Raw genomic sequence first — 57,671 nt, 5'->3', positions numbered from 1 at the left:
CGGGCAAGGCCGAACGACGGGCCGCCACCCTGCGCGCTGCGGCGAAATTACGGTGGGCGGCGTCCACCGGGTCGAGCTATGGTCGCTCCTGAGGACGTCTTTCGGCGAAAGCAGGAGCATTGAGCAAAAGTCCAGGCCAGGCATACAACCCCTATGACGAGTCCGCCGAGGCGGCGGCGGTCGAGGAACTCGACGAGTTCGACGACCTCGACGGCGACACCACCGGGGACTTCGACCTGGACGCACGGCGTGCGCTGCGGCGGGTCGCGGGCCTGTCGACCGAGCTCGAGGACGTCACCGAGGTCGAGTACCGGCGGCTGCGCCTCGAGCGGGTCGTGCTCGTCGGCGTCTGGCCCGGCGGGTCGTTCACCGACGCCGAGAACTCCCTCGCCGAGCTCGCGGCGCTGGCCGAGACGGCCGGCTCGCAGGTGCTCGAAGGGCTCGCCCAGCGCCGGCTGAAGCCCGACCCTGCCACGTTCGTCGGCTCCGGCAAGGTCGAGGAGCTGCGCGAGGTCGTGCAGGCCCAGGGCGCCGACACCGTCATCGTCGACGGCGAGCTGTCGGCATCGCAGCTGCGCAACCTCGAGGACAAGGTCGGCGTCAAGGTCGTCGACCGCACCATGCTGATCCTCGACATCTTCGCCCAGCACGCGAAGAGCCGCGAGGGCAAGGCGCAGGTCGAGCTGGCCCAGCTGGAGTACCTCTCCCAGCGGCTGCGCGGCTGGGGCGCGAGCCTGTCCCGGCAGGCCGGCGGCCGGGCCGGCGGCGCGGGCGGCGGCGTCGGCACCCGTGGTCCCGGTGAGACGAAGCTCGAGACCGACCGCCGGCGCATCCGCACCCGGGTGGCCAAGCTGCGCCGCGAGCTGGCCGGCATGCGCGTCGCCCGCGACACCAAGCGGGCCGACCGCCGACGGCACGCGGTGCCCGCGGTCTCCATCGTCGGCTACACCAACGCCGGCAAGTCGTCGCTGCTCAACCGCCTCACCGGCGCGGGCGTGCTGGTCGAGGACGCGCTGTTCGCGACCCTCGACCCCACGGTGCGCCGGTCGCAGACGCAGGAGGGCCGCGGCTACACGCTGGCCGACACCGTCGGGTTCGTCCGGCACCTGCCGCACGAGCTGGTCGAGTCGTTCCGCTCGACGCTCGAGGAGGCGGCCGACGCCGACCTGCTGGTCCACGTCGTCGACGGCTCGCACCCCGACCCCGAGGGCCAGCTGACCGCGGTGCGCGCGGTGCTCGCCGACATCGGCGCCGGCGGCGTACGCGAGGTCGTCGCCATCAACAAGTCCGACGCCGCCGACCCCATGGTCGTCGCGCGGCTGCTGCGCAACGAGCCGCACGCCATCTCCGTCTCGGCCCGCACCGGCGCCGGGGTCGACAAGCTGCGCGCGCTGATCGAGAGCGAGCTGCCGCAGCCGCCGGTCGAGGTCGACGCGCTGGTGCCGTACGACCACGGCGAGCTGGTGGCGCGCATGCACAGCGTCGGCGAGGTGCTGTCGGTCGACCACGAGGCCGGCGGCACCCGGGTCCGTGCCCGGGTGCCTGAGGCGCTGGCCGCAGCGCTGGAGCCGTACTCCGTCGCGCGGCGCTGACCGCCGGTCCTCGCTGAGACGTCAGTCGTCGAAGCTCACGGTGATGAACCGCGGGCGGTAGATGCTGACGTCCTCGTAGTGGTCGGTGTTGTCGAACGTGTTGACGTTGTACGAGACGACCAGCCCACCGTCGCGGCCGATGTGCGGGTGGGCGTGCGCGTTGTACGTGAAGACGTCCGGGTTGCCGTAGCTCCCCGTCGCGCCGGTCTCCGGGGTGGTGTACAGCACCGTCTTGTCGGTGAACGGCCCGTACGGGGAGCACGAGGCGTAGGCGACGATCTCGGCGCTGAGCGGCACGGTGGTGTCGTGGGTGACCAGTAGGTAACGGTCGCCGTGCCGCGACACGCTGTACTCGTTGCCCACGCCCTGCAGCACCCGCACGGAGTCGATCTCGTTCGCCGACCAGCCGGTGGCCGTGCGGTACTGCCAGCTGCCGAGCAGGCTGTTGCCGAGCACCCGGGCGACGTGCATGTACTTCTCGCTGCCGAGGTCCTCGACGCCGTAGACGTACGTGTAGGCGCCGACCCGCCGGATCGCCGATGCCCACGAGATGCCGGCGCTCGACGGGAGCGGGTGCACGCTCAGCGGCTCGTCCGGATCGGCCGGCGAGAACCTGGCCAGGACGTTGCGGTGCCAGCGCCAGTCCCAGTCGCCGGGGCCGAACCGCTCGTACTCCTGGTACGTGCCCTCGATGACCGTGCCGCTCGCGTGCGCGTCGCCGGCCCAGAACCAGTGCGTGTCGTCGGCGGGCGGCAGCAGCGGCTCGGGGTCGGCGGCGTCGCCGCTGTAGATGGTCTCGAGCTCGCCGCCGTCCTGGATGACGAAGGAGTTGTTGATGAACGGCGTCGTGCCGCCCTCGTCGGTGACCGGCGAGCGGCCGCCGTCGGCGTCGACCTTGCCGAGGAACGTGTCGGAGAAGACCCAGAAGACCCGGCCGTCCTGCAGCGGGATCGAGTAGGTGCCGTCGGCGCCGGTCCAGTCGTCGAGCGCGGTGTTGTCGTTGCCGTAGGTGGTGAACAGGCCGTTCAGCGCGGCGTCGGGTGCGGCGCCGGCGATCGCGGGCACCTCGGCGCACTGGCCTGCGGCGGACGAGGTGGACGTGTCGGCCGCCGGGGGTGCGGCGGGCGACTGGACGGCCGACGCGGTGGCGACGCCGCCCAGTGTGAGGGCGAGGGTGGTGGACATGACAAGGCGGTAACCCGGACGAAATGCCATGGAAGAGTTCTAGTCATTAGATGACTTTCTGTCCAGATCTCGCCCGAATGTCGCACAGCGACGGATTTCAGTCCTCTTGCACCCGTCCGCCCAGCTGGGTGGCAAGGAACCGCTCGGCGGCGGCGTAGAAGCGCTCGCGGTTCTCCGGCCGGGCGAGGCCGTGGCCCTCGTCCTCGAACAGCAGGTACTCGTGGTCGAGGCCCTTCTTCTCCAGCGCGGCCACGATCTGCTCGGCCTCGGCGACCTTCACCCGGGGGTCGTTCTTGCCCTGCGCGACCAGCACCGGGATGGTGATTTGGTCGACCTTCGACAGCGGCGAGCGGTCCCACAGCAGGTCGCGCTCGGTCTCGGGGTTGCCGACGCGGGTGTGCATGATCGCGATCTGCGGCTTCCAGTACTCCGGCACCGACGCGAGCAGCGTGAGCAGGTTCGACGGCCCGACCATGTCGACGGCGCAGCGGAACACCTCGGGCGTGAACGCGGCGCCGGCCAGCGCGGCGTACCCGCCGTACGAGCCTCCGTAGATGCCGACCCGGTCGCGGTCGATGAGGCCCTGCCCGACCAGGTGGTCGACGGCGTCGAGCAGGTCGGTGTGCATGGCCGCGCCCCACTGCTTGTTGCCGGCGTTGCCGAAGGCCTTGCCGTAGCCGGTGGAGCCGCGGAAGTTCACCTGGACGCTGACGTAGCCGCGGTTGGCCAGCCACTGCGCCTCGGGATGGTAGCCCCAGGTGTCGCGGGCCCAGGGGCCGCCGTGCACGTTGAGCACCGCGGGCAGGTTCGCGCGGTCGACGCCGCGCGGGAACGTCAGGTAGCCGTGCACCGTCAGGCCGTCGCGCGCGGTGTACGAGAACGGCTCCATCTCGGCGAGGTCGTACTCGTCGAGCTCGGGCCGGTGCGAGAACAGGAAGGTCAGCTCGCCGGAGTCGCGGTCGTACCGGTAGTAGCGGACCGGGCCGTCGGACAGCACGTCGTGCACCAGCCAGGTGCGGTCGTCGCGGACCGCACGCGAGATGCCGACCTCGCCGTTCAGCCGCTCGCGCAGCCGGTCGACCTCGGCGCCGAACTCGGGATCGAGGTAGGTCCAGGTCTTGCGCTCCTTGATGAACGTGACGGCCTGCGGCTCCAGCGTCTCGGGATGCTGGGCGATGCCGGCGGCGTCGTACTCGGGGTCCTCGGCCAGCACGGTCTCGTCGCCGCTCGCGAGGTCGATGCTGAGCAGCCGGCCGGCGTTGACGCCCACGCTGGAGATCAGGTAGGCGACCGTACCCGCGCGGTTGAGCCCGGCGACGCCGGTGGTGAGGATGTCGTCGGGGCCGATCTCGAACCACGGCTCGTCGGTGCCGTCGTCACCGCGCCGGTAGACGACCCCGCCGCCGTCCTCCGTCATGGCCATGCCGCCGCGGATGCGCTGCTCGGAGTCGACCAGCCAGCCGGCGTAGCCGGGGTTCTCGGCGACCTTGGTCAGCTCGCGGGTCTCGAGGTCGAGCCGGTAGACGTCGTGCAGCTCGGGGTTGTCGGCGTTCAGCCCGACCAGCATGGACGTGGGGTGCCAGCGGTTGTGCTCGAGGATGTACGCGGTGACCTTGCTCTGCGGCGTGACCAGCGTGGCCTCGCCCGACTCGAGGTCGAGCGCGTAGAGCCGCCAGTCCTCGTCGCCGTCGGTGTCCTGCAGGTACGCCAGCGTGCGGTCGTCGTGGCAGAACATGAACGTGCGCACGCCGCGGTGGCGGTCGTGGGTGACGGGGCGCGCGGCGGCGGGATCGTCGGCCTGGCCGACCCAGACGTTCAGCACGCCCTCGTCCGGGGCGACGAAGCCCAGCCGGGAGCCGTCGGGCGACAGCGTGGGCAGGATCCGTTCGGGGTTGCCGAACAGGATGTCCCGGGGGATCAGCGGCACCGCGTCATACGTCATTCCGGCATTCCATCACGGCCCCCGGACTATCAATCGTTCAGATGTCGGGTTGTGCGAAGATCGCGAACTCTCTCCTGTCGGCCTGCGCCCTGGACCGATGACTCAGGGAGGCCTCTGGCCCCCCGTCGCCATCGGTTTCGCACATCCCTCCATGGGGTCGAGACGCGGCTGTGGACAACCGCTTTCCGGGCTCGGCGGTCGGGTAGTGTCGGCCCGGTGGCGGGCCGGGCATACCGGCGGCGACTGGGGGCCGGAGGCTCCCACGAGTCGTCGGTCCGGGGCGCAAGAGGATCGGAGCCAGTGAGTTGAGGTGCCTGGCCCGACACGTAGAGGGGACATAGTGAGCCAGGGCGATGTGACGGTCGAGAAGTTGCTGACGGCGGCCGTCGGGGCCGTCGGCGGCACCGAACGCCCTGGTCAGGTCGAGATGGCCGAGGCGGTGGGCGAGTCGGTGGCCGAGGGCCGGCACCTGCTCGTCCAGGCCGGCACCGGAACCGGCAAGTCGCTGGCCTACTTGGTGCCGTCGCTGCTGCATGCCGACGCGTCCGACGGGCCGGTCATCGTCGCGACGGCGACGCTCGCGCTGCAGGCGCAACTGGTCGACCGCGACCTCCCGGCGCTGGCGAAGGCGGCCGAGCCGCTGCTCGGCCGGCCGCCGAAGTGGGCGACGCTCAAGGGCCGGGCCAACTACGCGTGCCTGCACCGCGTCCGCGACGGCGCCCCCGACGATCAGGGCGAGCTGGTCCCCGTCGAGCAGCTGTCCGCCGGGCCGCTGGGTGTCGAGGTGCTGCGTGCCCGTGAGTGGGCCGAGGAGCAGGCCGGCACCGGCGGCACCGGCGACCGCGACCGGCTCGAACCCGGCGTCAGCGACCGCGCGTGGTCGCAGATCTCGGTGTCGTCGCGCGAGTGCCTGGGCGCCACGCGCTGCCCGTACGGCCAGGAGTGCTTCGCCGAGGTCGCCCGGGCCCGGTCCGACGGCGCCGACGTCGTCGTCACCAACCACGCGCTGCTGGCCATCGACGCGCTCGAGGGGCTGCCGGTGCTGCCCGATCACGACGTCGTGGTGGTCGACGAGGCACACGAGCTGGCCGCGCGGGTCACCAGCATCGCCACGGCCGACCTGTGGCCGGGCGTCATCGACCGCGCGGCGATGCGTTCGCGCGCGCACGTCGACGACGGCGACGCCGAGGAGCTGCGCGCCGCGGGGGAGCACCTGCGGGCCGCGCTGCTCGACGCGCCGGTGGGGCGGCTCGACACCGTCCCCGAGGGGCTGCTGGCGGCGCTGGCCGGCGTGCGCGACGCCGCCCGTGCGGTGCAGTCGGGGTTCGCCGGGTCTTCCCGCGAAGAGCGAGCCGCCGACGTCGAGGCGTCGCGGCGCGCCGCCAAGACGATGATCGACGACGTGTACGGCACGGCCGAGCGGATGGTCGCGAACGGCGAGCACGACGTGCTGTGGGTCGAGGAGCGCGAGCGCACCGGCCGGTCGTTGCGGGTCGCGCCGCTGTCGGTGGCCGGGCTGCTGCGCGAGCGGCTGTTCGGCCAGAACACCGTCATCGCGACGTCGGCGACGCTGGAGCTGGGCGGCTCGTTCGACGCGGCTGCCGGGGCGTTCGGGCTGATGGGCGAGGGCGCGCCGGGGTGGCATTCGCTCGACGTCGGGTCGCCGTTCGACTACGGCAAGCAGGCCATCCTCTACGTCGCGCGCGACCTGCCGAGCCCGGGCCGCGACGGCCTGCGGCCCGAGGCGGTCGACGTCCTGGTCGAGCTGATGGCGGCGGCCGGCGGGCGGACGCTCGGGCTGTTCTCGTCGCGGCGGGCCGCGCAGGAGGCGGCCGAGGCGGTGCGCAAACGGCTGCCCGACCTCCCCGTCCTCTGCCAGGGCGACGACGTCGTGGCGACTTTGCTGCGCACGTTCGCGGCCGACGAGAAGACCTGCCTGTTCGGCACGCTCTCGTTGTGGCAGGGCGTCGACGTGCCGGGCGGGGCGTGCCAGCTGGTCGTCATCGACCGCATCCCGTTCCCGCGCCCCGACGAGCCGCTGTCGTCGGCGCGGCAGCGGGCGGTCGAGAAGGCGGGCGGCAACGGCTTCATGTCGGTGGCGGCGACGCACGCGGCGCTGCTGCTGGCGCAGGGCGCCGGGCGGCTGATCCGCCGGTCGACCGATCGCGGGGTGGTGGCCGTGCTCGACCCGCGGCTGGTCACCGCGCGCTATGGCAGCTACCTGCGGGCGTCGCTGCCGCCGATGTGGTTCACGGCCGACAAGACGGTCGTCTCGGGCGCGCTGCAGCGGCTGGCGGTGCCGTTGTCCTGAGCTGCTGGCCGCTGGGCCAGTGGGCTGGTGGGCCGGTGGCCGAGTTCAGCACCGGCCGGGGCGCTTGGTGGCCTGGACGCCCCGGCCGGTGCCGGCTCGTTCCCCTCAGATGCGGCGCATGACCGCGACCACGCGGCCGAGGATCGTGGCGTCGTCGCCGTCGATCGGCTCGTACTCGGCGTTGTGCGGCAGCAGCCAGATATGGCCGTCGCGCTTCTTGAAAGTCTTCACCGTCGCGTCGCCGTCGATCATCGCCGCGACGATCTCGCCGTTCTCGGCCACCGGCTGCTGGCGGACGACCACCCAGTCGCCGTCGCAGATGGCCGCGTCGACCATCGAGTCGCCGACGACGCGGAGCATGAACAAGGTGCCCTCGCCGACCAGCTCGCGCGGCAACGGGAAGACGTCTTCCACTGCCTGCTCGGCGAGCACGGGACCGCCCGCCGCGATGCGTCCCACCATCGGCACGTACGACGGCGTCGGCAGGGTGCTCTCTTCGTGCTCCATCATCTGCCGGGTGAAGTCGCCCGGCGCCGTCCCCGGCGGGAGCACCTCGAGCGCGCGCGGGCGGTGCGGGTCGCGGCGGATGTAGCCCTTCGTCTCGAGCACGCCCAGCTGGTGGGCGACGCTGGACGGGCTGGACAGGCCGGCGGCCTGGCCGATCTCGCGCATGCTGGGCGGGTAGCCGCGACGGCCCACGGACTCGCGGATGACCTCGAGCACCTTGCGCTGCCGCACCGTCAGGTCGGCGGGATGCTGGTGGGTCTCCGGGAAGCTGTGCACCGACGCGACGGCTGCCTCACCGCGCTCCTCGTCGTCGTTGTTGGCCACCACGCCACCTCCGGCTATGTCGTTCGTTGCGACGGCGTTCGAAAACGCGTCGCAGGGTCGATTGATGTGGCCACAGTAGCTGGAATGCAAGACACGATCAAACATCTGTTCGAACGTGTCTCGACTCTGTCAGTGGCAGCGTGTACAACTATTCGTACAGTCGTTCTATCGAACGGTTGTGCGACAAGACCGGAGGCTGACCATGGCGACGACGACCTACATCCCGCCTTTCGAGACCCGTGCTCGCGTGGTGATCGAGCCCGAGCGCCCCGACGCTCCGCCGCTCCGCCACGTCGCGCGCCGGCGTCCCGCCGGGCGCCCGACGCCCGTCCCGTGCGCGACGTCGGCCGAGCCCTCGCTGCACGGTTCGCGGCTCACCCGGCGTGGGCGTGTCGTGGTCGGGCTGGTCTGGCTGCTCCTGCTCGTCGCCGGCGTCCTGGCGTTCGTCCGCCCCTGGGGCGGCGCCGAGTCCCCGGGCGGCGCCCCCGTCGTCACGACGGTCGAGGTCCGCGGCGGCGACACCCTCTGGGAGCTCGCCACCGACGTCTCGCCCACGGCCGACCCGCGCGAGACCGTCGCCGCCATCATGGAGCTGAACGGCATCTCCTCCGCCGCCGACATCCGCCCCGGCGACCTCATCCAGGTCCCGTCCGCGCACTGACCCGGTCCCCGGTCGTGACACGCCGGGCGGTCGTGGACGGGCATCGCCTCCATGCCCCCACGTCCGCCGGCGTGTCGTCGACCGTCGGCCGGGTTTGAACCGTTGGTCTTCGGCCCCTGCTGTTCGATGGTCGAGGGCGCGGCGGCGCGCCTCAAGCGGACTGTTGGGCGCTTCGCGCCATCGTTGACCGCTTGACCCGCGCCGCCGCGCCCTCGTTCGAACAGCCATCAGGGGGCCTTCCGAAAGTGGACCGGGCTTTCAGGCCCGCTGACTGTTTGCTCTCCGCCGGCCTCTCACGGTTGCCACCCTTTTGGGCGACCGGCTCCGCTGTGCGTCGGTGTCCGCTGGCCGCCTCGGGCCGCTGGTCGCCGGCGACCGACTCCGCTCTGGTTGAGCTCTGCTGGCCGCACCCGCCCATGATCATGTTCCCTAGCGGTCGCTGAGGCGCCGCCAGGGAACATGATCATGGGCGGGGCAGCAACGAGCCACCCCACATCTTGTGGTCGCTCCGTTCTTCCACAGCCCGCCCACGCGCCGTCATCCACAACCCACACCCCACCAGCGCACTCCTCGACTCGAACCAGCAGGGCGGCCCCCAAAACAAGCACTGGCCTGCGACAACCGCCAACCACCACCACCCAGCCGACCAACAGGTTCAGCTCACAGCGGAACCCCGCGACGCGCCGACGCACTTGATCGACTCATCCATGACCTGCGGCTTTGAAACACCCTCCCGCGACTGAGGCGATTCGGTTGCAGACGCCCCTCCGGCCGACGTACCGTACCCCTATATCTAGTAGTTACACAGGTGTAAGCTGTCCACAGGTAGTGGTCGAGAGTGCACAAGTTGTCCCCATCTCGTCCACAGGTCCAGCGTCGAGGAGGTGCCCCATGCACTGTCCGTTCTGCCGTCATGCCGACAGCCGGGTGGTCGACAGCCGTACCGCTGACGAGGGCACCGTCATCCGCCGCCGGCGGCAGTGCCTCGCCTGCGAACGCCGGTTCACGACCGTCGAGCAGTTGACGCTCGCGGTGGTGAAGCGGTCCGGGGTCACCGAGCCGTTCAGCCGCGAGAAGGTCATCGCCGGGGTGCGCCGCGCGTGCCAGGGCAGAGGCGTCAGTGAGGACGCGCTCGCCCGGCTGGCCCAGCGGGTCGAGGAGCAGTTCCGCGCGTCGGGGAGCGCGGAGATCCCCAGCCGCGAGGTGGGCCTGGCCATCCTGAGCCCGCTGCGCGAGCTGGACGAGGTCGCGTACCTGCGCTTCGCCAGCGTGTACCGCGACTTCGACACTCTGGCCGACTTCGAGAACGAGATCGCGACGCTGCGGGCCGACCGCGAGCGGTCCCAGCATCACCGCGACGAGGCGGGCGAGACCGGCGAGACGGACCGGTCGGGCGAGTCCGACGGGGACGGCGGCGAAGGCCGCCAGCAGGACTCCACCCTGACCGTCGCGGAACCGTGAGCCAGCAGTCCAGTACGACAACCGAATGAACAGGCCCGGACACACGGGCAAGCCGGGGGAAGTGAGGAAGGTCCATGACGGAGACGGTGAGCGGGCCGAGCCGCAACAGCGCGGGGAGTAAGCCGGGCGGACGGTCGAAGAAGCGCGGGCTGAGCGTCCAGCGCATCTACACGACCGCCGGCGTCCACCCGTACGACGAGGTGACGTGGGAGCGCCGCGACGTCGTCCAGCAGAACTGGAAGACCGGCGAGACCGTCTTCGAGCAGAAGGGCGTCGAGTTCCCCGACTTCTGGTCGCTGAACGCGTCGACGATCGTCACCACGAAGTACTTCCGCGGCGCCGTCGGCACCGACGTGCGCGAGTGGAGCCTGCGCCAGCTCATCGACCGGGTGGTGAACAAGTACCGGACGTCCGGTGAGGACGAGGGCTACTTCGCCTCGCCCGGCGACGCCGAGGTGTTCGAGCACGAGCTCACCTGGATGCTGCTGCACCAGGTGTTCAGCTTCAACTCGCCGGTGTGGTTCAACGTCGGCACGAAGTCGCCGCAGCAGGTGTCGGCGTGCTTCATCCTCTCGGTCGACGACTCCATGGACTCGATCCTCAACTGGTACCGCGAAGAGGGCATGATCTTCAAGGGCGGCTCCGGCGCCGGCCTCAACCTCTCGCGCATCCGTTCCAGCAAGGAGCTGCTGTCCTCCGGCGGGACGGCGTCCGGCCCGGTCAGCTTCATGCGCGGTGCCGACGCGTCGGCGGGGACGATCAAGTCCGGCGGCGCCACCCGGCGCGCGGCCAAGATGGTCGTGCTCGACGTCGACCACCCCGACGTCGAGGAGTTCATCCAGACGAAGGCCCGCGAGGAGAACAAGATCCGCGCCCTGCGCGACGCCGGCTTCGACATGGACCTCGGCGGCGCCGACATCGTCTCGGTCCAGTACCAGAACGCCAACAACTCCGTCCGCGTCAACGACGAGTTCATGCGCGCGGTCGAGGACGGCAGCGAGTTCGGCCTGCGCGCCCGCATGACCGGCGAGGTCATCGAGACCATCGACGCCCGCAAGCTGTTCCGCGACATGGCTACGGCGGCGTGGGAGTGTGCCGACCCCGGCATCCAGTACGACGGCACCATCAACGACTGGCACACCAACCCCGAGACCGGCCGCATCACCGCGTCGAACCCGTGCTCCGAGTACATGAGCCTCGACAACTCCAGCTGCAACCTCGCCAGCCTCAACCTGATGAAGTTCCTGCGGCCCGACGGGAGCTTCGACGGCGCGACGTTCGCCAAGGCCGTCGAGCTGATCATCACCGCGATGGACATCTCGATCACGTTCGCCGACTTCCCGACCGAGGCGATCACCGCGACCACCCGCGCCTACCGTCAGCTCGGCATCGGCTACGCCAACCTCGGCGCGCTGCTCATGGCGTCCGGCCTGGCCTACGACTCCGAGGGCGGCCGCGCGCTGGCCGCCGCGATCACGTCGCTGATGACCGGCGCCGCCTACAAGCGCTCCGCCGAGCTGGCCGGCGTCGTCGGCCCGTACGACGGCTTCGCCCGCAACGCCGAGGCGCACGCCCGGGTCATGCGCAAGCACGCCGCCGCCACCGACGACCTCCGTACGGTCGCCTCGCTCGACGCCGACGTCCGCAGCCTCGCCACGAAGGTGTGGGCCGAGGGCAACAAGATCGGCGAGAAGAACGGCTGGCGCAACGCCCAGGCGTCGCTGCTCGCGCCCACCGGCACCATCGGCTTCATGATGGACTGCGACACGACCGGCATCGAGCCCGACTTCTCGCTGGTCAAGTTCAAGAAGCTGGTCGGCGGCGGCTCCATGCAGATCGTCAACCTGACGGTCCCGAAGGCGCTGAAGAAGCTCGGCTACGCCGACGAGACCATCGAGGCGATCGTCGAGTACATCGCCGAGCACGGCAACGTCGTCGACGCGCCCGGCCTCAAGCCCGAGCACTACGAGGTGTTCGACTGCGCCGCCGGCCAGCCGCGGGCCATCGAGCCGATGGGCCACGTGCGCATGATGGCCGCCGTCCAGCCGTTCCTGTCCGGCGCCATCTCCAAGACGGTCAACATGCCCGAGTCGGCCACCGTCGAGGAGATCGAGGACGTCTACCTGCAGGGCTGGAAGCTCGGCCTCAAGGCGCTCGCCGTCTACCGCGACAACTGCAAGGTCGGCCAGCCGCTGTCCGACGCCAAGGCGAAGGGTGCGGACAAGGCGTTCGACAAGGACGCCGAGAAGGACGTCGTCGTCGAGTACCGGCCGACCCGCCAGCGGCTGCCGAAGACGCGGCCGAGCCGCACCACCTCGTTCACGGTCGGCGGCGCCGAGGGCTACATGACGGCGGGCTCCTACCCCGACGACGGCCTCGGCGAGGTCTTCCTGAAGCTCGGCAAGCAGGGCTCCACGCTGGCCGGCATCATGGACGCGTTCTCGATCGCCATCTCCATCGCGCTGCAGTACGGCGTCCCGCTGGAGACGTACGTCGAGAAGTTCACCAACATGCGCTTCGAGCCGTCGGGCATGACCGACGACCCGGACGTGCGCATGGCGCAGAGCGTGGTCGACTACATCTTCCGTCGCCTCGCCCTGGACCACCTGCCGTTCGAGTCGCGCGCCGCGCTCGGCATCTACACGGCGACCGAGCGGGCCCGCCAGCTCGACACGGGGGATTACGCCCCGGTCGAGGATGTCGACGTCGACGTCGACACGTTCCGTCAGTCGGCGCCCGTGACGCCTAAGGTCGAGGCCGCACTGGCCAAGCCGGCCCCGGCCGCCGAGGTCGCCTCCGCCCGGCCCGCTCCGGTCGAGGCCCACACGTCGGCCGAGCTGCTCGAGGTCATCCAGGGCACCAGCACCGACGCGCCGCTCTGCTTCACCTGCGGCACGAAGATGCGCCCGGCCGGCAGCTGCTACGTCTGCGAGGGCTGCGGCTCCACCAGCGGCTGCAGCTGACATACGCACACACGCCGGCGGCCGCGGGGACGAATCCCCGCGGCCGCCGTCGTGCGTATGCGGCTCAGCGCACCAGACGGGCGCAGGTGACGGCGAGCCAGGCCCAGCCGGCCAGGATGCCGGCCGTGAAGGCGAGCACGCCCCAGCTCGCCCCGGCGCTGCCCGACACCGCGAGGAAGCCGGCCAGGATCAGGGCCCCGCTGGCGACGGAGTAGGCGCCGGCGCCGCGGCGGCCGGTCCGCCGCAGTCGGCGGCCCAGGGCGAAGCAGGCGATCGCGAAGCAGACGAAGCCGACCGTCCCGGCGCCCAGGTGGGCGAGCGCGTGCCAGCTCATCGTGTCGGCGGCGGAGGCGGGGGTGCCGGGCGGGAAGCCCTCGACCGGGTCGGCGACGAAGACGCCCGCGGCCAGCAGGGATACCCCGAAGACGCCGACCAGGCGCGGCGCCCAGGTGCCGGCCAGCCCCGTCCGCGCCAGCCCGACGGCAGCGGCGACGGTCAGCGCGGCGGCGACGACGAAGTTCGTGATCTGCACCCAGCCGTAGTCGCCGTTGGCGAGCACGCTCGCCGCGTGCCGGGTGGGGTCGTAGCCGTCGCGGAGTAGGTACTGGCCGACGACGGTGGCCACGTACAGCGGGCCGGCGACGACGCCCGCGGTGAGCAGCCGCCGGGACGGGCGGGCGGCCGAGGTGGAGGCGACGGCGGGGGAGACGCTGGCGGCGATGGAGGTCATGGTCCCGGTCCTTTCGATGCGTGGGGTGCCCGGCTGACCCCACACTTCCACCGAAAAATAAAGTTGTCAAGACTTCCAAAGCTGTCGGTTACGTCCGGGGCTTCACGCCGGCCACGAGTTCCTTGACGCGGGCCGGCTCGACGTAGCGGGCGCGGACGGCGCCGCTGGCGAGGCGGCGGACCAGGGCGTCCTCGGGCAGCGGCTGCTGCGACGCCAGCAGGACGACGTTGCCGTAGCGGCGGCCACGCAGCTGGCCCGGCTCGGCGACCATCGCGACCTGCGCGAACGCCTCCAGCGCCGTCGCCGCCTCGACGCGGGACTCGCGCACCTGGGCGGTGTCGGCGATGTTGCCGATGTACACGCCGCCGGCGCCGAGCACCCGCGCGGCCTCCGCGTAGAACCCGGTCGTCACCAGGTGCCGCGGCACTTGGGCGCCGTCGAACGCGTCGCGGATGACGACGGCGGAGTACGCCTCCGGCAGCGACCGCAACCCCTCCAGCCCGTCCAGAGCCTTGAGCCGCAGCCCGCGCACGGACCGCAGCCCGAACGCCGCCCGCATCAGCCGGATCAGCAGCGCGTCGATCTCGAACACCGTCTGCGGCGAGCCCGGCCGCGACGCCGCGACGTAGCGCGCGAGCGTGCAGCCGGCCCCGCCCACGTGGACGGTGGGCAGCGGCGCACCCGGCGGTGCGGCGACGTCCAGGACGTGGCCGGCCCACTGCATGTACTCGAAGTCCAGCCGGGTCGGATCGTCCAGGTGGACGTACGAGCTGGGCACGCCGTTGACGAGGATCGTCCACCCGCCCGGGTCGGACCGGTCCGGGACCAGCTCCGCGGTGCCGGAGTCGACGTGATGGAGTCCGGCGAACCGTTCGGGACGGGGGCGGTCGCTGCCACGGGACGAGGGCACGAGCGATAGGTTCGCAGCATGGCTGACCGACCGCAAAAGAACCTCCACGTAGGCGCGCCGTACCGGGCCGACGAGGCGCGCTACCTCGATACCCCCTACCGCCGCAGCGGCCGCACCGGCCTGAAGCTGCCCGCCGTCTCGCTCGGCCTGTGGCAGAACTTCGGTGACGAGTCGCCGCTGGCCACGCAGCGGGCCATCCTGCGCACGGCCTTCGACCGCGGCGTCACCCACTTCGACCTGGCCAACAACTACGGCCCGCCGCCCGGGTCGGCGGAGAAGAACTTCGGCCGCATCTTCGCCGAGGACTTCCGCCCGTACCGCGACGAGCTGATCATCTCGACGAAGGCCGGCTACGACATGTGGCCCGGCCCGTACGGCGAGTGGGGATCGCGCAAGTACCTGCTGGCCAGCCTCGACGCGTCGCTCGACCGCATGGGCCTCGATTACGTCGACATCTTCTACTCGCACCGGTTCGACCCGGACACGCCGCTCGAGGAGACGATGGGCGCCCTCGACACCGCGGTCCGGTCCGGACGGGCGCAGTACGCGGGCATCTCGTCGTACTCGCCGGAGCGCACCCGCGATGCCGTCGCGATCATGCGCGAGCTGGGCACGCCGCTGGCCATCCACCAGCCGTCGTACTCGATGTTCAACCGCTGGATCGAGCCCGACCTCGTCGACGCGTGCGGCGAGCTGGGCCTGGGCATCATCGCGTTCTCGCCGCTGGCGCAGGGGCTGCTGACGAACAAGTACCTCGGCGGGGTGCCGGACGACTCCCGCGCGGCCCGCGGCGGGTCGTTCTCGTCGTCGCTGGTCACCGACGACGTCGTCACGCGGCTGAACGCGCTGGCCGGCATCGCCGACTCGCGAGACCAGACGCTCGCGCAGCTGGCGCTGTCGTGGGCGCTGCGCGACGAGCGGGTGACGTCGGTGCTGATCGGCGCTCGGACGGTGGCCCAGCTCGAGGACAGTCTGGGCGCGCTGGACCGGCTCGACTTCACCGCCGAGGAGCTGGCCGAGATCGACAAGTACGCCGTCGAGATGGGCCTGAACATCTGGTCCCGGTCGAGCGACGCGTGACCCGATGAACGAGCGTCAGCGCCGCAACCCGCGCACCGAGGCCATCTGGACGCAGCTGTACGAGGCGCTGGCCGCTCTGAGCACGTCCACCGGCCGGCGTGAGCTGGAGATCGTCGACCTCGGCGGCGGGAGCGGCGTGTTCGCGGTGCCGCTGGCCCGCATCGGCCACCGCGTCACCGTCGTCGACCCGAGCCCGAACGCGCTGGCCACGCTGGCGCGCCGGGCCGCGGAGGCGGGCGTGGGCGACCAGGTCACCGGCGTCCAGGGCGACGCGGCCGACCTGGCCGGGGTGGCCGGCCCGGGCGGCGCGGACGTCGTGGTGTGTCACGGCGTGCTCGAGGTGGTCGACGACGTGTCGGGGGCGGTGACGGCCATCGCGGCGGCGCTGCGCCCCGGCGGCGTCGCCAGCGTCGTCGTCGCCCAGCGCTACGCCGCCGTGCTGGCCAAGGCGCTGGCCGGGCACTTCGCCGACGCGCGCTTGCTGCTCGACGACCCGGACGGCCGCTGGGGCCGCTCCGACCCGCTGCCGCGCCGGTTCGACGAGGACGGCGTCAGGTCGCTGCTGGGGGCCGCCGGGCTGCGCGTCGACGAGGTCCACGGTGTGAGAGTCCTCACCGACCTCGTCGCCGGCAGTGTCGTCGACGACCCCGCCGAGGTGGCCGCGCTGGCCGAACTGGAGGCCGCGGTCGTCGCGCATCCGGCATTCCGGGCGGTCGCCGCGGCGTTGCACGTGCTCGCCGGCAAGCCCGCGGGGGTGGACGTGTGACGGGGTCGCGGGCGGGTACTGCGACATCCATCGGCTTCGGTCGAACGCCTGGCTTTCTTCGGTGGCGTCGGCCGCATATGCTGGTCCTTACAGCAGGTGCCCATGGATATCCGTGTTCATTGGAGGGGAACGGTGCCACTCTCCGATCATGAGCAGCGGCTGCTCGAGCAGATGGAGCAGGCGCTCCTCGCCGAGGATCCGAAGTTCGCCACCGCCATGCGTGGTGCGGATCTGCGACGGCGGTACCGGCGACGTGCGGTCTTCGCCGGCCTGATCTTCGTCGTCGGGGTTGTGATGCTCATGACGGGCGCGGTGACACAGGTCATCGCGCTCGGCGTCGCCGGTTTCGTCGTCATGCTCGGCTCGGCCTTCTACGCCGTCACGTCCTGGCGTCGCGTCCCGCCGACCGACGGTGCGGCAGCGGCCGCCACCGACGTCCCCGACATCAGCCCTGGCTCGTCCCGCCGGCAGCGCCGGCCCAAGGGTCCCAAGGGCCCGCGCCCCAGCGGCTCGTTCATGGAGCGCATGGAGCAGCGCTGGCGCAACCGGCGCGAGCGCGGCTACGGGCAGTAGCTCCACGGTTCCACGCGGCCGGCGTCGCCCTGGTCCATCGAGACCCAGGCGGCGCTTTCGCGTTTCCTGGACGTCGCTGGTCCCGACCGGGCCGCCCACCCGTGGCCCCTCACCCGCGCCCGATGGTTCCGGCCCGATGTCGAGGACGGTGGCCGGGGGCCGAGGACGGTCGCCCCGGCCCCCGGCCGTCACTCGGCGGGCGGGCGGGGAGCCGGAGCCGCGGCCTGGCGTCGCAGGCTGACCGAGCCGATGGACGTGCGCAGCCGTTCGCCGGTGGTGTCGATCCAGTCGAACCCGTCGACCAGGCGGCGGTTGGCCTCACCGGCGCTGTCGCGGAGCCGGGTCGGCAGCAGGAACGCCTGGATCCGCTGCCCCAGTGAGGCCGAGCGGCCGATCGAGCGCCGCACCATGTCGGTGTCCTCGCGCAGGGCCTCGACGGGCTCGGCCCGGCGGGCGTAACGGGCCTGTTCGACGGCGCCGACGAGGTGGTCCAGGAGTTGGCGTTCGTCGTCGTCGAGCGAGGCGGACGTGGCGAGGCGGCGGCCGGTGACCCGCGGGGTGGCGGCCGGGTCCCAGGGCTGGCCGGCGTCGCGAGCGGCCTCGCGCAGGTCGGCCCAGGCGGCCTCGGCCAGCGCGCCGGCGTCGTCACCCGCACGGCGCCAGCGCAGTTCGCGGCCGATGCGCGCGGCCACCGACGGGGTCGCGAAGAACGCCACCAGCGCCAGCACTCCCAGCAGGATCAGCGGCCACTGCGACGGCGGGTCCTGGCTGCCGGACGCCGCGCCGCCGCCGAGCTGGTCGTCGCGGGGGATGGACGGGACGGTGCTGGACGGCGACGGAGCCGGCGCGGACGGGTCGTTGGGGTCGGGCACCGGCGCGTTCTGGCTCGGGACGGTGGTCCAGTCGGGGGCCACGCCGGTGATCTCGCCCGGGGTGGGCTCGAACCGCACCCAGCCGGACCCCTCGAAATACAGCTCCGGCCAGGCGTGGGAGTCGTGCGACTGGACGATGTACGTCCCGTCGCCACCGGGGGCGGGCCTGCCCTGGGTGAACCCGACCGCGACCCGCGCCGGGATGCCCAGGTAGCGGGCCATGATGGCCATCGTGGCGGCGAACTGCTCGCAGTAGCCGACCCGATCGTTCAGGAACTCGACGAGCGCGTTGGTCGTGTGGCCGGACGTCGCCTCGATGTCGTACTCGAAGTCGCCCTCGACGCGGAACCACTGCTGCAACGCGGCGGCCCGGCTGAAGTCGTCCTCGGCGCCCTCGGTGACCTGCTCGGCGAGGTCGGTGACCATCGACGGGAGCTCGTCGGGCAGCTCCAGCATCGCGTCGACGTCGTCGCTGGGCGGGCCGGCGTTGCGCAGCGCATCGACGGTCGGCTCGACGACCAGGCTCCGGACGTCGTAGGTGCGGGCGCGGACGTCGTCGCCGTCGGCCACGACGTCCAGCGTCGGCGCGTGGTAGCGCCAGTCGCCCTCGATGTCGATGCTCTGCGCCGGGTAGGGGAGCGGCAGCCAGCTGGAGCTGAAGTCGGGGGTGACGCTGATCTCGTAGTCGACGTAGGGCCAATCGGCGTCTGCGAGGCCCTGCGGGTGCGGCATCCCGGAGTCGACGGAGTCGGGCACCGGCCGGTCGGACGTCTTCCACTCCTCACCGTCGAACACGTCGAGCGTGACGATGCGGATGTAGGTGGGCGCCTCGGTGGCGGAGCTGTACTGCAGCACCTCGACGTTCTCCTGGCGCTGCAGGTTGCGCTGGAGGTCGATGATCGGGTTGTCGGTGCGGATGGTCTGCCCGCCACCCCCGCCCCTGCCCTGGCCCGGACCCAGCACGCCCTCGGTCAGCACCGGCGCGATGCCCGGCACCGCGACCGCCACCGCCAGGGCCACCGCGCCGACCCGGCGGCCGTTGCGGGCCAGCGAGTCGGTCTCGGGGATGCCGCTGCGCCGCGCCGACGGGCTGGCCGACCGGCCCCACGCCGCCACGCGGGTGCGTCCCTCGGAGACCAGCAGCGCCAGGAAGCCGGTGGCCGGCGGCAGGAACCACCACCAGTCCAGCCCGGTGGACATGACCGACGCCGCGACGGTGTAGCAGGCGGCCAGCGGCACGCCGGCCAGCGGGACCTTGCGCAGCCAGACGGCGAGCGCGTCGACCAGCAGCGCCACCAGGCCGGCGCCGCCGACCAGCATCATGAGGATGCCGCGCGGCACCGGGATCGGGGCGACGTACGTGGACGTGACGTCCGTGCCCTCCTGGAACACGTCGACGAGCCGGGTGGCCCAGTCGGTGGTCGGGATGAAGCCGAGCAGTGCGACGTCGTTGGCGACCAGCACGCCGAGCCACAGCACCACGACCGCCAGCTGCGCGACCGGGACCAGCAACGAGGGCACGCCGAGCTTGCGCAGGACGTACCCGCTGCCGGCGACGAGCGCGACCACGATGGCAGCCGGCACGATCCAGTCGTCGGTCTGGGTGATCGAGAACAGCGGCAGCACCGACAGCCAGGCCGCCACCGCCGCGACGATTGTCAACCGGCCGTGTGCACTCAGCGACGACATCAACCCGCCTCTCGTCCGCTCGAGGCGCCGGCCGACGTCGGGGCCGGCGCGTGCACGGCCGGTCGCTGCAGTCCGAGCCGCTCCCACAACGTGGCCAGGTGCTCGCCGCGCTTGGCCACGATGACGTTCCAGCCGGCGCTGCGCAGCACCTGGACACCAGCGGTGAGCCGCACGTGCTCGCGGTTGTTCTCGCCCAGCGACGTCCACGACATGACGTCGAGGACGACGGCCAGCGCGGCGGTGGAGCCCTGCCGCAGCTCGGCGACGACGCGGGCCTCTTGCTCGGTGAGCCGGCCGAACACGCCGACCAGCAGGCCGGTGGCGGCTTCGGCGCCGCTGAGGAGGTCGGGCCAGCGGCCGACGGACGCGTCGCGCTGCGGCTGGACGACGGCGAGCGCGTCGAGCAGCGACACCTTGGCGTCGCCGGGGCCGCTGGCGGGGTCGTGCCAGTTCGTCGAGACGGCGCCGCCGTGGTCGGTGGCCAGCCGGACGGCGTAGCCGCGCTCGGCCAGGTGGACGCCGACGGACGCGGCCGCGGTGACGCTCCACTCCAGTGAGGAGTCGATGCCCTCGCCGGTGTGCCCGGTGGTGCGGGTGTCGAGCAGGATCGTGGCCCGGCTCTGCCAGGGCTGCTCCTCGCGCCGGACCATCAGCTCGCCGTGGTGGGCGGTGGCCCGCCAGTGCACGCGGCGCATGTCGTCGCCGATGCGGTAGGCGCGGATGGTGGCGTCCTCTTCGCCGGCGGCGGCGATGGCGCGCGGCCGGCTCTCGCCGCTGCCGCTCCACTCGCCGACCAGCCGCACCGCCGGCAGCGGGTGCACCGTCGGCGTGACGATGAGCGTGCCGACGTCGCTGAACGCGCGCCGCAGCTCGACCATGCCGAACGGGTCGGTGACCCGCACCGTCAGCGGCCCGACCTTGTACCGTCCGCGCACGACCGGGTCGATGGCGTAGGTGACGTCGCGCCGGAACCGCGACCACACGTGGTCGAGGACGAACCGCGGCCGGGCGCCGAGCGTGAACGGGATGCTGTCCTCGACCAGCAGCACGCCGGTCGGGATGCGCGCGGAGTTGGCCAGCCGCAGGTGCACCGTCGCCCGCTCGCCGACGGAGACCCGGGGCGGCTCGACGGACCGCGACGCCGCCAGCCGCACCCGGCTGCGCAGCGCCACGATCAGGCTGATGGCGGGGACGATGGCCAGCAGCAGGCCGACCCTGAGCACGTCACGCTGCCCGGCCAGGACGGCGGCCACGATGGCGCCGCCGCCGACCGCCAGGAAGGCCCAGCCGCGACGGGTGAGCCCGGACAGCGCGTCGTTCATCGGCCGCTACCGGGCCGGTTCGGGCTGCGGGATGCGCTGGATGAGGTCGGCGACGATGCTCGAGGCGTCGCGGCGGCCGATCTGCGCCTCGGCCGTCGGCAGCAGCCGGTGGCCGAGCACGGGGGCGGCCAGCGCCTGGATGTCGTCGGGCAGCACGTACTCGCGGCCCTCCAGCCCGGCCCACGCCTTCGCGGCCCGGATGAGGTGCAGCGTCGCGCGCGGCGAGGCCCCCAGCCGGAGGTCGGGCGAGGTGCGGGTGGCGCTGGTGAGCGCGACCGCGTACTCCTTGATCGGGTCGGCGACGTACACGCCGCGCACCAGCCGGACCAGCTTGTGCACGTGGGCGGCGTCGGTGACCGGCTCGAGCGGGTCGAGCGCGCTGGTCGACCCGTGGGTGTCGATCATCTCGATCTCGTGCCGCGGCGACGGGTAGCCCATGGACAGCCGCATCATGAAGCGGTCGCGCTGCGCCTCGGGGAGGGGGTAGGTGCCCTCCATCTCGATCGGGTTCTGCGTGGCGACCACCATGAACGGCGCCTCGAGCTGGTACGTCGTGCCGTCGACGGTGACCTGCCGCTCTTCCATGCACTCCAGCAGCGCGGACTGCGTCTTCGGCGAGGCGCGGTTGATCTCGTCGCCGACGACGATGTTCGCGAACACGCCGCCCGGCTTGAACTCGAACTCACGCGTCGACTGGTTGAACACCGAGACGCCGGTGACGTCGCTGGGCATGAGGTCGGGCGTGAACTGGATGCGGCGCACCGTGCAGTCGATGGCGCGCGCGACCGACTTGGCCAGCATGGTCTTGCCGACGCCCGGGACGTCCTCGATGAGGATGTGGCCCTCGGCCAGCAGCACTGTGAGCGCCAGCTTGATGACCTCGGGCTTTCCCTCGATCACTGAGCCGATGGCGGACTGGATGCGGGTCGCGGTGTCGGCGAGGTCGCCCAGCGCCAGCTCGGGCACGAGATCGTCGGGCCCCTGCTGGTGACGCCGGCCCGGGTTGAACGGCTCAGGCACGTTTCCTCCTTCGATCCCCGACCTCGTCGGCGTGACGTGCCTCGGCCGATCGTGGAACTCCGCATCAAGTCTCGCAGTGTGCGACGTTCGACCCGCGCTGGAGGTTCCGATCGGCCCTGGCTTTCGCTTACCCGCAGAGCCTATGTCCACTCCCTATGCACGCGCATCCATCCGAACCGGACATTCGATGTTCGCCCGGCCTGGTCGGAGCGTGTGTCGCGGCGCGGGCGGCCGACGTCCCCGTCCCTCTACACCCCGGTCCGGCCGCGCGTTCCCCACTTCCCTCCACCCGGCCGGCCGGCGACGCGCCGATCCGCGTCGTGCCTGGTCGGAGTGGTGATGCGGACGCTGGAGGTCTGCCGTCTCATCCGATTGCAGAACTCCATCGCGCGTTGGAGCTCTGCAGTCGTATCCGATGGCAGAGCTCCAACGGGCCGCCCGGTACTCCCCACCGCAAGCCGATGAGCACCAGCGACAACGGCCTGACCTGCGCGGACGTGGTCCTCGTGCGGCCTCGCTGTGCTCGCCGTCGCCACCACCCGGCGGAACCCGTCGTGGGGCGCGGTGGGGCGCGAGGGGGCAGGATGTGGTTGCAAGTGGGGGAGAGTGGAGTACAGTGGCGGGCAGTGGAGGAAGAGTGGTCCGGCGTGGCGGTCGACGGAGATTCCGGTGACGGTCAGCTCGGACAGCGGGGAGGTGGGCCGTGTTCCTCGGTACCCACACGCCCCGGCTGGACGACAAAGGACGGCTCATCCTTCCGGCGAAGTTCCGGGACGAGCTGGCGGAGGGCGTCGTGATCACACGAGGGCAGGAGCGCTGTCTCTACGTGTGGCCGCGCGCCGAGTTCCTCCGGTTCACCGAGCAGTTGCGCGCCGCCCCGATCACCCACAAGGGCACACGCGACTTCGCCCGGATGCTCGCCGCCGGGGCCAGCGACGAGGTCCCGGACAAGCAGGGCCGCATCACCATCCCGCCGGGGCTGCGTACGTACGCGGCGCTGGAGCGTGAGTGCACCGTCGTCGGTGCGATGACGCGGGTGGAGATCTGGTCCGAGCAGGCCTGGGAGACGTACCAGGCCGAGAAGGAGCCGATGTTCGCCGACATCTCCGAGGAGGTGCTGCCGGGCATCTTCTGACCGCCGTCGCGCGGGAGCGCACGACGAGGTCTCCGGCCGCTCAACCCCTTGACACACCTTCCCCGGTGGCAAGAGGCCAGAGCTGGCAAGTCCGAGCGGACGGGGACCTGGTCGTACGAGCCGCACCACGGCCGCAACAGGCAACGACGAGAGACGCGGGGGTGTCGATGACCGAGCAGGGGGCGCACGTCCCGGTGTTGCTCGACCGAGTCGTCGAGCTCCTCGCTCCGGCCCTTTCGGAGGACGAGGGCCGTACCGTCGTCGATGCCACGCTGGGCCTCGGCGGGCACGCCGAGGCCCTGTTGCGCCGCAGCTCGACGGCCCACCTCGTGGGCCTCGACCGCGACCGCGAGGCGCTGGCCCGGGCCACCGAGCGGCTGGCGCTGTTCGGCGACCGGTTCACCGGCGTCCACGCGGTCTACGACCGGATCGCCGACGTCTTGGCGGGCCTCGGCATCCGGCGCGTACATGGCGTCCTGTTCGACCTGGGCGTCTCGTCCCTCCAGCTGGACGAGGCCGGCCGCGGGTTCGCGTACTCGCGGGACGCACCGCTGGACATGCGGATGGACCAGTCCACCGGCATCACCGCGGCCGAGGTGCTCAACACCTATGCCGCGGCCGACCTCGCCCGCATCCTGCGCCGCTACGGCGAGGAGCGGTTCGCGTCGCGCATCGCGGCGGCGGTCGTGCGCGAGCGGAAGCGGGCGCCGTTCGACACCAGCGCCCGGCTGGTCGAGCTGATCCGCGACACCATCCCCGCGCCGGCCCGGCGAACTGGCGGCAACCCGGCGAAGCGGACGTTCCAGGCGCTGCGCATCGAGGTCAACGGCGAGCTGGAGGCGCTCGAGCGGGCGCTGCCGGCCGCCATCGACGCACTCGCCGTCGGGGGCCGCATCGTCGTGCTCTCGTACCACTCGCTGGAGGACCGCATCGTCAAGCAGCTGTTCGCGGCGCGCACGACGAGCACGGCGCCTCGTGGGCTGCCGGTGGAGCTGCCGGAGCACCGGCCCGAGCTGCGGCTGTTGACCCGCTCCGAGCCGCCGACCAGCGACGAGATCGCCGCCAACCCGCGCGCGCAGTCGGCCCGGCTGCGCGCGGTCGAGCGCATCAGGGAGGCCGCATGAGCGCCGCGGAACGCGCCTACGCACCCGTCGCCGCGCCGCGCCGCCCTGCGCTGCGCAGCGTGCCCGGCCGGGCCTCCCGCGCACCGCGCGCTCCGTTCGTCGTGCTGGTCCTGCTGGTGCTCGGCATCGGCCTGATCGGGCTGCTGGTCCTCAACACCGCGCTGCAGCAGGGCGCGTTCGAGCTGGGTGAGCTGCAGTCGACCACCGACGAGCTGCGCGACCGCCAGACCGACCTCGCCGACCGCGTCGCCGCCCGCAGCGCACCAGATTCTTTGGCCGAGCAGGCGGATCGTCTTGGCATGGTGCCGGCCGAGGACGCGCCGACCTTCCTGGATGTGGCCCCGGGTGCTGATGCGGCTGCGGGCGGGGGTGCTGGCTGATGCCGCCCGGCCGCGGGCGCCGGGGTGCTGTGCCTGATTCTTCACGGGGTGGGTCCGGCCGCCGCCGGGGTACTCAAGAAGACAGCCGGGGGACCCGAGGAGCCCGTAGCGGCACGTCGGCGACCCGTGCCGGTGCGCCGAAGCCGCCGCGCAAGTCCGCCGCCAAGCCAGCCCGCAAGTCCGCCGCCAAGGCCGACCCCAAGCCGGCCCGCAAGCCCGCCGCGCGCCCGAGCTCGCTCGACGACGCCTGGAGCAGCACGCCGCGCCCGTCCCGCACCGGCCGTCCCGCCGCCCAGGGCGCCAAACCGGCCCGGGCCGCGCGTCCGGCCCGCACCCCCAGACCGGCCAAGCCCGCCGCCAGCGTCGTCAAGCGGCGCACGCCCGCCAAGCAGCCGAAGCGCCCCAAGGCGCCGAAGCCCCCGAAGCCGCCGCGCACCGTCCGGCTGGCCGACCCGCGCAAGCGGCTGCGGGCCACGCTGGTCGGCGTCTGCGTGATCCTGTCGCTGTTCGGCGGCCGGCTGATCCAGCTGCAGGGCATCGACGCGTCCACGTACGCCGCCGTCGCGAACACCATCGGGCTGAAGACGGTGCCGGTGCGGGCCGACCGCGGCGTCATCCTCGACCGCGACGGCGATCCGCTGGCCAGCACCGTCGAGGCATACAACGTCGTCGTCGACCAGACGCAGGTGGCCAACCCGGCCGCGTACGCGCTGCAGCTGGAGGGCATCCTCGGCACCGGCGCCGCCGACCTGCAGCGCGATCTCACCGGCGACGACCAGTACGTCGTCGTCGCGCGGGGGGTGCCGGGGGCGACGTGGCGGCAGATCCAGGGGCTCGGCCTGGCCGGGTTCACCGCCGAGACCGCGGCCGCCCGCGAGTACCCGGCGGGCACCGTCGCCGGCAACGTCGTCGGGTTCCTCGGCGCCGACGGCCTGGGCCTCACCGGCCTGGAGCAGTCGATGGACCAGACCCTGGCCGGGACGGACGGCGAGGCGACGTACCAGTTCAGCCCGGGCGGCATCCGCATCCCGAACAGCTCGGCGAACCACGTCACCCAGCCCGAGGCGGGCACCGGGCTGCGGCTGACGCTCGACAGCGACGTGCAGTGGAACACCGAGCAGGTGCTCGCCGAGGCGGTCGCCAACGCCGGCGCGGCCGACGGCGTCGCCGTCGTGATGGACGTCGACACGCAGGAGATCGTCGCGCTGGCCAGCACGCCCACGTTCGACCCCGGCGACCCGAGCACGACCGACGCGGCCGACCGCGGCAGCGCCGCCGTCGAGGACGCCTACGAGCCGGGCTCGGTGTTCAAGCCGATCACCATGTCCGCCGTCGTCGACCAGGGTCTGGCCGACCACACCACCGAGTTCTCGGTGCCCGACAGCATCCGGCGCGACGGCGAGACCATCCACGACTACTACAGCCACGGCGAGGACCAGATGACGCTGGCCGGCATCGTGGCGAAGTCGAGCAACGTCGGCACCGTCCTCGCCGCCGAGACGCTGGACAAGGACGTCTACAACGACTACCTGCGGCGGTTCGGGTTCGGCACGGCGCCCGACCTCGGACTGCCCGGCGAGACCGGCGGCCGGCTGCCCTCCGGCGACGACTTCACCGACCTGACCCGCGACAACGTCGCGTTCGGCCAGGGCATCTCGGTCAGCGCGGTTCAGATGGCGTCGGCGTACGCGACGATCGCCAGCGGCGGCGTGCGGGTCGACCCGCGGCTGGTCGCGGCGACCATCGGCGCCGACGGGCGCGAGACGCCGGTGGAGCCGTCGGCGCCCGAGCGGGTCATCAGCGAGGAGACGGCCGCCGAGGTCACGCTGATGATGGAGGCCGTCATGGGCGAGGGCGGCACGGGCAAGCCGGCCCTGGTCGACGGCTACCGCATCGCCGGCAAGACCGGCACCGCGCAGCGGGTCGACCCCGAGTGCGGCTGCTACGCCGACTACAACTCCTCGTTCATGGGCTTCGCGCCGGCCGACGACCCGCAGTACGTCGTCGTCGTGTCGCTGTTCGACCCGCAGAACGGCAACTCGGGCAGCGCGCTGGCCGGTCCGGCCTTCGCGGACATCATGCGATTCGCCCTCGAGCAGGGCGGCGTCGCGCCGACCGGCACGGAGGCGCCGCAGGTGCCACTCTTCGGCGAGTGACCGAGTAGATTGCTCTGTCGTGCCCGACCGCCCAGGACTGCGACCCCGCCACGTCACGCCGTTGCCGCTGACGGCGCTCGACGCCACCGCGCCGGCCGACGTGCTGGTGACGGGCGTCACACACGACTCGCGGCAGGTCCGCCCCGGTGACCTCTACATGGCGCTGCCCGGCGCGGTGACGCACGGCGCGCGGTTCGCGGCGGCCGCGGCCGAGGCTGGCGCGGCGGCGATCATGACCGACGACGAGGGCCTGGGCCTGGCCGGCGACGTCGGCGTCCCGGTGCTGCGGCTGGCCGACCCGCGGGCGCGGCTGGGTGACATCGCGGCGACGGTGTACGGGCACCCGGCGCGTGACCTGCTGATGCTCGGCGTCACTGGCACCAACGGCAAGACCACGACGACGTACCTGCTGGAGTCCGGGCTGCGCGCCGCCGGGCACACCACCGGGCTGATCGGCACAGTCGAGACCCGGGTCGGCGACGAACGGGTCGCGAGCGTCCGCACGACCCCCGAGGCGACCGACGTGCACGCGCTGCTGGCCGTCATGCGCGAGCGCGGCGTCACGGCCTGCGCCATGGAGGTGTCCAGCCACGCCATGGTGTTCGGGCGGGTCGACGGCGTGGTGTTCGACGTCGCCGGGTTCACCAACCTCTCCCAGGACCACCTCGACTTCCACGCCGACCTCGACGACTACTTCGCCGCGAAGGCCCGGCTGTTCACGCCCGAGCACGCCCGCCGCGCCGTCGTCGTGACCGGCGACGAGTACGGCCGCCGGCTGGCCGCGTCGACACCGCTTCCGGTCGTGACGGTCTCGCTCGGCGACGCCGAATGGCGGGTCGAGCACCTCGGCGACGGCGCGGTCCTGGCCGGGCCCGACGGCGAGAAGCTCGAGCTGCGCGTCCCGATCCCGGGGGCGTTCAACGTCGCCAACGCGGCGCTGGCGGTGACGATGCTGGTGGTCGCCGGCGTCGACGGCGCCACGGCGGCGGACGGGGTGGCGGCCTGTCCCGGTGTGCCCGGGCGGATGGAGCGGGTGCTCGGCAGCGACGCCGGCGCAGCCGACGGGGCCGACGCGGCCGCACCGGTCGCCGTCGTCGACTTCGCGCACACGCCCGACGCCATCGACAACGTGCTCCAGGCGCTGCACCCGCGCGGCCGGCTGATCGCCGTCGTCGGGGCCGGTGGAGACCGCGACCGCGACAAGCGGCCGCTCATGGGGGCGGCCGCCGCGCGCGGCGCCGACGTCGTCGTCGTCACCGACGACAATCCCCGCTCCGAGGACGCGGCCGCCATCCGGGCCGCCGTCGTCGCCGGCGCCCACGCGGTGCCCGACGCGGAGCGGGCGGGGGAGATCCTCGAGGTAGGGGGCCGCCGAGAGGCCGTCCGTGCGGCGCTGCGCAGCGCCCGCGGGCCCGACGACACCGTCGTCGTCCTCGGCAAAGGGCATGAACAAGGGCAGGAGATCGCAGGCGTCGTGCATCCATTCGACGATCGAGACGTGCTCCGCGAGGAGCTGGTGCGGTGGAGTGAGGAGGTTCGGCCGATGGCGCCGGGCGACGGGCGGGGGAAGACAGTTTGATCCCGCTCACCTTGGCCGAGGTCGCCTCGGCCACCGGCGGCAGGCTGGACGCCGTCGCCGACCCCGCCGTCCGGGTCACCGGACCGGTGGTGACCGACTCACGTGAGCTCGGCCCCGGCGGGCTGTTCGTCGCACGGCTGGGAGAGGCGCAGGACGGGCACGACTTCGCCTCCGCCGCCGTCGACGCCGGCGCGGTCGCGGTGCTGGCCGCGCGGCCCGTCGGCGTGCCGGCGATCGTCGTCGACGACACCGAGGTCGCGTTCGGCCGGCTGGCCCGCGCCGTCCTCGACCGCCTCCCGCAGGTGACCGTCGTCGGCGTCACCGGCTCGTCCGGCAAGACGACGACGAAGGACCTGCTGGCGCAGGTGCTCGAGCCGCTGGGGCCGCTGGTCGCGCCGCCGGGCTCGTACAACAGCGAGATCGGCGTGCCGCTGACGGTGCTCCGGGTCGACGAGTCGACCCGCACGCTGATCGTCGAGATGGGCGCGCGCCGGGCCGGGCACATCGCCAACCTGTGCGGCATCGCGCCGCCGCGCGTGGGCCTCGTGCTCAACGTCGGCAGCGCGCACCTGGGCGAGTTCGGCGACCGCGACACCATCGCGCGGGCGAAGGCTGAGCTGGTCGAGGCGCTGCCGCCGGACGGCGTCGCCGTGCTGAACGCCGACGACCAGGTCGTGCGCCGCATGGCCGAGCAGACGCAGGCGCAGGTCGTCATGGTCGGCGAGTCCGTCCACGCCGACGTCCGCGCCGAGGACGTCGCCCTCGACGGCGCCGGCCGCGCCTCGTTCCGGCTGGTGACGGCCGACGGCGAGGCCCGGGTGACGCTGCGGCTGGTCGGCGAGCACCAGGTGTCGAACGCGCTGGCGGTCGCCGGTGCGGCGCTGTCGCTGGGCGTGCCGCTGGCCGACGTCGCCGCAAGGCTCTCGGCGGCGCTGCCGCGGTCGCGCTGGCGCATGGAGGTCACCGAGCGGCCCGACGGCGTCACCGTCGTCAACGACGCCTACAACGCCAACCCCGAGTCCATGCGGGCGGCGCTGAAGACGCTGGCGACGCTGCGGCCCGCGGGTCCGGCCGGCGGCCGGACGTGGGCCGTCCTCGGCGAGATGCGCGAGCTGGGGGAGTCGTCGATCGCCGAGCACGACGCGATCGGGCGGCTCGCCGTCAGGCTCAACGTGTCCCGGCTGGTAGCCGTCGGCGACGGCGCCCGCGCGATCCACCAGGGCGCCTCGCTGGAGGGGTCCTGGGACGGCGAGTCGGTCTGGGTGCCTGACGTCGACGCGGCGTTCGACCTGCTCCGCGCCGAGCTGCGGCCCGGTGACGTCGTCCTGGTGAAGTCGTCTCGCGACGCCGGCCTGCGGTTCCTGGGCGAACGGCTGGTGGAGGACAAGTGATCTCGATCCTCACGGCCGGCGTCGTCGGCCTCGTGGCGTCGATCCTGGGCACTCCGCTGGCGATCCGCTGGCTGGCCAGGCGCGGCTACGGCCAGCTGATCCGCGACGACGGGCCGACCAGCCACCACACCAAGCGCGGCACGCCCACCATGGGCGGCGCCGTCATCATCATCGCGGCGGTGCTGGCGTACTTCATGGCGCATGTGGTCCGGCCGTCGCCGCCGACGGCGTCGGGGCTGCTGGTGCTGTTCCTGGTCGTCGGGCTCGGCGTCGTCGGGTTCCTGGACGACTGGATCAAGATCTCCAAGCAGCGCAGCCTCGGCCTGCGCAGCCGGGCCAAGATGGCCGGGCAGATCGCCGTCGCCGTCGCGTTCGCGATCCTGGCCATCAACTTCCCCGACGAGCAGGGCTACACGCCGGCCTCGCAGGCGCTGTCCGTCCTGCGCGACACGCCGTGGGTGCTGCCGGCGGCGGTGTTCGTGCTGTGGGCGCTGTTCCTCATCTCCGGGTTCTCCAACGCGGTCAACCTCACCGACGGCCTGGACGGTCTGGCCACCGGCGCGGCCGTCATGGTGTTCGGCGCGTACACCCTCATCGGTGTGTGGCAGCTGAACCAGTCCTGCGCCGTCGCGCCGGGACCGAGCTGTTACGAGGTCCGCGACCCCCTCGACCTCGCCGTCGTGTCGGCGGCCATGGTGGGCGCGTGCTTCGGGTTCCTGTGGTGGAACGCCGCGCCGGCCAAGATCTTCATGGGTGACACCGGGTCGCTGGCGCTGGGCGGCGGGCTGGCCGGTCTGGCCATCACGACGCGGACCGAGCTGCTGCTGATCGTGCTGGGCGGGCTGTTCGTCGTCATCACGCTGTCGGTGATGCTGCAGGTCGGCTGGTTCAAGATCTCCGGCGGGAAACGGCTGTTCCGGATGGCGCCGCTGCAGCACCACTTCGAGCTCAAGGGCTGGGGCGAGGTCACGATCGTCATCCGGTTCTGGATCATCGCCGGCATGTTCGTGGTGCTCGGGCTCGGCCTCTTCTACGCCGAATGGGTGGCGACGGCGTGAGCGCGGCCGGTGCCGGCGGCGCCGGCGGGGCGGCGCCGTCCTGGCTGAAGGAGGCGCAGCGCGACAGCCCGTGGCCGGAGCTTCGGGTCACCGTCGCCGGGTTCGGCGTGTCCGGGTACGCGGCCGCCGACACGCTGATCCAGCTCGGCGCGCAGGTCACCGTCCTGGAGGACCGCGACGGCCCGGCCGAGCAGGAGCGCGCGACGATCCTGCGCATCCTCGGTGCTCAGATCACCCTGGGACCCGGCTCGACCGCCGTCCTGCCGCCCGAGTCGCAGCTGGTCGTGACGTCGCCGGGGTGGAAGCCGTCGGCGCCGCTGCTGGCCGCCGCGGCCGCCGCCGGAGTGCCGATCTGGGGCGAGGTCGAGCTGGCCTGGCGCATCCGCGACCCCGCGACGCCGTGGCTGGTGCTGACCGGCACCAACGGCAAGACGACGACGGTGCGGATGCTGACGTCGATGCTGCGGGCGTCCGGCCTGCGCGCGGCCGCCGCCGGGAACGTCGGCGACCCGATCGTGTCGGCCGTCATGGACCCCGGCGGCCACGACGTCATCGCCGTCGAGCTGTCCAGCTACCAGCTGCACTGGACGTACTCGATGGCCGCGCGGTCGGCCGCCGTGCTCAACCTCGCGCCCGACCACGTCGACTGGCACGGCTCGATGTCGGCGTACGCGGCCGACAAGGCGCGCATCTACGCCGGCGTCGAGACCGCCTGCGTGTACAACGTCGCCGACCCGGCCACCGAGCAGATGGTGCGCGACGCCGAGGTGCGCGAGGGCGCGCGGGCGATCGGGTTCACGCTGGGCATCCCGGCGGTCGGCATGGTCGGCGTGGTCGACGAGTACCTGGTCGACCGCGCGTTCATCGCCGAACGCCAGACGTCGGCGGCCGAGCTGGCGGCGGTGTCGGACGTGCGGCCGGCCGCGCCGCACAATGTGGCGAACGCGCTGGCCGCGGCCGCGCTGGCCCGCTCGATCGGGGTGCCGCCGGTCGCCGTCCGCGACGGGTTGCGCGGCTTCGCGCCCGACCCGCACCGCATCTCGACCGTGGCCGTCGTCGACGCCGTCACCTACGTCGACGACTCCAAGGCGACCAACCCGCACGCCGCGGCGGCCTCGCTGGCCGCGTTCGACTCCGTCGTCTGGATCGCGGGCGGGCTGGCCAAGGGCGCGTCGTTCGCCGAGCTCGTCGCCGGGGTCCGGGACCGGCTGCGGGGCGTCGTCCTGCTGGGTGCGGACCGTGCGGTCATCGCCGAAGCGCTCGCACGACACGCACCGGATGTACCGGTTGTCGACGTTCCGGACACCGACAATGAGGCCATGGACCGCATCGTGGCCGCCGCCGCCGGGCTCGCCCGACCCGGCGACACCGTGCTGCTGGCGCCGGCGTGCGCGTCCATGGACATGTTCGCCAACTACGCGGCCCGGGGCGACGCCTTCGCTGATGCGGTGCGACGCCTGCCCGGTGGCCGCGCGACGCCGTGAGCACGGTCGACCAGCAGGTTCCGGCCGGCGCGGCCGGGTCCGGCGGGTCGGGGGTTGCGGGGTCGGCCGCGGGCGCGAAGCCGATGCGCCGGGCCGCCGCGGAGGCGTTGCGGAAGCTGCTGCAGCGCCCGCTGGCCTCGTACTACCTGGTGCTCTGGTCGGCCGGCCTGCTGCTCGTGCTCGGCCTGATCATGGTCTTCTCGGCGTCCAGCGTCATGTCGCGGGTGCAGTTCGGCTACCCGTACTACTTCTTCGCCCGGCAGCTGGCCTGGGTTCTCGTCGCGCTGCCGTTCGCCTGGATCGCGTCGCGGATGCCGGCCCGGCTGATCCGTCGCTTCGGCCTGCCCATGCTGATCGTCGCGGCGATGCTGCTGGCGCTGACGTTCCTGCCCGGCCTCGGCGTGACCCGCGGCGGCAACACGAACTGGCTGGACCTCGGCGGGCCGTTCCTCATCCAGCCGTCTGAGCCGGCGAAACTGGCGCTGATCATCTGGGGCGCCGGCATGTTCGCGTTGAAGGGCCGGCTGCTGACGCAGTGGAAGCACCTGTTGATCCCGTTCGTGCCGGTGTCCGGCGCCGTCGTCGCGCTGACGATCGGCCAGCGCGACCTCGGCACGGCGCTCGTGCTGATGGCGATCGTGCTGACGCTGCTGTGGGTGGTCGGGGTGCCGACGTGGCTGTTCGGCCTGGCGCTCGGGGTGGTGGGTGTGGTGGGGGCGTACTTCGTCTCCGCCTCCGAGAACCGCATGTCGCGCGTCGTCAGCTTCCTGGACCCGTTCTCGGACTTCGCCGGCACCGGATACCAGGCCGCCAACTCGATCTATGCCTTCGCCACCGGCGGCTGGTGGGGGAGCGGGCTCGGCGCGAGCCGGTTGAAGTGGGGCCAGCTGCCCGAGGCCCACACCGACTTCATCTTCTCGATCCTCGGCGAGGAGCTCGGGCTGCCCGGCGCGCTGATGGTGCTCGGGCTGTTCTTCACGCTCGGGTTCGCCGGCATCCGCATCGCCATGCGCACCACCGACACGTTCACCCGCCTGGCGGCGGCCGGCATCACCGGCTGGCTGATCGTCCAGGCGATCATCAATCTCGGCAGCGTCCTCGTCGTCTTCCCGGTCATCGGCGTGCCGCTGCCGCTGGTGTCGTACGGTGGCGCTTCCATGGTCGTCGCCATCGTCGCGGTCGGGATCCTGATGGCACTGGCCAAGGAGGAGCCCGGCGCCCGCGAGGCGCTGGCGGCCCGCAAGCAGGCACGGCGGGACCGCCGCCGGTTGAGGAGGAACCGCGGGTGAAGGTCGTCCTGGCCGGCGGCGGGACCGCCGGGCACATCGAGCCTGCCCTGGCGACCGCCGACGCGGTGCTTCGAGCCGATCCGGACGCACAGGTCACGTTGCTCGGGACCGAGCGCGGGCTGGAGGTACGTCTGGTCCCCGAGCGCGGCTACGAACTGGCGCTGATCCCGCCGGTCCCACTGCCGCGCCGCCCCACGCCCGACCTCCTGCGACTGCCCCTGCGCATCCGCGCCGCCGTCCGCCAAACCACCGAGGTGCTGCGGTCGCACCAGGCCGACGTCCTCGTCGGTTTCGGCGGCTACGTCGCGCTGCCCGCGTACGCGGCGGCGCGCCGGCTCGGCGTGCCGATCGTCGTGCACGAGGCGAACGCCAAGCCGGGCCTGGCCAACCGCATCGGCGCCCGGTTCACCTCCTTCGTCGGGGTCGCGTCGCCCGGTATCGAGCTGCCGCACGCCCAGCACGTCGGCATCCCGCTGCGCCGCTCGATCGCCCTCCTCGACCGCGACGCAGCCCGCGCCGAGGGCCGCGCCTTCTTCGGCCTCGACCCGTCGCTGCCCACGCTTCTCGTCTTCGGGGGCAGCCAGGGCGCGCGCCGGATCAACGAGGCCACCGCCGGCGCCCTCCGCACCCTGCTCGACAACGGCTTCCAGGTCCTGCACGCCGTCGGGCAAGGAAACGTGGAGGCCGCCACCAAGGCCGCCGCGGAGGCCGCCGCCGAGGCCGGCCCCCGGTACGTACCGGTGCCGTACGTCGACCGCATGGACCTCGCCTACGCAGCGGCGGACCTCGCGGTCTGCCGCGCCGGCGCGATCACCTGCGCCGAGCTGGCCGCCGTCGGGCTGCCGGCCGTCTACGTGCCGCTGCCGCACGGCAACGGCGAGCAGCGGTTCAACGCCGTCCCGACCGTCTCCGCGGGCGGCGGAGTGCTGGTCGCGGACGGTGAGCTGACCGCGTCGCGGCTGGCGGAAGAGGTGGTTCCGCTCCTGGGTGATCGGGCTCGGTTGGACGCGATGGGTGCCTCAGCGGCTACGCTCGGTCGTCGCGACGCCGACGATCGCCTGGTCGAGATGGTCCGGCGCGCGGCTGCACAGAAGAGCGTCGGAGGTTGACCACGTGATCGTCTCGCCACCGGAGCGGACCGTGCCTGCGGAAAAGCTGGGCCGGGTCCACTTCGTCGGCATCGGCGGTGCCGGCATGAGCGGCATCGCCCGCATCCTGCTCGCCCGCGGCGTGCCGGTGTCGGGCAGCGACGCCAAGGACTCGGGCGTGCTGGCCGGCCTGCGGGCGCTCGGCGCCGAGGTGCACGTCGGCCACGCCGCGTCGAACGTCGGCCTGGCCGAGACCGTCGTCGTGTCGACCGCGATCCGCGAGAGCAACCCCGAGGTCGTCGAGGCCCGGGAACGTGGCCTGCCGATCCTGCCCCGGGCCGCCGCGCTGGCGTCGGTGATGGCCGGGCGGCGCGCGATCGCCGTCGCCGGCACCCACGGGAAGACCACCACCACCTCGATGATCACGGTCGCGCTGCAGCACTGCGGCGCCGACCCGTCGTTCGCGATCGGCGGCAGCCTGAACGAGTCGGGCGCCAACGCCCACGACGGCAGCGGCGACATCTTCGTCGCCGAGGCCGACGAGAGCGACGCGTCGTTCCTGGCCTACGAACCCGAGGTGGCGATCGTCACCAACGTCGAAGCCGACCACCTCGACTTCTACGGCACCCCCGACGCCTATGAGGCGGCCTTCGACGCGTTCGTCGACTGCGTTTCCGGGTTCCTCGTCGTCTGCGCGGACGACCCGGGCGCCCGGGCGCTGGGGGAGCGGGCGGCCGGAAGGGGCGTCGTGGTGCACACGTTCGGTGAGTCGCGCGACGCCGACGTGCGGGTGACCGCGCTCGACATCGCCGGCCCGGGCGTGTCGTTCGAGCTGGTCGCCCGCGGCCGCCGACTCGAGCGGATCCAGCTGCAGCTGCCCGGCAAGCACAACGCGCTGAACGCGGCCGCCGCCTTCACCGCGGCGCTCGGCATGGGCTTCCCGGCCGGCGACGTGCTGGACGGCCTGGCCGGCTACACCGGGACCCGGCGCCGGTTCGAGCTCAAGGGCGTGGCCGGCGGGGTGCGCGTCTACGACGAGTACTCCCACCACCCGACCGAGGTGGCCGCCGCGCTGGCCGCCGCCCGCGGCGTGGCCGGGCCGGGCCGCGTCGTCGTGGTGTTCCAGCCGCACCTGTTCAGTCGCACCCGGATCTTCGCCGCCGAGTTCGGCGTCGCTCTGGGCGCGGCGGACGAGGTCATCGTCATGGACGTCTACGCCGCCCGCGAGGACCCCGAGCCCGGCGTGACCGGCGCCCTGGTGGCCGCGGGCGTGCCGCTGCCGCCGTCGCACGTCGTGTTCGAGCAGTCGTGGTCGGCGGTGCCGGAGCTGGCGGCGTCGCGGGCCGAGCCGGGCGACATCCTGCTCACCGTCGGCGCCGGCGACGTCACGCTGATCGGTCCCGAAGTGCTCGACGTGCTGGCGGCCAGGTCGCGATGAGCGTCGCGTCGCGGTCGCCCAGCGCCCAGCTCTTCGCGGCGCGGGCGCGGCGACAGCGGCTGCGACGGCTCTTCGGCGTGCTGCTGGCCCTGCTGGTCCTTGCGGTGGTGTCGGGACTCGTGTGGCTGGTCGGCTGGTCGAGTGTGCTCTCCGTGAAGTCGGTGTCGGTCGAGGGTGTTCCGTCGTCGCTGACGGACGAGGTGCTGTCGCTGGCCGAGGCGCCCGTGGGCACGCCGCTGGCCAGGGTCGACACGGACGCGATCGCGGACCGCGTCGCCGACTTGCCAGAGGCCGCGTCGGTCGACGTCCGCCGCTCCTGGCCGACGACGCTGACCATCGACGTCACGCCGCGCGAGCCGGTGGCCGCGGTGTCGGCCGACGGCTCGTGGTGGAGCGTCGACGACACCGGGGCGCTGTTCGGCGCCTCGGACTCGCGGCCGGACGGGCTGCCCGTGCTGACCGCCGCCGGCGACGACTCGTCCTCGGACGTCGACGACGCGGTGCGCGCTGCCGGGGTCACCGTCCTGACCGGCCTGCCGGCGTCGCTGTACGAGCTGGTCGACACCGTCGAGGCGCGCTCGGAGGCCGACGTCCGGCTCGGGCTCGCCGACGGCGCGGAGGTCCGCTGGGGCACCGCCGACGACATCGACCGCAAGGCCGAGGTGCTGCTGGCGCTGATCGCCGCACAGGAGGAACCGCCGTCGTCGTACGACGTGTCCGCGCCCGAGCATCCCGCCGTCAACCCCTGACGCGCGCCCGTCGCCAGCAGCCGTTGATCATGGAGAAGGTCGGGGTTCCGGGGCGCTTGGAGCCCCCTTTCTCCATGACCAACGGTGTGGGTGACTCGCCTGGGCCGGCTCAGCCGGACGGGCCGTGCGTGTCATCAGGTTCTCCGTCCGCACACCGGGCAGAGGGCGAGCACGCTCGTCCCGCCGCCCGGATCTCGTCCGAGCAGCGCGGCTGGTCGCGGTTGGGCGCAGCGACACGTCCGCTGCGCCATGGCCGCCAGCTTCTCGGCGTGCAGCGCCTTCGCGTAGCGGCGGCGTCGCTCGAGGGCGTCGCGCTCTTCGCGATGCCGGTGTTTGCGTGCCGATCGCTTGGCGAGGTCGGCCTGGACGCGGTCGCGGATGAGCCGCGCGATCTCGTCGTCGAACCCGGTTCGGGTGCGCTGGCGTGGGATGCGGCGCTCGTGCACCTCCTGGTCGTCGATGGGAAGGGTGGCGGCGGGGGCGTGGGTGTTGGTCATGGGTTCATCTCGCCAGATCGGGGAGGGTGGTGCCAGCGGGAGAACCGGAAATGTGGACAACTCGGGGAATCGATCGGGGCTGTGGACGGGGCGGCTCGGCGGCGGGCCGGGTGTCAGGCGGCCGACGGGAGCGCGCGGTCGCGCCACAGGACGGACCGCTCGGCCGTCGTCCAGGCCGTCGAGAACAGCAGGTAGAGCGCTGCCGCGAGCGGCAGGAACGCGGCCACGACGACGGTGGCGAAGGGCATGACCCGGCCGAGCCGGCCCATCATCGCCTCGATCTCGGCCGGCGAGCCGGCGGCCGACCTGGACCGCGAGCCGGACCGGCCCGAAGCCGAGGACGAGCCGGGCGCGTCGGCCGACGCAGCGGCGAGGCGGGCCGCCGAGCGGGCGGCCAGGCGCGACGACCACCAGGCGACCAGGATCAGCAGCACGAACACCGCGCCGAACACCAGCAGCTCGGCCGGCACCATGCCGGACCCGACGACGGCGAGCCAGCGGTCGCTCAGCGGCACGCCGAGCAGCGTGTGCGTGAACAGCGCGTTCGCGCCGCCGTTCAGCGTCGGCGACGAGAACAGCCGGTACAGGACCATGAAGAACGGCAGCTGCAACAGCGACGCCCCGAACCCCGCGAACGGCGACGTGCCGTTGGCGCGGTGCAGGGCAGCGAGCTCGCGGCGCAGGCGGACGGGATCGCGGCGGAAGCGTTCGCGCAGCCGCAGCTCGGCCGGGCGGACGGCCAGGCGAGCCCGGCCGGCTCGGGCGGCGCGCAGGCTCAGCGGCAGCAGCAACAGCCTGACGAGTACGACGACGAGCAGGATGGCGACGCCGGTGGCGGCGTCACCGGCCAGCGGCTCCGCAGCGGAGGAGAGGGCGAGGACGAGTTCGGAGACGGCCTGGGCAGGTGTGTCGAGAACGGAGAGCATGACGGGACCCTTCGGAACGAGTGCACGACGACGGACAGCTGAGCGGAACCAGCTGTCCGGTCGGGGCTCTCGGCCGAGGGCGGGCGGCGGCGTCGGGGTCGGTCTGGGCGATGACGACGGGCGCAGCTGCGGCGACGCGGCGCAGGCCGGGGCCGTAGCGCGGGCCGGTGGGCGGGTGGGACCGTGACGTCGCCAGCATCGCCAGCACGGTGATGAGGACGGCCAGCAGTGCGACCAGACCCGGGGCCGAGCCCAGCGGCGTCGCGAACAGGCCGGCGAGGATCGTCGCAGCGACGACCATGGCGGCGGCCGTCCAGCGGGTGAAGAGGAGGGTCATGGCGTTGCCGGCGCCGGTCGCGCCGCCGCGGGCCTGGCTGGGGCGGCCACCACGGCCACCCACACGGCGAGCGGCACGGCCACCCGCACGGCGACCCGCGGCGCCGGCCACACGGCCGTCCGCGTCGCCGCCCGCACCGGCTCCATCGCCGAGCCACCGAGTCATGGCGACCAGGGTAAGCGCACTAGGGGGTGTCTGACGGATCTTCGGCGGCGCGGATCGACGCCCAGGAACCGACCAGCTGCGTTGTCGTCGTCGCTCGATGGCACCGCATCGATCTCCTCCTCCGCCTTGCTGGACCGGCCCCTGGACGCCGCCCGCATCCACCAATATCCGTCAGACACCCCCTCGGGCGCACCGAACCCACCTGGCGGGCAATCCGTGCCGACTACGGCGTGTCTACGGGAGCCGAGCCGTCATGGCGCTTAGCGTTTCATCATCCTCAGGTTGACATAACTATAAACCTCAACTTGAGGGTGAGGGTTTGAACACGACGAAAGGCGATGTCCAGTGACTGCTCCGCAGAACTACCTCGCGGTGATCAAAGTCGTCGGCATCGGCGGCGGCGGAGTCAACGCGGTCAACCGCATGATCGAAGTCGGCCTCAAGGGCGTCGAGTTCATTGCGATCAACACCGACGCGCAGGCGTTGCTGATGAGCGACGCCGACGTGAAGCTCGACGTCGGGCGCGAGGCGACCAGGGGACTGGGCGCCGGCGCCAACCCCGACGTCGGCCGGAAGGCGGCCGAGGACCACGCCGAAGAGATCGAAGAGGTCATCAAGGGCGCCGACATGGTCTTCGTCACCGCGGGCGAGGGCGGCGGGACGGGCACCGGCGGCGCGCCCGTGGTGGCCCGCATCGCCCGGTCGCTCGGCGCGCTGACCATAGGGGTCGTGACCCGCCCGTTCATGTTCGAGGGCCGACGTCGCGCCATGCAGGCCGAGGCGGGCATCGAGGCGCTGCGCGAAGAGGTCGACACCCTCATCGTCATCCCGAACGACCGGCTGCTGTCGATCAGCGACCGCCAGGTCAGCGTGCTCGACGCGTTCAAGAGCGCCGACCAGGTGCTGCTCTCCGGTGTTCAGGGCATCACCGATCTCATCACGACGCCGGGCCTGATCAACCTGGACTTCGCCGACGTGAAGTCGGTCATGAGCAACGCCGGCTCGGCGCTCATGGGCATCGGCTCGGCCCGCGGCGAGGACCGCGCGATCGCGGCGGCCGAGATGGCGATCTCCAGCCCGCTGCTCGAGGCGTCCATCGACGGCGCGCACGGGGTGCTGCTGTCGGTGTCGGGCGGCTCCGACCTGGGGCTGTTCGAGATCAACGAGGCGGCCAACCTGGTCGCGCAGGCGGCGCACGACGACGCCAACATCATCTTCGGTGCGGTCATCGACGACGCGCTCGGCGACGAGGTCCGGGTCACCGTCATCGCGGCCGGGTTCGACGGCGGGCAGCCGACCCGCCGCGAGCTGGGCACCGTCAGGAAACCCGAATCGGCGTCCGGGGCATCCGGCCCGGCCGCCGCCGGGGGCATCGGCTCGGTCGCGACGGCCACTCCGGCCGCCTCGAGGCCGAACGCCGAGGGGGACACGGGCGGCGCCGACGGTGACGGCGCACCCGCCGCGCCGCCCGCCCCACCCCGGGAACAACGCCGCATCGTCCCGGCCACGCCCAGTGATGACGACCTGGACGTGCCCGACTTCTTGAAGTAGCACAGGCTGACGTAGTGCTCCGAGACACCAGCGCGGCCGGCCCGGTCCGGTTCGCCTTCACCGACCGGCACGACGGCGTCAGCGCGCCGCCGTACGACGAGCTCAACCTCGGCGGGCACGTCGGCGACGACCCGGCCGCCGTCAGGCGCAACCGCGAGCTGCTGGCGACGGCGATCGGCCTGGCGCCGGACGCGGTGAACTACATGAACCAGGTGCACGGCAACGCCGTCGCCGTCGTCGACGGGCCGTGGACCGGGCCCGCGCCCGAGGTCGACGCGCTGGTGACGACTCAGCCGGGGCGCGCGCTCGCCGTCCTCGTCGCCGACTGCGTGCCGGTGCTGCTGGCCGACCCGGAGGCCGGGGTCGTCGCCGTCGCGCACGCGGGCCGCCCCGGGCTGAAGGCGGGCGTCGTGCCGGCGGCCATCGCCGCGATGCGCGACCTCGGCGCCCGCAAGCTGATCGCGCGGGTCGGGCCGGCGGTCTGCGGCCGCTGCTACGAGGTCCCCGAGGCGATGCGCGCCGACGTCGCCGCCGTCGTGCCCGAGGCGTGGTCCGTCACCCGGCAGGGGACACCGGCGCTGGACGTCCCGGCCGGTGTCGTCGCACAGCTGCGTACCGCGGGCGCCGCGGTCGGCGCCGTCGCGACCTGCACGATCGAGGACGCGCACAGCTACTCCTACCGCCGTGACGGTGTGACGGGCCGGTTCGCCGGGCTGGCATGGATGAGTCAGACGTGAATGGTGTGACTGCTGCGACACGTGGGCGTGTCGCGCTGACAATCCCCGGATCCGGCCACGGCCAGGGCTAGTGTCTGGATCAACAGGGGACCGTCCACCACCTAGTCGGAGGACTTGAATGGCCGGCGCAATGCGCAAGGTTGCGGTCTACCTCGGCCTCGTGGAGGACCGAGATCGCTACGACGACGAATACACAGACGACGACTACGACGAGGCGTACGCCGACGAGTACGAGGACGCCGTCGAGGAGCCCGAGGAGCGGGCCCCCGAGCGGCGCGAACGCGAGCGGACGCCCGAGCGCGAGCACACCGCGACGGTGGCCTCGCTCGCCGACCGCCGTCCGGTCCAGGCAGTACGAAGGGCACCGGCCATGCGCGAGGCGCGCATCACGACGCTCCACCCGCGGACCTACAACGAGGCGCGCACGCTCGGCGAGCACTTCCGCGACGGCACGCCCGTCATCATGAACCTCTCCGAGATGGACGACACCGACGCCAAGCGGCTGGTCGACTTCGCCGCAGGGCTCATCTTCGGCCTGCGCGGCAGCATCGACCGGGTCACGGCGAAGGTGTTCCTGCTCACACCAGCGGACGTCAGCGTGACGGCCGAGGACAAGGCCCGCATGGTCAGCGGCGGGTTCTTCAACCAGAGCTGACCTGGGCCGGGCGTGAGCCGCAAACTCCGCGAACTCTCGCCCGGCTCGCCGTGTCCGAGTCTTCGTTCCGGCCGGACGTCGGGTAAGTTCAGGTGTTGTGTCGGCTGTGAGTCAGATTCTCTCCGCGGTGTTGTGGCTGTTCTTCATCGCCTTGTTGATCAGGCTCGTCGTCGACTGGATTCAGGTCTTCGCGCGCGAGTGGCAGCCCAAGGGGTTGGTGCTGGTCGTGCTGGAGGCCATATACACGGTGACCGACCCGCCACTGCGCGCGATTCGTCGCGTGCTGCCGCCGTTGCGGATCGGTTCGGTCGCCCTCGACCTGGCGTTCATCGTGCTCATCATCCTGGTCCAGATTCTGCTTGTTGTTGTCGGATCCCTAGGATGACGCGGTACGGTGACATTCTGCCTATGCCCACATCCGAGGTGACGCTATGCCACTGACGCCCGAGGACGTCCAGAACAAAGAGTTCACGACGGTCCGCCTGCGCGAGGGTTACGACATGCAGGAGGTCGACGAGTTCCTGGACGAGGTCGAGGCCGAGCTCGCGCGCATGCAGCGGGAGAACGACGAGCTGCGCGACAAGCTCTCCGCTGTCACGCGTGGCGGCGGAGTCGCGGCGTCGGCCGAGCCCATCCAGGCTCCGCGCCAGCCCGAGGCGCCGAAGGCTCCCGAGGCTCCGCCGTCGGCCGTGGCCGCCGCACCTGTCGGCGTCCAGCCCAGCGACGCAGCCGCCAAGGTGCTCGCGCTGGCCCAGAAGACGGCCGACGAGCTCGTGGCCGACTCCAAGGCCGAGGCCGATCGCCTCATGCACGACGCTCGGACCCGCGCCGACAAGCTCGACTCCGAGACGAAGGCGAAGGCCGCGAAGATCGAGCAGGACGCCCGGCAGCGGGCCGACTCGATCGAGCAGGAGGTGCAGAAGCGCCGGACCCAGGTCTTCGGCAAGCTCGAGTCCGACCGCGCCGACCTCGAGCACGAGCTCGAGACGCTGCGGGCGTTCGAGCGCGAGTACCGCAGCCGGCTGAAGTCGTACCTCGAACGGGAACTGCGCAAGCTCGAGACCGGCGGCGTCGACGAAGCCGACACCGGTGTGGGGCAGGTCCCCGCGGCGGCCGCGGGCGGCGGTGGACCACAGCCGTCACCGGGCGGCAACGCTCAGGCGGCGCAGACCGGCGGTTCGCTCCGCTCGGTCGCCAGCCTGCTCGACGACGAACAGCGCTGACGCAGCAAACGGAAAAGGGGCCTCAGGCCGGCGGGTGACGCCGGCCCGGGCCCCTTTCCGCGTGTCAGCTCACCCGGCGCACCCGGAAGGTCAGCCCGAGCTCGGCGTCGCCGTGTTCGGGCGCGCCGTCCAGCGCGTCCAGGCCTTCGTGGACGGACGTCGCCAGCACCTCGTCGGCCAGCAGCGCACTGTGCTCGCGCAGCGCGGCCGCCAGCTGGTCCGACGCCGACCACGCCAGCTCGATGCGGTCGGACACCTCGAAGCCGGACGACTTGCGGGCCTCCTGGACCAGCCGGACCGCCTCGCGGACCAGGCCGGCCCGGACCAGCGCGTCCGTCAGCGTGAGGTCCAGCGCGACCGTCTCGCCCTCGCGGGCGACCGCCCAGCCCTCGCGCGGCGTCTCGGTGACGACGACGTCGTCGGGCGCCAGCTCGACCTCGCCGAGCCCGTCGACCCCCACCACCGCAACACCGGACGCCTTCAGCGACGCCGCCAGCGCCGGCGCGTCGGCCGCCGCCACCGCGGCCGCCACCCGAGGGGTGTCCTTCGCGAACCGCTTGCCCAGCGACCGGAAGTTCGCCTTCGCCGACACGTCGACGAGGTCCTCACCGGCGCCGGCCTCGGCCAGCGACAGCACCGACGCCACGTTCAGCTCGTCAGCGATCTCCGCGCGCAGCTCCGGCCGCAGCGTCTCCCAGCCGCGGGCGCCGACCAGCGCGCGCGACAGCGGCTGCCGCGTCCGCACCTTCGACTCCGCCCGGGCCGCCCGGCCCAGCTCGACCAGCCGCCGCGTCAGCGACACCTCGGCCCGCAGCGCCTCGTCGATCAGTGAATCGTCCGCCTCCGGCCAGGTCGCCGCGTGCACCGACGTCACGGCGTCCGGGACGGCCGGCACGACGAGGTCCTGCCAGACCCGCTCGGTGACGAACGGCACCATCGGCGCCATCAGGCGGGTGAGCGTCTCGACGCACTCGTGCAGCGTCGCCAGCGCGGCCGGGTCGCCGTCCCAGAACCGCCGCCGCGACCGGCGCACGTACCAGTTCGAGAGATCGTCGACGAACGCCGTCAGCTTCGCCCCGGCGGCCTGCGTGTCGAAGCCGTCCATCGCGGCATCGACGTCGCGGACCAGCCGGTGCAGCTCGGACAGCGCCCAGCGGTCGAGGACGGGCCGCGACTCCACCGGCGGCGCCGAACCGTCGCCCGGCCGCCAGCCCGCCGTGCGCCCGTACAGCGACAGGAACGAGGCGGTGTTCCAGTAGGTCAGCAGCACCTTGCGGACGATCTCCTGCAGGCCGGCGTCGCCGACCCGGCGCGGCAGCCACGGCGAGCCGCTGGCCAGCATGAACCAGCGGACGGCGTCGGCGCCGTGCTCGTCCATCAGCGGGATCGGCTCGACGATGTTGCCCAGGTGCTTGCTCATGCGCCGGCCGTCCTCGGCCAGGATCAGCCCCAGGCAGAGGACGTTCTCGTACGACGAGCGGTCGAAGACCAGCGTGCCGATGGCCATCAGCGTGTAGAACCAGCCCCGCGTCTGGTCCAGCGCCTCGCTGATGAACTGGGCCGGGTACGACTTCTCGAACGCCTCCGCGCTTCCGGGCGCGTACGGGTAGCCGACCTGCGCGAACGGCATCGCGCCGGAGTCGTACCAGACGTCGATGACGTACGGCTCGCGGCGGAACGTGCCGGCCACGCCGGGCAGCGTGAACGTGACGTCGTCGACGTAGGGCCGGTGCGGGTCCAGCTCGGAGACGTCCTGCCCGGACAGCTCCGAGAGCTCGGCCAGCGACGCCACGCACACCATGCGCGACGGGTCGTTGTCGTTGCGCCAGATCGGCAGCGGCGTGCCCCAGTACCGGTTCCGCGACAGCGCCCAGTCGACGTTGCCGCGCAGCCACTCGCCGTAGCGGCCCCACTTGATCGTCTCGGGGTACCAGGTGGTGCGCTCGTTCTCACGCAGCAACGCGTCCTTGATCTGCGTCGTGCGGATGTACCAGGACGGCTGCGCGTAGTAGATCAGCGGCGTGTGGCAGCGCCAGCAGTGCGGGTACTCGTGCTCGTACGGGACGTGCTTGAACAGCACGCCGCGGTGCTCGAGGTCGTTGACGAGGTCGGCGTCGGCGTGCTTGAAGAACTGGCCGCCGACCAGCGGGACGTCCTCGGCGAACGTGCCGTTCGAGCGCACCGGGTTGACCACCGGCAGGCCGTAGCGGCGGCACACCCGCAGGTCGTCGGCGCCGAACGCGGGCGACTGGTGCACCAACCCGGTGCCGTCCTCGGTGGTGACGTAGCCGTCGACCACGACGAAGTGGGCGTCGGGGATGTCGACCAACTCGAACGGGCGCTGGTACGTCCACCGCTCCATCTCCGCGCCGGTGAACGACGACACCACGTCGGCGTCGTCGCCCAGCACCGTCGCCAGCAGCGGCTCGGCCAGCACGAGCAGCTCGGACGACCCAGCGGCGCGCGCCGCGACGTACGTGACGTCGGGGTGCGCGGCGACCGCGGTGTTCGACACCAGCGTCCACGGCGTCGTCGTCCACACCAGCAGCGACGCCTGGCCGGCCAGCGGGCCGCCGGTCAGCGGGAAGCGCACGAAGACGGACGGGTCGACGACGGTCTCGTAGCCCTGTGCCAGCTCGTGCGACGACAGCGCCGTCTCGTCGCGCGGGCAGTACGGCGAGACCCGGTAGTCCTCGACCAGCAGGCCCTTGTCGAAGATCTGCTTGAGCGACCACCACACGCTCTGCACGTAGGACGGGTCCATCGTGCGGTACGCCTGCGAGAGATCGACCCAGTAGCCCATGCGCTCGGTGAGCTGCTCGAACGCGTCGACGTGACGGAGCACCGACTCGCGGCACCGGGCGTTGAACTCGGCGACGCCGTACGCCTCGATGTCGCTCTTCGCCTCGAAGCCGAGCTCCTTCTCGACGGCGATCTCGACCGGCAGGCCGTGGCAGTCCCAGCCGGCCCGACGGGGCACGTGGTAGCCCTTCATCGTCCGGTAGCGCGGGAAGACGTCCTTGATCGCGCGAGCCTCGATGTGGTGGGTGCCGGGCATGCCGTTGGCGGTGGGCGGACCCTCGTAGAAGGTCCACTGCGGGCGGCCTTCGCTGTTCTTCAGCGTCTGCGCGAACACGTCGTTGTCGCGCCAGAACGCGAGGACGTCGTGCTCCAGCGCCGGCAGGTCGACCTGGGCGGGCACCTCGCGGTAGCCGGTGGGGTCGGTCATCTCGTCTCTCGAATCCTCCGTCGTTTCGTGCTCCGACGGAGGGACGAGGCGGACCCCGCGGTACCACCCTCCTTGACCAGCACCGGCTGGTCCGCTTCGTTCGTCGCGGCCGGTTCTAGTGAGCGCCCGACGGCGCCGTTCTTCCGGCTGCTCAGGGGTGATGGCCCCGTCAACGCCTGCTCGCGACGAACCCAGTGTACGCCGGGCGGCGCAGCCGGGAGCGATCTATCCTGGGGCCCGTGCGCGTGACCATCCGGGTGCGGCCGGGCGCCTCCCGGACGGCCGTGGGCGGCCGGTACGCCGACGCGCTCGTCGTCGCCGTGCAGGCGCGGGCCGTCGACGGCGCCGCCACCAAGGCCGCGCTGGACGCCCTGGCAGACGCCCTGGGAATACGCCGGAGGGAGGTGACGTTGCTCACCGGAACCACCAGCAGGACCAAGACTGTCGAGGTCCCGGACGCGGCAGCGTCGCGGCTGGCAGATCTCATGCGCGAGGCGGATTGATGACGGACCGGTCACGATCTATCCTCACGGCAACTGGCCCCAACTTTATTTCGCAGCGGTGACCAGTGCAGGGGTGGGCAGGGCAAACGGGGGAACGGAAGGGTGGCGAGGCAGATGCCGGGTGCGAAGGCGAAGGTGGACACCATGGCCGGAAACAGCAAGGTCGAGGCCGCTGAGGCGGCCGCTCTGGTGGTCCGCGAAGACGAGGACCCGTGGAGCGAGGCCGAGCTCACTGAGGTCCGCGACCTGTTGAACGCCGACTCCGTGCGCCTGCGCGAGGAGATCGAGGATGCCGAGGCCGACATCGCCGACCTGCTGCGCAGCGGCGACACCGGCGGCGAGGACCAGGCCGACACCGGGACCAAGACGTTCGAGCGCGAGCACGAGATGTCGCTCGCGGCCAGCCACCGCGACATGCTGAGCCAGACGGCGCGGGCGCTGGGCCGCATCGAGAACGGCACCTACGGCATCTGCGAGAACTGCGGCAACCCCATCGGCAAGGCCCGCTTGCAGGCATTCCCGCGGGCCACACTGTGCATGACGTGCAAGCAGAAGCAGGAGCGCCGCTGACGGACGGAGGGCGCCGCCGCACCGGCGTCCTCCTGGCCGTGGCCGCCGCCGTGCTCGCGGCCGACCAGCTCACGAAGATCCTGGCGGTCGCGCTGCTCGATCCGGGGCGGGCGGTCCAGGTCGTCGGCGAGGTCGTGCAGTTGCGCCTCATCCGCAACCCGGGCGCCGCGTTCAGCCTGGCCACGAACATGACGCCGGTGCTGACGGTGGTCGCGATCGTGGTCGTGCTGGTGATCGTGGCGGTCAGCCGCCGGGTGGCGCACCGCGGCTGGGCGGTGGCGCTCGGCGCGGTGCTGGGCGGCGCGCTCGGCACCCTCACCGACCGCATCTTCCGCATGCCCGGCGCGTTCCGCGGCCACGTCGTCGACTTCGTCGAGCTGCCGAACTGGCCGGTCTTCAACCTCGCCGACACCGCCATCGTCACCGGCGCGGTGCTGGTGGCCGTGCTCAGCGTCCGCGGCGTCCCGCATGACGGCGTCAGGCGCGACGCCCCGGCTCGTGAGGAGGCGGCCGCCGCGTGAGCGAGCACCGCAGCCTCCCCGTCCCCGACGGCCTGGAGGGCGAGCGCCTCGACGCCGCCCTGGCCCGGCTGTTCGGGCTGTCGCGCAGCAAGGCCGCCGCGCTGGTCGAGGACGGCCACGTCGTCGTCGACGGCGACGTCGCGCTCAAGTCGACCCGCGTGCGAGGCGGATCCTGGCTCGAGGTCGAGATCCCGGCGCCGCCCGCGCCCGTCCAGGTCGTCCCCGAGCGGGTCGAGGGCATGCGCATCGTCCACGACGACCCCGACGTCGTCGTGGTCGACAAGCCGGTCGGCGTCGCGGCGCACCCCAGCCCCGGGTGGACCGGCCCGACCGTCATCGGCGGCCTGGCCGGCACCGGGTTCCGCGTCTCCACCAGCGGCGCGGCCGAGCGGCAGGGCATCGTCCACCGGCTCGACGTCGGCACCAGCGGGCTCATGGTGGTGGCGAAGTCCGAACGCGCCTACACGTCGCTGAAGCGGCAGTTCAAGGAGCGGACGGTCGACAAGGTCTACCACGCGCTGGTCCAGGGCCACCCCGACCCGTCCCGCGGCACCGTCGACGCCCCCATCGCCCGGCACCCCGACCACGACTACAAGTGGGCGGTCGTGGCCGGCGGCAAGGACAGCGTCACGCATTACGAGACGCTCGAGGCGTTCCCCGCCGCCAGCCTGCTGGAGATCCACCTGGAGACCGGGCGGACGCACCAGATCAGGGTGCACCTCAGCGCGCTACGGCACCCGTGCGTCGGCGACCTCACCTACGGCGCCGACCCCACCCTGGCCGCCCGGCTCGGGCTGACGCGGCAGTGGCTGCACGCCAAGCGGCTCGGCTTCGAGCACCCCGGGACGGGGGAGTGGGTGGAGTTCTCGTCGGACTACACCGACGACCTCCAGCACGCCCTCGACGTCATCCGGCCGACGTAGCGGGCAGGATGTTCTGGTTGACCCGGAACAGGTTGGCCGGGTCGTACTGCGCCTTGACCCTCGCCAGCCGCTCGTAGTTGCCCCGGTAGCTGGCCCGGACCCGCTCCTGGCCCTCGTCCATCATCATGTTCACGTAGGCGCCACCCGCCGAGTACGGGTGCAGCGCCTCCTGGTAGCCGACCGACCACGCGCCGATGCGCTCGGCGTTGGCCGGGTCCGCGTCCACACCGGCGAAGACGGAGCCCCAGAGCGCGTCGCGGTAGCTCCAGGCGGTGTCGGTGGACGCGGCGTCGTGGGCGGCGCCGTCGATCGGGTACAGGTGCATCGTCGACTTCCAGCTGGGCAGCTGGGCGGCGAAGTCGGCGTGGATCGCGACGGCCTCGTCCGGGATCTCCTTGACGAAGTCCGCGCGCCAGTACCACTGGTCGCCGGGCGGGTAGAGGCCGTCGAAGGCGCTCTGCAGCACCGGGTGCGGCATCGGCGCCGGTGCGTGCAGCAGCGGCTCGGGCAGCGCGGCCAGCAGCGGCGCCATGTCGGCGGCGGCCTGCTCGGGTGAGCCGACGTGGCACCAGACGACGCCGCAGATCGGGCGCAGGTGCAGCTCCTCGGGGAACGGCGGCGCCGGCGGCACGGCCCCGACCAGGAAGAACCCGTTCAGCTCGCGCGGCGCCGCCGGCAGGAAGTCGCGGTAGGCCGACAGCACCTCGGCGGTCTGCTCGACCGGCCAGAACGTCGGGCCGGCGACGACGGTGTCCAGCTCGTGCAGCCGGAACAGGAACGACGTCACGACGCCGAAGTTGCCGCCTCCGCCGCGGACGGCCCAGAAGAGGTCGGGGTGCTCGGCCGCGCTGGCCGACACGCGCTCGCCGTCGGCCAGCACCATCTCGACCTCGAGCAGGTTGTCGATGGCCAGGCCGAACGCCCTGGTCAGGTGGCCGAGGCCGCCGCCGAGCGTCAGGCCGCCGACCCCCGTCGTCGAGATGATCCCGCTCGGCGTGGCCAGGCCGTAGGCGTTGGTCGCGCGGTCGACCTCACCCCAGGTGCAGCCGCCCCCGACCCTGGCCGTCCGGGCCTCGGGGTCGACGGTGATGTCGCGCAGGTCGCCGAGGTCGATGACGACGCCGTCGTCACAGACCCCCAGGCCGCCCCCGTTGTGGCCACCGCCGCGCACCGCGAGCAGCAGCTCGTGCTCGCGCGCGAAGCGGACGACCCGCGCGACGTCGTCGGCGTCGGCGACCCGCGCGATCAGCGCCGGACGCCGGTCGATCATGGCGTTGTAGACCTTGCGGGCCTCGTCGTAGCCGGCGTCCTCCGGCCCGGTCAGGCGGCCGCGGACGTCGGTGAGCTCGCGGTGCGCGACACGTCCGGTCTCGATGGCGGTGCTCATGGTTCCCCCCGTGGTTCGGTCGTTCGGACGCCCGGACGGTGCCAGATCCCGTTGCGGTGGCGTTGCGGCCGGCTCTTGACCGGCGTGCACGGGAGGAGTACGACCTGGTGACAAGGGGGGTGGACGCGGCGGACGGGGCTGAGCTGCAGGTGCGCCTGGCCGGCGGGCTGACCGTGCTGCGCGCGGGCCGGACGCTGGCGGCCGGCGAGGTGGGCGACCGCAAGGGCCGGACGCTGCTGGCGCTGCTGGCCGTCGCGGGCGGCGGGCTGGTCGCGGCCGACCGGATCGTCGACGCGCTGTGGGGCGAGCCGGCGCCGCGGCGGCCGGCGGCGAGCGTCGCGACGCTGGTGAGCCGGCTGCGTGCCGCCCTGGGACCGGACGTGGTGGCCGGCGGCCGGTCCGGCTACCGGCTCGGCGACGGCGTGCAGGTCGACCTGCACCGGGCGGCGGACCTGGTCACGGAGGCCGAGGCGCGGCTGGCGACCGCGGAGCCGGCGCTGGCCCTGGCCGCCGCCGAGGCCGCGCTGGACCTCGTCGGCACGGCGCCGCTGCTCGCCGACGAGGCCGACGCGCCGTGGGCCGCGGCGGGCCGGCGGCAGCAGGCGGAGGTGGTCGGACGGGCCCGCGCCGTCGCGGCCGAGGCGGGCCTGCGGACCGGTGACGTCACGGCGGCGCTCGCCGCGGCGGAGGCGGCGGCCGAGGCCGACCCGCTGGACGAACGCCCGGCCCGGGCGCTGATGCGGGCCTACGACGCCGCCGGCGAGCCGGCCCGCGCGCTGGCCGTGTTCGAGCGGCTGCGGGCCGGACTCGCCGCCGAGCTGGGCATCGACCCGGCGCCGTCGACCCGGGAGCTGCACGTCGCGATCCTGCGCCAGCGGGCGGCGCCGGCGGCAGCTGGTCCAGCGCCGGCTGCGCCTGGTTCGGCGTCGGCGCCGGCTGCCGCGAGCGCCCGGCTGACCGGCCGCGACGCCGAGCTCACCCGGCTGACCCGGTCGTGGGAGCGGGCCGTCGCGGGCGACGGCGGGCTCGTGCTGCTGGCCGGCGAGGCCGGGATCGGCAAGACCGCGCTGGCCGACGAGCTCGCGCGGCTGGCCCGGCGGACCGGCGGCCGCACGCTGGAGGCGCGCTGCTACGACGTCGAGCGCTCGCTGTTCCTGCAGCCGGTGGCCGAGGCGCTGGGCCGGCTGGTCACGCGGTTGCCGGCGCCCGTGCTGCGGCAGGCCGCGGCGGACCGGGCCGGCGCCCTGGCCGCGCTGGTGCCGGAGGTCGCGTCGCTGCTGGGCGAGCCGCCGCCGGAACGGCGCAGCGCGGCGGCCGAGCGCCGCCGGGTCTACGACGCGGTGGTCGTGTTCCTGCGCCGGCTGGCCGACCGGCAGCCCACCGTGTTCGTCATCGACGACCTGCACAACGCCGGCGCGGCCACCGTCGAGCTGCTGCACTACCTGGGCCGGCACGCCGCCGGCGGCCGACTGCTGGTGGTCGGGACCGTCCGTGCGCACGAGGGCGAGCAGGTCCTGGCAACGCTGGCGGGTGTGGCCGAGCGGCTCGACGTCGGCCCGCTCGCCGAGACGGCGATCGCGCGGCTGGCCGCCGAGGCGGGCCAGGAGGCGCACGGCGCGGAGATCGCCCGGCGCACGCGCGGCCACACGCTGTTCGTGGTCGAGACGCTGCGCGCGCTGGCCGCCGGGGAGGAGGGGATCCCGGACTCGCTGCGCGCCAGCGTCATGGCCCGGGTGCGGCGCGCCGGCGACCAGGCCGCTGAGCTGCTGCACGCCGCCGCGGTGCTCGGGTCGTCGTTCACGCCGGCGATGCTGGCCGGCCTGCTCGACGTCAGCCTCCAGGAGGCGGCCCGGCGCTGCCACCGGATCCTGCCGACGCGGCTGCTCGTGGTGGCGGGCCGCTCGTACGAGTTCGAGAACGACCTCGTCCAGGAGACGCTCTACGCGGCCACGCCGCAGCCGACCAGGGTCGCGTACCACTTGCGCGCGGCCGACGTCATGGACGGCAATCCGGAGGCGGTCGGCTGGCACGCCGGCGCGGCGGGCGACTGGGCCCGGGCGGCGCCGGGCTGGCTGGCCGCGGGGGAGCAGGCGCTGCACCGGTACGCCGTCGGCGACGCCGAGGCACTGCTGAGCCAGGCCATCGAGGCGGCCCGCCATTCCGGTGACGTCGAGCTCGACGGCCGGGCGCACCTGGCCAGGGGCCGGGCGCGTGAGGCGATGTATCGGTACGACGCGGCGGTGGCCGACCACTCCGAGGCGCTGCGGGCGGCGCGCGTGGCCGGCGACCGGAACCTGGAGATGCGGGCGCTGCGCCAGCTGGGCGGCCCGGCCTGGGCCGGCGGCGGGCGCCCGGTCGCCGAGGGGATGGTCCACCTGGAGAAGAGCCTCCAGCTGGCCCAGGAGCTGGGGGACCGGCCGGCGGAGTCCGAGCTGCTGGCCTGGCTGTCGGTGCTCTCGGCCGGGCGGCTGCGGTTCGCCGACGCGCTCGGGTACGGACGGCGGGCGCTGGCGCTGGCCCGCGTCATCGGCGACGACGACACGCTGGCCCTGGCGCTGGACGGGCTGAAGACGGCGTACGCCTACCAGGGCGAGGTGCGCGAGCTGGACGGCGTGCTGGACGAGCTGGAGCCGCTGTGCCGCCGGTCCGGCGACCTCTGGCTGCTGCAGTGGTGCGTGTTCGAGTCGGCCTTCCCCGCGATCGCGCGCGGCGACTGGGACACCGCCACCGAACGCGTCGAGGAGGCGCTGACGGTCAACCGGCGCAGCGGCTACAGCGGCTACGAGTCGTGGTACGTGTCGAACCTCGGCTGGATCGCCCGTCTGCGCGGCCGGTACGACGACGCCGTCAGGCACGGCCGCCGGTCCCTGACGCTCGAGGCGCACGCCTGGTTCAGCGCGTCCAGCCTGGCCACCTACGCGACGACCCTGCTCGAGCTGGGCGAGACACCCCAGGCCGTCGCGCTGCTGGAGCGTGGCCTCGCGGTGGCCGGCCGGCACCGCACCGAGGCCTACCGGCTGCCCTGCCTGGCAGCTCTGGCCGCGGCGACCGGCTCGCGCGACCTGCTCGACGAGGCCGACGCGATGGTCCGGGCGATCAGCGCGCCGCCCGGGTCCGCCTGGCTGTACGGCGCGGACAGCTATGTGGCCCTGGCCCGGGCCTGGCTGCGCCGCGGCGACCCCCGCGCGGCGGCAGAGGTGCTCGCACCGCTGACGGCCGCCGCGGACCGGACCGGCTGGATCGCCCCGCTGGCGGCGGCCCGGTCGGTCGCGGCCGCCTGCGCTGAGGCGCTCCGCCTGCCCTGACCCGCCCGCCGTCGGCCGGCCAGCCTGGAACCCGCCCCACCCACGGAAGTTGATCATGGAGAAGGTCGGCTTCCCGGGCGCCTCGGACCCGCCTTTATCCATGATCATCAACGGTTTGGGGCGCGAGGAGGCGTCTCGGTATGTGACGCGGGCGGTCCGAGGGGTGGACACGGCGCGGGAGCCGCCGGTACGGTCGTCGCCATGCGAACGTCCCTCGTCTTTACCGAGCCGGCCCGGGTGGCCGGCCGCGTCGAGGCGTAGCGCGGCCTTCCTCCGAGTCGGCTCACGAGGCTTCAGGCATCGGCCTGGGGCCTCTCGTCATGTGGCCCCGAGCGGCCGGTTCCTCCCAGCGGACGGCTGCTCACGACACAGGAGCATCCCGTGACCGCAACCCCGCACCCCGGCGCCGGCGCCGCGACCCGCAACGGCGTCCCGGCCCACCCCAGCGCCGCCACGCCGGCCCGGCCGTTCGCCGCATCGTTCGCCGCGCCGTTCGGCGGGCCGGTGCCGCCCGTCGTCGCACCCACTGGCGCCGGCGGCGACCTCGACCACGACGCCGTCCCGGCCGGCTCCGTCACGTTCGTCGACGGCGCCGACCCGGGGGCGATCGCCGGGGCGCGCCGGCACGGGCGTCCGGTCGTCGCGAATCTGGGGGAGCGGCCGGAGCTGGCCGCGGCCGCCGTCGCCGCCGGGGCGGACGGGCTGTGGCTGGAGGCGTCCGGCGCCGCGGCCGCGGGTCAGGCCCGTGAGGCGGCCGCCCGCATCGCGCCGCTGGTCCGGTCCGCCGTCCCCGGCACGCTGGCCGACTGCCGCGCGGCCATCGACGCCGTCGACGCGGCGCTGGCGACGCTGCTGGAGCACCGGGTCGCGCTGGCCGGACGGGTGCAGCGGCTCAAGCCCGTGGGTGGCCGGGCCGGACGCGACCCTCAGCGCGAGGCGGCCATCGTCGCCGCGATGGCCGAGCGCGCGCCGTCGCTGCCGCCGGAGTCGCTGGCCCGGGTCGTGACGGCGATCATCGAGGCCGGGCTCGACGCGGCGGAACGGGACGAGTCGGACGAACCGCCCGTCTGGCGGTTGTGAGCCGCCTCTCGTCGGAGTGGCACCCGGACGCTGTCGGAGCCGCGGCATAAGCTGTCCCCAGTCCCCGGCGCACACCCCTCTGGCGCCGGTGGAGTGTCTGCGTGAGGAGGCGTCTGAACGTCGTGTCGAGTGCTGCCGGTTCCTCCGCGTCGTCGAGCTTCGTGCATCTGCACGTGCACACCGAATACTCCATGCTCGACGGCGCCGCCCGCCTCGACGACCTCTTCACAGAGGCCGCCAAACAGGGCATGCCGGCGCTGGCCACCACCGACCACGGCAACGTGTTCGGCGCCTACGACTTCTACAACAAGGCGAAGAAGCACGGCATCAAGCCGATCATCGGCACCGAGGCGTACCTCACGCCGCGCACCAGCCGGTTCGACAAGACCCGGGTCCGGTGGGGCGACGGCGGCGGCGACGACGTCTCTGGCAGCGGCGCCTACACGCACATGACGATGTTCGCCGAGAACACCGGCGGCATGCACAACCTGTTCCGGCTGTCGTCGCTGTCCTCCCTCGAGGGCTTCTACTTCAAGCCGCGCATGGACCGCGAGCTGCTGCAGCAGTACTCCAGCGGCATCATCGCGACCACTGGCTGCCCCGGCGGCGAGGTGCAGACGTTCCTGCGCCTGGGCAAGTACGACGAGGCCCTCAAAGCCGCGGCCGAGTTCCGCGACATCTTCGGCAAGGACAACTTCTTCCTCGAGCTGATGGACCACGGGCTCGAGGTCGAGAAGCGCAGCCGTGAAGACCTCCTGCGGCTCGGCAAGGACCTCGGTCTGCCGCTGCTGGCCACCAACGACCTGCACTACACCCACCCGGCCGACCACGAGGCGCACGCCGTCCTGCTGTGCGTGCAGTCCGGTTCCACGCTGGCCGACCCCAAGCGGTTCAAGTTCGAGGCCGAGGACTTCTACCTCAAGTCCGCGGCCGAGATGCGCCAGACCTGGGCCGACCTGCCCGAGGCCTGCGACAACACCCTGCTCATCGCCGAGCGCTGCGACGTCAAGTTCGTCGAAGAGGCCGGCAAGTACATGCCGCGCTACCCGGTGCCGGCGGGCGAGGACGAGGTCTCCTGGTTCGTCAAAGAGGTCGAGGCCGGCCTGCACCGGCGCTTCCCCGGCGGCATCAGCGACGAGGTCCGGGCCCGGGCCAACTACGAGACCGAGGTCGTCACCACCAAGGGCTACGCCGGCTACTACCTCGTCGTCGCCGACTTCATCAACTGGGCCAAGGACAACGGCATCCGGGTCGGCCCGGGCCGTGGCTCCGGCGCGGGGTCCATCGCGGCGTACGCCATGGGCATCACCGACCTCGACCCCCTCCCGCACGGCCTGATCTTCGAGCGGTTCCTCAACCCCGAGCGCAAGTCGATGCCCGACTTCGACATCGACTTCGACGAGCGCCGGCGCGGTGAGGTCATCCGCTACGTCACTGAGAAGTACGGCACCGACCACGTCGCGCAGATCGTCACCTACGGCACCATCAAGGCCAAGCAGGCCGTCAAGGACGCCTCCCGGGTGCTGGGCAACCCGTTCGCGGTCGGCGAGCGCATCACCAAGGCCATGCCGCCGGCCGTCATGGGCAAGGACGTCCCGCTCTCCGGCATCTTCGACCCCGAGCACAAGCGCTACGCCGAGGCGGGCGAGTTCCGGTCGCTGTACGAGTCCGACGTCGAGGTGCGCCGGGTCGTCGACACCGCGAAGGGCCTCGAGAACCTCAAGCGCCAGTGGGGCGTGCACGCGGCCGGCGTCATCATGTCGTCGGCGCCGCTGCTCGACACCATCCCGGTGATGAAGCGCGAGCAGGACGGCGCCATCATCACCCAGTTCGACTACCCGACCTGTGAAGAGCTCGGGCTGGTCAAGATGGACTTCCTGGGCCTGCGCAACCTCACCATCCTCGACGACGCGCTGAAGAACATCGTCCGCAACGGCAAGGACGCCATCGTCCTCGAGGACCTGCCGCTCGACGACCGCGGCACCTACGAGCTGCTCGGCCGCGGCGACACACTGGCGGTGTTCCAGCTCGACGGCGGGCCGCTGCGGTCGCTGCTGCGGCAGATGAAGCCCGACAACTTCGAGGACATCTCCGCGACCATCGCCCTGTACCGCCCGGGCCCCATGGGCGCGAACAGCCACATCAACTACGCGCTGCGCAAGAACGGCCAGCAGCCCATCACGCCGATCCACCCCGAGCTGGCCGAAGCGCTCGAACCCATCCTCGGCACCACCTACGGCCTGATCATCTACCAAGAGCAGGTCATGGCCATCGCCCAGCAGCTCGGCGGATACTCGCTCGGCAAGGCCGACCTGCTCCGGCGGGCCATGGGCAAGAAGAAGCGCGAGGTCCTCGACGCCGAGTACGTGCCGTTCTCCGACGGCATGAAGGCGGGCGGGTTCGGCGACGCCGCCATCAAGACGCTCTGGGACATCCTGGTCCCGTTCTCCGACTACGCGTTCAACAAGGCGCACAGCGCGGCCTACGGCGTCATCGCGTACTGGACCGCCTATCTGAAGGCGCACTACCCGGCCGAGTACATGGCCGCCGTGCTCACGTCGGTCCGCGACGACAAGGACAAGACCGCGCTGTACCTGTCCGAGTGCCGCCGCATGGGCATCAAAGTGCTGCCGCCCGACGTCAACGAGTCCGCCGGCGACTTCACCCCGGTCGGCACCGACATCCGCTTCGGCCTCACCGCCATCCGCAACGTCGGCGCCAACGTCGTCGACGGCATCGTCGCGGCCCGGCAGGAGAAGGGCCGGTTCGAGACCTTCCCGGACTTCATGGACAAGGTCCCGGTGCACGTCTGCAACAAGCGGGTGGTCGAGTCGCTGGTCCGCGGCGGCGCGTTCGACTCGCTCGGCTACGCCCGCCGCGCGCTGGCCGCCATCGTCGACGACGCCGTCGACACCGTCATCTCGCTCAAGCGCAACGAGGCGGTCGGCCAGTTCGACCTCTTCGGCGGCGCGGGCGACGACGCCGCCGGCGGCTTCGAGGTGCAGGTGCCCGAGCTCACCGAGTGGGACAAGAAGCAGAAGCTGGCGTTCGAGCGCGAGATGCTCGGCCTCTACGTCTCCGACCACCCGCTGCTGGGCCTCGAGCACATCATCGCCAACGCCTCCGACCGGCCCATCTCCACGCTCACCGACGAGGAAGAGGTGCCCAACGGCACCACGCTCAGCGTCGGCGGGCTCATCACGTCGCTGCAGCGCAAGGTCAGCAAGCGCGGCGACACCTGGGCCATCGTCACCATCGAGGACCTCGAAGGTTCCATCGAGGC

44 protein-coding genes (1 of these 44 only partly in view) are annotated in these 57,671 nt (G+C 72.7%); 32 read left to right on the top strand and 12 right to left on the bottom strand.

Annotated elements, in window-relative coordinates:
* Positions 1 to 119 precede the first annotated feature (119 nt).
* Positions 120 to 1,592 (top strand): GTPase HflX, encoded by a 1,473-nt coding sequence (hflX, locus tag BLV05_RS24990; RefSeq protein WP_046767654.1) that lies wholly within the window; start codon positions 120 to 122, stop codon positions 1,590 to 1,592.
* A 21-nt stretch (positions 1,593 to 1,613) separates the two neighbouring features.
* On the opposite strand, the gene BLV05_RS24985 is transcribed toward hflX, so the two are convergent.
* Positions 1,614 to 2,777 (bottom strand): DUF5005 domain-containing protein, encoded by a 1,164-nt coding sequence (locus tag BLV05_RS24985; RefSeq protein WP_046767655.1) that lies wholly within the window; start codon positions 2,775 to 2,777, stop codon positions 1,614 to 1,616.
* A 97-nt stretch (positions 2,778 to 2,874) separates the two neighbouring features.
* Positions 2,875 to 4,719: a S9 family peptidase gene (locus BLV05_RS24980; protein ID WP_046767656.1), complete on the bottom strand. Its 1,845-nt coding sequence runs from the start codon at positions 4,717 to 4,719 to the stop codon at positions 2,875 to 2,877.
* Between the two features lie 340 nt (positions 4,720 to 5,059).
* Between BLV05_RS24980 and BLV05_RS24975 the strand changes: the two genes are divergently transcribed.
* Positions 5,060 to 7,030 carry an ATP-dependent DNA helicase gene (locus BLV05_RS24975; RefSeq protein WP_231948604.1) on the top strand — a complete coding sequence of 657 codons (1,971 nt, stop codon included), beginning with the start codon at positions 5,060 to 5,062 and terminating at the stop codon, positions 7,028 to 7,030.
* Positions 7,031 to 7,135: 105 nt separating this feature from the next.
* Here the strand turns inward: BLV05_RS24975 and lexA are convergent, their stop codons facing one another.
* Positions 7,136 to 7,861: a transcriptional repressor LexA gene (gene lexA, locus BLV05_RS24970; RefSeq protein ID WP_231948603.1), complete on the bottom strand. Its 726-nt coding sequence runs from the start codon at positions 7,859 to 7,861 to the stop codon at positions 7,136 to 7,138.
* Positions 7,862 to 8,063: 202 nt separating this feature from the next.
* On the opposite strand from lexA, the gene BLV05_RS24965 reads away from it, so the two are divergent.
* From BLV05_RS24965 to BLV05_RS24955, 3 genes are all read left to right on the top strand, one after another.
* On the top strand, positions 8,064 to 8,522 hold the full coding sequence (locus tag BLV05_RS24965) for a LysM peptidoglycan-binding domain-containing protein (RefSeq protein ID WP_082155054.1): 459 nt from the start codon (positions 8,064 to 8,066) through the stop codon (positions 8,520 to 8,522).
* 891 nt (positions 8,523 to 9,413) lie between these two features.
* Positions 9,414 to 9,983: a transcriptional regulator NrdR gene (nrdR, locus tag BLV05_RS24960; protein WP_046767659.1), complete on the top strand. Its 570-nt coding sequence runs from the start codon at positions 9,414 to 9,416 to the stop codon at positions 9,981 to 9,983.
* A 74-nt stretch (positions 9,984 to 10,057) separates the two neighbouring features.
* Positions 10,058 to 12,946, top strand: a complete 2,889-nt coding sequence (locus tag BLV05_RS24955) for a vitamin B12-dependent ribonucleotide reductase (protein ID WP_046767660.1) — start codon at positions 10,058 to 10,060, stop codon at positions 12,944 to 12,946.
* Positions 12,947 to 13,010: 64 nt separating this feature from the next.
* Here BLV05_RS24955 and BLV05_RS24950 read toward each other — a convergent pair whose 3' ends face one another.
* Both BLV05_RS24950 and BLV05_RS24945 read right to left on the bottom strand, forming a co-directional pair.
* On the bottom strand, positions 13,011 to 13,676 hold the full coding sequence (locus tag BLV05_RS24950; RefSeq protein ID WP_046767661.1) for a DUF998 domain-containing protein: 666 nt from the start codon (positions 13,674 to 13,676) through the stop codon (positions 13,011 to 13,013).
* Between the two features lie 88 nt (positions 13,677 to 13,764).
* Entirely contained in the window at positions 13,765 to 14,586 is an 822-nt protein-coding gene (locus tag BLV05_RS24945; protein ID WP_046767662.1) for a spermidine synthase, read from the bottom strand.
* A gap of 18 nt (positions 14,587 to 14,604) precedes the next feature.
* On the opposite strand from BLV05_RS24945, the gene mgrA reads away from it, so the two are divergent.
* From mgrA to BLV05_RS24930, 3 genes are all read left to right on the top strand, one after another.
* Entirely contained in the window at positions 14,605 to 15,666 is a 1,062-nt protein-coding gene (gene mgrA / locus BLV05_RS24940) for an L-glyceraldehyde 3-phosphate reductase (RefSeq protein ID WP_046767663.1), read from the top strand.
* A gap of 4 nt (positions 15,667 to 15,670) precedes the next feature.
* A complete protein-coding gene (locus BLV05_RS24935) occupies positions 15,671 to 16,432 on the top strand; it encodes a class I SAM-dependent methyltransferase (protein ID WP_046767664.1) in 762 nt (253 codons plus the stop codon).
* Positions 16,433 to 16,564: 132 nt separating this feature from the next.
* A complete protein-coding gene (locus BLV05_RS24930) occupies positions 16,565 to 17,005 on the top strand; it encodes a DUF3040 domain-containing protein (RefSeq protein ID WP_046767665.1) in 441 nt (146 codons plus the stop codon).
* Between the two features lie 188 nt (positions 17,006 to 17,193).
* On the opposite strand, the gene BLV05_RS24925 is transcribed toward BLV05_RS24930, so the two are convergent.
* The 3 genes from BLV05_RS24925 to BLV05_RS24915 are packed head-to-tail and all read right to left on the bottom strand — an operon-like array spanning position 17,194 to position 21,854.
* Positions 17,194 to 19,566, bottom strand: a complete 2,373-nt coding sequence (locus BLV05_RS24925; protein ID WP_052762263.1) for a transglutaminase family protein — start codon at positions 19,564 to 19,566, stop codon at positions 17,194 to 17,196.
* A complete protein-coding gene (locus tag BLV05_RS24920; RefSeq protein WP_046767666.1) occupies positions 19,566 to 20,888 on the bottom strand; it encodes a DUF58 domain-containing protein in 1,323 nt (440 codons plus the stop codon). The genes BLV05_RS24925 and BLV05_RS24920 overlap by 1 nt, the downstream gene beginning before the upstream one ends.
* 6 nt (positions 20,889 to 20,894) lie before the next feature.
* Positions 20,895 to 21,854: an AAA family ATPase gene (locus BLV05_RS24915; protein ID WP_046767748.1), complete on the bottom strand. Its 960-nt coding sequence runs from the start codon at positions 21,852 to 21,854 to the stop codon at positions 20,895 to 20,897.
* 757 nt (positions 21,855 to 22,611) lie between these two features.
* Here BLV05_RS24915 and mraZ point away from each other — a divergent pair.
* From mraZ to BLV05_RS24855, 12 genes are all read left to right on the top strand, one after another.
* Positions 22,612 to 23,043 (top strand): division/cell wall cluster transcriptional repressor MraZ, encoded by a 432-nt coding sequence (gene mraZ, locus BLV05_RS24910; RefSeq protein ID WP_046767667.1) that lies wholly within the window; start codon positions 22,612 to 22,614, stop codon positions 23,041 to 23,043.
* Between the two features lie 167 nt (positions 23,044 to 23,210).
* Positions 23,211 to 24,167: a 16S rRNA (cytosine(1402)-N(4))-methyltransferase RsmH gene (rsmH, locus tag BLV05_RS24905; protein ID WP_082155065.1), complete on the top strand. Its 957-nt coding sequence runs from the start codon at positions 23,211 to 23,213 to the stop codon at positions 24,165 to 24,167.
* A complete protein-coding gene (locus tag BLV05_RS24900; protein ID WP_046767668.1) occupies positions 24,164 to 24,547 on the top strand; it encodes an FtsB/FtsL family cell division protein in 384 nt (127 codons plus the stop codon). The genes rsmH and BLV05_RS24900 overlap by 4 nt, the downstream gene beginning before the upstream one ends.
* A 29-nt stretch (positions 24,548 to 24,576) precedes the next feature.
* A complete protein-coding gene (locus BLV05_RS24895; protein WP_152690645.1) occupies positions 24,577 to 26,703 on the top strand; it encodes a peptidoglycan D,D-transpeptidase FtsI family protein in 2,127 nt (708 codons plus the stop codon).
* 19 nt (positions 26,704 to 26,722) lie between these two features.
* Positions 26,723 to 28,282: a UDP-N-acetylmuramoyl-L-alanyl-D-glutamate--2,6-diaminopimelate ligase gene (locus BLV05_RS24890; RefSeq protein ID WP_082155056.1), complete on the top strand. Its 1,560-nt coding sequence runs from the start codon at positions 26,723 to 26,725 to the stop codon at positions 28,280 to 28,282.
* Positions 28,279 to 29,673: a UDP-N-acetylmuramoyl-tripeptide--D-alanyl-D-alanine ligase gene (locus tag BLV05_RS24885; protein WP_046767669.1), complete on the top strand. Its 1,395-nt coding sequence runs from the start codon at positions 28,279 to 28,281 to the stop codon at positions 29,671 to 29,673. Before BLV05_RS24890 ends, BLV05_RS24885 begins: the two co-directional genes overlap by 4 nt.
* Complete coding sequence (mraY, locus tag BLV05_RS24880; protein ID WP_046767670.1) at positions 29,670 to 30,731, top strand: phospho-N-acetylmuramoyl-pentapeptide-transferase; 1,062 nt, start codon at positions 29,670 to 29,672, stop codon at positions 30,729 to 30,731. Before BLV05_RS24885 ends, mraY begins: the two co-directional genes overlap by 4 nt.
* Positions 30,732 to 30,775: 44 nt before the next feature.
* Positions 30,776 to 32,215 carry a UDP-N-acetylmuramoyl-L-alanine--D-glutamate ligase gene (gene murD / locus BLV05_RS24875; RefSeq protein ID WP_046767752.1) on the top strand — a complete coding sequence of 480 codons (1,440 nt, stop codon included), beginning with the start codon at positions 30,776 to 30,778 and terminating at the stop codon, positions 32,213 to 32,215.
* Positions 32,212 to 33,504, top strand: coding sequence for a putative lipid II flippase FtsW (gene ftsW / locus BLV05_RS24870; RefSeq protein WP_082155058.1), 1,293 nt, complete (start codon positions 32,212 to 32,214; stop codon positions 33,502 to 33,504). Before murD ends, ftsW begins: the two co-directional genes overlap by 4 nt.
* Complete coding sequence (gene murG / locus BLV05_RS24865; protein ID WP_046767671.1) at positions 33,501 to 34,613, top strand: undecaprenyldiphospho-muramoylpentapeptide beta-N-acetylglucosaminyltransferase; 1,113 nt, start codon at positions 33,501 to 33,503, stop codon at positions 34,611 to 34,613. The genes ftsW and murG overlap by 4 nt, the downstream gene beginning before the upstream one ends.
* Positions 34,614 to 34,617: 4 nt before the next feature.
* A complete protein-coding gene (murC, locus tag BLV05_RS24860; RefSeq protein WP_046767672.1) occupies positions 34,618 to 36,030 on the top strand; it encodes a UDP-N-acetylmuramate--L-alanine ligase in 1,413 nt (470 codons plus the stop codon).
* Positions 36,027 to 36,779, top strand: a complete 753-nt coding sequence (locus tag BLV05_RS24855; RefSeq protein WP_046767673.1) for a cell division protein FtsQ/DivIB — start codon at positions 36,027 to 36,029, stop codon at positions 36,777 to 36,779. The genes murC and BLV05_RS24855 overlap by 4 nt, the downstream gene beginning before the upstream one ends.
* A gap of 134 nt (positions 36,780 to 36,913) precedes the next feature.
* Here the strand turns inward: BLV05_RS24855 and BLV05_RS24850 are convergent, their stop codons facing one another.
* Together BLV05_RS24850 and yidC are read right to left on the bottom strand one after the other, a co-directional pair.
* Positions 36,914 to 37,276, bottom strand: coding sequence for a hypothetical protein (locus BLV05_RS24850; protein WP_046767674.1), 363 nt, complete (start codon positions 37,274 to 37,276; stop codon positions 36,914 to 36,916).
* A gap of 113 nt (positions 37,277 to 37,389) precedes the next feature.
* Positions 37,390 to 38,202, bottom strand: a complete 813-nt coding sequence (gene yidC / locus BLV05_RS24845) for a membrane protein insertase YidC (RefSeq protein ID WP_046767675.1) — start codon at positions 38,200 to 38,202, stop codon at positions 37,390 to 37,392.
* A gap of 847 nt (positions 38,203 to 39,049) precedes the next feature.
* Here yidC and ftsZ point away from each other — a divergent pair.
* From ftsZ to BLV05_RS24820, 5 genes are all read left to right on the top strand, one after another.
* Positions 39,050 to 40,255, top strand: a complete 1,206-nt coding sequence (gene ftsZ / locus BLV05_RS24840) for a cell division protein FtsZ (protein ID WP_046767676.1) — start codon at positions 39,050 to 39,052, stop codon at positions 40,253 to 40,255.
* Between the two features lie 14 nt (positions 40,256 to 40,269).
* On the top strand, positions 40,270 to 40,992 hold the full coding sequence (gene pgeF / locus BLV05_RS24835; protein ID WP_046767677.1) for a peptidoglycan editing factor PgeF: 723 nt from the start codon (positions 40,270 to 40,272) through the stop codon (positions 40,990 to 40,992).
* A 118-nt stretch (positions 40,993 to 41,110) separates the two neighbouring features.
* Positions 41,111 to 41,647, top strand: coding sequence for a cell division protein SepF (locus BLV05_RS24830; protein WP_046767678.1), 537 nt, complete (start codon positions 41,111 to 41,113; stop codon positions 41,645 to 41,647).
* A 106-nt stretch (positions 41,648 to 41,753) separates the two neighbouring features.
* On the top strand, positions 41,754 to 42,032 hold the full coding sequence (locus tag BLV05_RS24825) for a YggT family protein (protein WP_197683307.1): 279 nt from the start codon (positions 41,754 to 41,756) through the stop codon (positions 42,030 to 42,032).
* Between the two features lie 46 nt (positions 42,033 to 42,078).
* Positions 42,079 to 42,870 (top strand): DivIVA domain-containing protein, encoded by a 792-nt coding sequence (locus tag BLV05_RS24820; RefSeq protein ID WP_052762267.1) that lies wholly within the window; start codon positions 42,079 to 42,081, stop codon positions 42,868 to 42,870.
* 64 nt (positions 42,871 to 42,934) lie between these two features.
* Here the strand turns inward: BLV05_RS24820 and ileS are convergent, their stop codons facing one another.
* Positions 42,935 to 46,099: an isoleucine--tRNA ligase gene (ileS, locus tag BLV05_RS24815; protein WP_046767680.1), complete on the bottom strand. Its 3,165-nt coding sequence runs from the start codon at positions 46,097 to 46,099 to the stop codon at positions 42,935 to 42,937.
* A gap of 239 nt (positions 46,100 to 46,338) precedes the next feature.
* On the opposite strand from ileS, the gene BLV05_RS24810 reads away from it, so the two are divergent.
* From BLV05_RS24810 to BLV05_RS24795, 4 genes are all read left to right on the top strand, one after another.
* A complete protein-coding gene (locus tag BLV05_RS24810) occupies positions 46,339 to 46,602 on the top strand; it encodes a DUF167 domain-containing protein (RefSeq protein ID WP_046767755.1) in 264 nt (87 codons plus the stop codon).
* A gap of 144 nt (positions 46,603 to 46,746) precedes the next feature.
* Positions 46,747 to 47,172 carry a TraR/DksA family transcriptional regulator gene (locus BLV05_RS24805; RefSeq protein WP_197683306.1) on the top strand — a complete coding sequence of 142 codons (426 nt, stop codon included), beginning with the start codon at positions 46,747 to 46,749 and terminating at the stop codon, positions 47,170 to 47,172.
* Entirely contained in the window at positions 47,145 to 47,693 is a 549-nt protein-coding gene (gene lspA, locus BLV05_RS24800; protein WP_160312722.1) for a signal peptidase II, read from the top strand. The genes BLV05_RS24805 and lspA overlap by 28 nt, the downstream gene beginning before the upstream one ends.
* Positions 47,690 to 48,616 carry an RluA family pseudouridine synthase gene (locus BLV05_RS24795; RefSeq protein WP_046767683.1) on the top strand — a complete coding sequence of 309 codons (927 nt, stop codon included), beginning with the start codon at positions 47,690 to 47,692 and terminating at the stop codon, positions 48,614 to 48,616. The genes lspA and BLV05_RS24795 overlap by 4 nt, the downstream gene beginning before the upstream one ends.
* On the opposite strand, the gene BLV05_RS24790 is transcribed toward BLV05_RS24795, so the two are convergent.
* Positions 48,600 to 50,003 (bottom strand): FAD-binding oxidoreductase, encoded by a 1,404-nt coding sequence (locus BLV05_RS24790; RefSeq protein WP_046767684.1) that lies wholly within the window; start codon positions 50,001 to 50,003, stop codon positions 48,600 to 48,602. The genes BLV05_RS24795 and BLV05_RS24790 overlap by 17 nt on opposite strands.
* 107 nt (positions 50,004 to 50,110) lie before the next feature.
* Between BLV05_RS24790 and BLV05_RS24785 the strand changes: the two genes are divergently transcribed.
* From BLV05_RS24785 to dnaE, 3 genes are all read left to right on the top strand, one after another.
* Positions 50,111 to 53,308 (top strand): ATP-binding protein, encoded by a 3,198-nt coding sequence (locus BLV05_RS24785; RefSeq protein WP_160312723.1) that lies wholly within the window; start codon positions 50,111 to 50,113, stop codon positions 53,306 to 53,308.
* A gap of 381 nt (positions 53,309 to 53,689) precedes the next feature.
* Positions 53,690 to 54,388 (top strand): chorismate mutase, encoded by a 699-nt coding sequence (locus BLV05_RS37145; protein ID WP_197683305.1) that lies wholly within the window; start codon positions 53,690 to 53,692, stop codon positions 54,386 to 54,388.
* Between the two features lie 101 nt (positions 54,389 to 54,489).
* Positions 54,490 to 57,671, top strand: the 5' portion of a protein-coding gene (gene dnaE / locus BLV05_RS24775) for a DNA polymerase III subunit alpha (protein WP_231948600.1). Its footprint extends 379 nt past the window's final position; the window shows 3,182 of its 3,561 coding nt (coding positions 1–3,182); its start codon is at positions 54,490 to 54,492; its stop codon lies off the right edge, out of view.

It is taken from the genome of Jiangella alkaliphila (assembly GCF_900105925.1).
In the GTDB taxonomy this organism is placed as follows: Bacteria; Actinomycetota; Actinomycetes; order Jiangellales; family Jiangellaceae; genus Jiangella; species Jiangella alkaliphila.
Note: the sequence above shows the minus strand (reverse complement) of the source record. Positions and strands in the feature narration are given on the sequence as shown.

Bases quoted from the DNA above. Each gene is read 5' to 3' on its own strand.
- BLV05_RS24805 (WP_197683306.1), top strand. From the start codon at position 46,747: ATGGCCGGAAACAGCAAGGTCGAGGCCGCTGAGGCGGCCGCTCTGGTG.
- BLV05_RS24935 (WP_046767664.1), top strand. From the start codon at position 15,671: ATGAACGAGCGTCAGCGCCGCAACCCGCGCACCGAGGCCATCTGGACG.
- BLV05_RS24955 (WP_046767660.1), top strand. From the start codon at position 10,058: ATGACGGAGACGGTGAGCGGGCCGAGCCGCAACAGCGCGGGGAGTAAG.
- BLV05_RS24850 (WP_046767674.1), bottom strand. From the start codon at position 37,276: ATGACCAACACCCACGCCCCCGCCGCCACCCTTCCCATCGACGACCAG.
- BLV05_RS24950 (WP_046767661.1), bottom strand. From the start codon at position 13,676: ATGACCTCCATCGCCGCCAGCGTCTCCCCCGCCGTCGCCTCCACCTCG.
- rsmH (WP_082155065.1), top strand. From the start codon at position 23,211: ATGACCGAGCAGGGGGCGCACGTCCCGGTGTTGCTCGACCGAGTCGTC.
- BLV05_RS24985 (WP_046767655.1), bottom strand. From the start codon at position 2,777: ATGTCCACCACCCTCGCCCTCACACTGGGCGGCGTCGCCACCGCGTCG.
- BLV05_RS24855 (WP_046767673.1), top strand. From the start codon at position 36,027: ATGAGCGTCGCGTCGCGGTCGCCCAGCGCCCAGCTCTTCGCGGCGCGG.
- ileS (WP_046767680.1), bottom strand. From the start codon at position 46,099: ATGACCGACCCCACCGGCTACCGCGAGGTGCCCGCCCAGGTCGACCTG.
- BLV05_RS24820 (WP_052762267.1), top strand. From the start codon at position 42,079: ATGCCACTGACGCCCGAGGACGTCCAGAACAAAGAGTTCACGACGGTC.
- mgrA (WP_046767663.1), top strand. From the start codon at position 14,605: ATGGCTGACCGACCGCAAAAGAACCTCCACGTAGGCGCGCCGTACCGG.
- BLV05_RS24920 (WP_046767666.1), bottom strand. From the start codon at position 20,888: ATGAACGACGCGCTGTCCGGGCTCACCCGTCGCGGCTGGGCCTTCCTG.
- BLV05_RS24925 (WP_052762263.1), bottom strand. From the start codon at position 19,566: ATGTCGTCGCTGAGTGCACACGGCCGGTTGACAATCGTCGCGGCGGTG.
- yidC (WP_046767675.1), bottom strand. From the start codon at position 38,202: ATGCTCTCCGTTCTCGACACACCTGCCCAGGCCGTCTCCGAACTCGTC.
- nrdR (WP_046767659.1), top strand. From the start codon at position 9,414: ATGCACTGTCCGTTCTGCCGTCATGCCGACAGCCGGGTGGTCGACAGC.
- BLV05_RS24790 (WP_046767684.1), bottom strand. From the start codon at position 50,003: ATGAGCACCGCCATCGAGACCGGACGTGTCGCGCACCGCGAGCTCACC.
- BLV05_RS24830 (WP_046767678.1), top strand. From the start codon at position 41,111: ATGGCCGGCGCAATGCGCAAGGTTGCGGTCTACCTCGGCCTCGTGGAG.
- BLV05_RS24965 (WP_082155054.1), top strand. From the start codon at position 8,064: ATGGCGACGACGACCTACATCCCGCCTTTCGAGACCCGTGCTCGCGTG.
- BLV05_RS24900 (WP_046767668.1), top strand. From the start codon at position 24,164: ATGAGCGCCGCGGAACGCGCCTACGCACCCGTCGCCGCGCCGCGCCGC.
- BLV05_RS24980 (WP_046767656.1), bottom strand. From the start codon at position 4,719: ATGACGTATGACGCGGTGCCGCTGATCCCCCGGGACATCCTGTTCGGC.